Annotated in this window: 48 protein-coding genes (1 of these 48 only partly in view); 25 read left to right on the top strand and 23 right to left on the bottom strand. The window is 40.0% G+C overall.

Annotated features, from left to right (window positions below; all coding sequences use genetic code 11):
- Positions 1-605: 605 nt before the first annotated feature.
- The gene (locus NIES592_RS20030) at positions 606-1,526 is read left to right on the top strand and encodes an alpha/beta fold hydrolase (RefSeq protein ID WP_062249719.1); all 921 of its coding nucleotides are present in this window, start codon (positions 606-608) and stop codon (positions 1,524-1,526) included.
- A gap of 121 nt (positions 1,527-1,647) precedes the next feature.
- On the opposite strand, the gene NIES592_RS20025 is transcribed toward NIES592_RS20030, so the two are convergent.
- Positions 1,648-2,184, bottom strand: coding sequence for a DUF4330 domain-containing protein (locus tag NIES592_RS20025; protein ID WP_009459617.1), 537 nt, complete (start codon positions 2,182-2,184; stop codon positions 1,648-1,650).
- Positions 2,185-2,542: 358 nt separating this feature from the next.
- Here NIES592_RS20025 and NIES592_RS20020 point away from each other — a divergent pair, with 358 nt between their 5' ends.
- Positions 2,543-3,403, top strand: coding sequence for a M48 family metallopeptidase (locus tag NIES592_RS20020; protein WP_009459618.1), 861 nt, complete (start codon positions 2,543-2,545; stop codon positions 3,401-3,403).
- A 115-nt stretch (positions 3,404-3,518) separates the two neighbouring features.
- Here the strand turns inward: NIES592_RS20020 and NIES592_RS20015 are convergent, their stop codons facing one another.
- Complete coding sequence (locus NIES592_RS20015) at positions 3,519-4,277, bottom strand: metallophosphoesterase family protein (protein ID WP_073556693.1); 759 nt, start codon at positions 4,275-4,277, stop codon at positions 3,519-3,521.
- Between the two features lie 427 nt (positions 4,278-4,704).
- Complete coding sequence (locus tag NIES592_RS20010; RefSeq protein ID WP_073556692.1) at positions 4,705-7,830, bottom strand: plasmid replication protein, CyRepA1 family; 3,126 nt, start codon at positions 7,828-7,830, stop codon at positions 4,705-4,707.
- Between the two features lie 330 nt (positions 7,831-8,160).
- Between NIES592_RS20010 and NIES592_RS20005 the strand changes: the two genes are divergently transcribed.
- Positions 8,161-8,793 (top strand): Vat family streptogramin A O-acetyltransferase, encoded by a 633-nt coding sequence (locus NIES592_RS20005; RefSeq protein WP_073556691.1) that lies wholly within the window; start codon positions 8,161-8,163, stop codon positions 8,791-8,793.
- Between the two features lie 80 nt (positions 8,794-8,873).
- Here NIES592_RS20005 and NIES592_RS20000 read toward each other — a convergent pair whose 3' ends face one another.
- Entirely contained in the window at positions 8,874-9,401 is a 528-nt protein-coding gene (locus NIES592_RS20000; RefSeq protein ID WP_009459627.1) for a hypothetical protein, read from the bottom strand.
- 528 nt (positions 9,402-9,929) lie between these two features.
- Entirely contained in the window at positions 9,930-11,456 is a 1,527-nt protein-coding gene (gene bchB / locus NIES592_RS19995; RefSeq protein WP_062249723.1) for a ferredoxin:protochlorophyllide reductase (ATP-dependent) subunit B, read from the bottom strand.
- Positions 11,457-11,684: 228 nt separating this feature from the next.
- Here bchB and NIES592_RS19990 point away from each other — a divergent pair, with 228 nt between their 5' ends.
- The gene (locus NIES592_RS19990; RefSeq protein ID WP_231936266.1) at positions 11,685-11,843 is read left to right on the top strand and encodes a toxin-antitoxin system HicB family antitoxin; all 159 of its coding nucleotides are present in this window, start codon (positions 11,685-11,687) and stop codon (positions 11,841-11,843) included.
- A gap of 176 nt (positions 11,844-12,019) precedes the next feature.
- Here the strand turns inward: NIES592_RS19990 and NIES592_RS19985 are convergent, their stop codons facing one another.
- From NIES592_RS19985 to petM, 11 genes are all read right to left on the bottom strand, one after another.
- Entirely contained in the window at positions 12,020-12,544 is a 525-nt protein-coding gene (locus tag NIES592_RS19985) for a tetratricopeptide repeat protein (protein ID WP_062250837.1), read from the bottom strand.
- A 241-nt stretch (positions 12,545-12,785) separates the two neighbouring features.
- Complete coding sequence (locus tag NIES592_RS19980; protein WP_178379592.1) at positions 12,786-13,664, bottom strand: transporter substrate-binding domain-containing protein; 879 nt, start codon at positions 13,662-13,664, stop codon at positions 12,786-12,788.
- Positions 13,665-13,667: 3 nt separating this feature from the next.
- Positions 13,668-14,024, bottom strand: coding sequence for a 50S ribosomal protein L20 (gene rplT / locus NIES592_RS19975; protein WP_009459634.1), 357 nt, complete (start codon positions 14,022-14,024; stop codon positions 13,668-13,670).
- A 22-nt stretch (positions 14,025-14,046) separates the two neighbouring features.
- Positions 14,047-14,244 carry a 50S ribosomal protein L35 gene (rpmI, locus tag NIES592_RS19970; RefSeq protein ID WP_009459637.1) on the bottom strand — a complete coding sequence of 66 codons (198 nt, stop codon included), beginning with the start codon at positions 14,242-14,244 and terminating at the stop codon, positions 14,047-14,049.
- 317 nt (positions 14,245-14,561) lie between these two features.
- A complete protein-coding gene (locus NIES592_RS19965) occupies positions 14,562-17,315 on the bottom strand; it encodes a GAF domain-containing sensor histidine kinase (protein WP_073556690.1) in 2,754 nt (917 codons plus the stop codon).
- A gap of 680 nt (positions 17,316-17,995) precedes the next feature.
- A complete protein-coding gene (locus NIES592_RS19960) occupies positions 17,996-18,190 on the bottom strand; it encodes a DUF2949 domain-containing protein (RefSeq protein ID WP_009459643.1) in 195 nt (64 codons plus the stop codon).
- Positions 18,191-18,697: 507 nt separating this feature from the next.
- Positions 18,698-19,243, bottom strand: a complete 546-nt coding sequence (locus NIES592_RS19955) for a DUF192 domain-containing protein (RefSeq protein ID WP_073556689.1) — start codon at positions 19,241-19,243, stop codon at positions 18,698-18,700.
- A 73-nt stretch (positions 19,244-19,316) separates the two neighbouring features.
- A complete protein-coding gene (gene nblR, locus NIES592_RS19950; protein WP_009459653.1) occupies positions 19,317-20,003 on the bottom strand; it encodes a response regulator transcription factor NblR in 687 nt (228 codons plus the stop codon).
- Positions 20,004-20,354: 351 nt separating this feature from the next.
- Positions 20,355-21,272: an NAD(+) kinase gene (locus NIES592_RS19945; RefSeq protein ID WP_009459655.1), complete on the bottom strand. Its 918-nt coding sequence runs from the start codon at positions 21,270-21,272 to the stop codon at positions 20,355-20,357.
- Between the two features lie 120 nt (positions 21,273-21,392).
- Positions 21,393-22,373: an SDR family oxidoreductase gene (locus NIES592_RS19940; protein ID WP_009459656.1), complete on the bottom strand. Its 981-nt coding sequence runs from the start codon at positions 22,371-22,373 to the stop codon at positions 21,393-21,395.
- Between the two features lie 147 nt (positions 22,374-22,520).
- Positions 22,521-22,628 carry a cytochrome b6-f complex subunit PetM gene (gene petM, locus NIES592_RS19935; RefSeq protein WP_009459657.1) on the bottom strand — a complete coding sequence of 36 codons (108 nt, stop codon included), beginning with the start codon at positions 22,626-22,628 and terminating at the stop codon, positions 22,521-22,523.
- Positions 22,629-22,993: 365 nt separating this feature from the next.
- On the opposite strand from petM, the gene pdxA reads away from it, so the two are divergent.
- The 3 genes from pdxA to NIES592_RS19920 all read left to right on the top strand — a co-directional run bounded on the left by pdxA (position 22,994) and on the right by NIES592_RS19920 (position 25,690).
- The gene (gene pdxA, locus NIES592_RS19930; protein WP_062249725.1) at positions 22,994-24,097 is read left to right on the top strand and encodes a 4-hydroxythreonine-4-phosphate dehydrogenase PdxA; all 1,104 of its coding nucleotides are present in this window, start codon (positions 22,994-22,996) and stop codon (positions 24,095-24,097) included.
- A 116-nt stretch (positions 24,098-24,213) separates the two neighbouring features.
- Positions 24,214-24,726 (top strand): hypothetical protein, encoded by a 513-nt coding sequence (locus NIES592_RS19925; RefSeq protein ID WP_062249726.1) that lies wholly within the window; start codon positions 24,214-24,216, stop codon positions 24,724-24,726.
- A 508-nt stretch (positions 24,727-25,234) separates the two neighbouring features.
- Entirely contained in the window at positions 25,235-25,690 is a 456-nt protein-coding gene (locus NIES592_RS19920) for a rhodanese-like domain-containing protein (RefSeq protein WP_073556688.1), read from the top strand.
- 57 nt (positions 25,691-25,747) lie between these two features.
- Here the strand turns inward: NIES592_RS19920 and NIES592_RS19915 are convergent, their stop codons facing one another.
- On the bottom strand, positions 25,748-26,377 hold the full coding sequence (locus NIES592_RS19915) for a ribonuclease H-like domain-containing protein (protein WP_073556687.1): 630 nt from the start codon (positions 26,375-26,377) through the stop codon (positions 25,748-25,750).
- Between the two features lie 117 nt (positions 26,378-26,494).
- Positions 26,495-27,037, bottom strand: coding sequence for a CAP domain-containing protein (locus tag NIES592_RS19910; protein WP_062249730.1), 543 nt, complete (start codon positions 27,035-27,037; stop codon positions 26,495-26,497).
- Positions 27,038-27,446: 409 nt separating this feature from the next.
- On the opposite strand from NIES592_RS19910, the gene NIES592_RS19905 reads away from it, so the two are divergent.
- The 6 genes from NIES592_RS19905 (at position 27,447) to NIES592_RS19880 (ending at position 34,471) form a co-directional block, all read left to right on the top strand.
- Complete coding sequence (locus NIES592_RS19905) at positions 27,447-28,196, top strand: carbonic anhydrase (protein WP_062249732.1); 750 nt, start codon at positions 27,447-27,449, stop codon at positions 28,194-28,196.
- A 279-nt stretch (positions 28,197-28,475) separates the two neighbouring features.
- Positions 28,476-28,781, top strand: coding sequence for a glutaredoxin family protein (locus NIES592_RS19900; protein ID WP_073556686.1), 306 nt, complete (start codon positions 28,476-28,478; stop codon positions 28,779-28,781).
- Between the two features lie 161 nt (positions 28,782-28,942).
- A complete protein-coding gene (locus NIES592_RS19895; RefSeq protein ID WP_073556685.1) occupies positions 28,943-30,442 on the top strand; it encodes a UDP-N-acetylmuramoyl-L-alanyl-D-glutamate--2,6-diaminopimelate ligase in 1,500 nt (499 codons plus the stop codon).
- Between the two features lie 209 nt (positions 30,443-30,651).
- On the top strand, positions 30,652-32,022 hold the full coding sequence (locus NIES592_RS19890) for a DICT sensory domain-containing protein (protein WP_073556684.1): 1,371 nt from the start codon (positions 30,652-30,654) through the stop codon (positions 32,020-32,022).
- Between the two features lie 127 nt (positions 32,023-32,149).
- A complete protein-coding gene (locus NIES592_RS19885) occupies positions 32,150-33,325 on the top strand; it encodes an AbrB family transcriptional regulator (protein ID WP_073556683.1) in 1,176 nt (391 codons plus the stop codon).
- Positions 33,326-33,655: 330 nt separating this feature from the next.
- Positions 33,656-34,471, top strand: coding sequence for a DUF1838 domain-containing protein (locus tag NIES592_RS19880; protein ID WP_073556682.1), 816 nt, complete (start codon positions 33,656-33,658; stop codon positions 34,469-34,471).
- 97 nt (positions 34,472-34,568) lie between these two features.
- Here the strand turns inward: NIES592_RS19880 and NIES592_RS19875 are convergent, their stop codons facing one another.
- From NIES592_RS19875 to NIES592_RS19860, 4 genes are all read right to left on the bottom strand, one after another.
- Positions 34,569-34,985, bottom strand: coding sequence for a hypothetical protein (locus tag NIES592_RS19875; RefSeq protein WP_009459692.1), 417 nt, complete (start codon positions 34,983-34,985; stop codon positions 34,569-34,571).
- 229 nt (positions 34,986-35,214) lie between these two features.
- Positions 35,215-35,484: a YciI family protein gene (locus NIES592_RS19870; protein WP_026086307.1), complete on the bottom strand. Its 270-nt coding sequence runs from the start codon at positions 35,482-35,484 to the stop codon at positions 35,215-35,217.
- Between the two features lie 107 nt (positions 35,485-35,591).
- Positions 35,592-38,027 (bottom strand): phenylalanine--tRNA ligase subunit beta, encoded by a 2,436-nt coding sequence (gene pheT / locus NIES592_RS19865; protein WP_073556681.1) that lies wholly within the window; start codon positions 38,025-38,027, stop codon positions 35,592-35,594.
- 115 nt (positions 38,028-38,142) lie between these two features.
- Entirely contained in the window at positions 38,143-39,534 is a 1,392-nt protein-coding gene (locus NIES592_RS19860) for a response regulator (protein WP_073556680.1), read from the bottom strand.
- 602 nt (positions 39,535-40,136) lie between these two features.
- On the opposite strand from NIES592_RS19860, the gene NIES592_RS19855 reads away from it, so the two are divergent.
- The 5 genes from NIES592_RS19855 (at position 40,137) to lhgO (ending at position 46,418) form a co-directional block, all read left to right on the top strand.
- Positions 40,137-40,811, top strand: coding sequence for a vWA domain-containing protein (locus NIES592_RS19855; protein ID WP_073556679.1), 675 nt, complete (start codon positions 40,137-40,139; stop codon positions 40,809-40,811).
- Between the two features lie 48 nt (positions 40,812-40,859).
- Positions 40,860-41,642, top strand: coding sequence for a PP2C family serine/threonine-protein phosphatase (locus NIES592_RS19850; RefSeq protein WP_073556678.1), 783 nt, complete (start codon positions 40,860-40,862; stop codon positions 41,640-41,642).
- Positions 41,643-41,695: 53 nt separating this feature from the next.
- Positions 41,696-43,876: a tetratricopeptide repeat protein gene (locus tag NIES592_RS19845; RefSeq protein ID WP_073556677.1), complete on the top strand. Its 2,181-nt coding sequence runs from the start codon at positions 41,696-41,698 to the stop codon at positions 43,874-43,876.
- Positions 43,877-44,359: 483 nt separating this feature from the next.
- Positions 44,360-45,133, top strand: coding sequence for a glucose-1-phosphate cytidylyltransferase (rfbF, locus tag NIES592_RS19840; protein ID WP_073556676.1), 774 nt, complete (start codon positions 44,360-44,362; stop codon positions 45,131-45,133).
- Positions 45,134-45,206: 73 nt separating this feature from the next.
- Entirely contained in the window at positions 45,207-46,418 is a 1,212-nt protein-coding gene (gene lhgO, locus NIES592_RS19835) for an L-2-hydroxyglutarate oxidase (protein WP_073556675.1), read from the top strand.
- Positions 46,419-46,475: 57 nt separating this feature from the next.
- On the opposite strand, the gene NIES592_RS19830 is transcribed toward lhgO, so the two are convergent.
- Positions 46,476-46,685, bottom strand: coding sequence for a hypothetical protein (locus tag NIES592_RS19830; protein WP_062249759.1), 210 nt, complete (start codon positions 46,683-46,685; stop codon positions 46,476-46,478).
- Between the two features lies 1 nt (position 46,686).
- Here NIES592_RS19830 and NIES592_RS19825 point away from each other — a divergent pair, with 1 nt between their 5' ends.
- The 7 genes from NIES592_RS19825 to hepA form a co-directional block, all read left to right on the top strand.
- A complete protein-coding gene (locus tag NIES592_RS19825) occupies positions 46,687-47,715 on the top strand; it encodes an NAD-dependent epimerase/dehydratase family protein (RefSeq protein WP_062249761.1) in 1,029 nt (342 codons plus the stop codon).
- Between the two features lie 206 nt (positions 47,716-47,921).
- A complete protein-coding gene (gene rfbC / locus NIES592_RS19820) occupies positions 47,922-48,473 on the top strand; it encodes a dTDP-4-dehydrorhamnose 3,5-epimerase (RefSeq protein ID WP_016867129.1) in 552 nt (183 codons plus the stop codon).
- A 281-nt stretch (positions 48,474-48,754) separates the two neighbouring features.
- On the top strand, positions 48,755-50,068 hold the full coding sequence (locus tag NIES592_RS19815) for an NAD(P)H-dependent oxidoreductase (RefSeq protein WP_073556674.1): 1,314 nt from the start codon (positions 48,755-48,757) through the stop codon (positions 50,066-50,068).
- Positions 50,069-50,861: 793 nt separating this feature from the next.
- Positions 50,862-51,962 carry a glycosyltransferase gene (locus NIES592_RS19810; protein WP_062249765.1) on the top strand — a complete coding sequence of 367 codons (1,101 nt, stop codon included), beginning with the start codon at positions 50,862-50,864 and terminating at the stop codon, positions 51,960-51,962.
- Positions 51,963-51,986: 24 nt separating this feature from the next.
- Entirely contained in the window at positions 51,987-54,218 is a 2,232-nt protein-coding gene (locus tag NIES592_RS19805) for a GumC family protein (RefSeq protein WP_073556673.1), read from the top strand.
- 1,086 nt (positions 54,219-55,304) lie between these two features.
- Positions 55,305-56,054 carry a heterocyst development glycosyltransferase HepC gene (gene hepC / locus NIES592_RS19800; protein ID WP_073556672.1) on the top strand — a complete coding sequence of 250 codons (750 nt, stop codon included), beginning with the start codon at positions 55,305-55,307 and terminating at the stop codon, positions 56,052-56,054.
- Positions 56,055-56,239: 185 nt separating this feature from the next.
- Positions 56,240-57,671, top strand: partial view of a heterocyst formation ABC transporter subunit HepA gene (gene hepA, locus NIES592_RS19795; protein ID WP_062249771.1) — the 5' portion only. 416 nt of this gene lie beyond the right edge of the window; 1,432 of the gene's 1,848 nt are visible here — the first part of the coding sequence; the start codon lies at positions 56,240-56,242; its stop codon lies off the right edge, out of view.

Genomic DNA, 57,671 nt, shown 5'->3' with positions numbered 1-57,671 from the left:
TATATAGACAAAAATTACCCTGACTAGACTGTACAAAGTCTTACTTTGATAACTAATTAATTGCACAGTTAAGCAGAAATTAAAGTTAATAGTTAGTTGCGATTTTGTTTACAAGTTTAACTGACACTCAAAACTATCAGTATTGTTTCTGATAGATTACCATAAATAAGGGTTGAGGGTCTCACCCTTCAGTAATACCTGTTACTAGTATAAGTATCGTAATTATGATATTTTCAAGCAACAAAACCAGAAAAACCAGAAAAAAATTACTGAATCTTCACAACTTAGGCAGTATTTTTACATCTACTTCACCCGAAGCGTTGATCAGGAAAATTAATGATTGAATCTGTCTTTGGAGGTAGGTAGGGAGAGTGGGAGAGTGGGAGAGTGGGAGGTGGGGGGCTAGGGGTCCCCACTTTGTGGGGTTGGGGGGCAATGGGGAACTCGGGGCCCCCAAGACCGACAGGGAGTGGGGATTAGGGGAGGTGGGGGGAGTAAGTAGTTTAAAGAATAGGTAACAACTAACCACTAACCACTAAACACGAACCACCAACCACCAATCAACAATCAACAACCAACAACTAATGACTCCTGAGTAAAAATCTATGTTTATACCAATAGGATTTGAACAACGCTCTGTGACTACCTCTTTAGGCAGGATGGTTTACTACACTGCTACTGGTTTACCTTGGCAGGAGAATAAAGTTGCTAGCGAGGGATTAGAGACTCTAGTCTTCTTGCATGGATTTGGTGGAGGTTCTTCTGCATACGAGTGGTCAAAAGTTTATCCAGCATTTGCCAGTGAGTATCGCATTTTAGCCCCAGACTTGATAGGTTGGGGTCGATCTGAGCATCCCGCACGGAATTTCACAATTGAAGACTACTTGACAACGATTCGAGAGTTTTTGCAGCAGACTTGCACTCTCCCTGTGAAAGTAATTGCTTCATCTCTGACAGCAGCGTTTACTATTCGAGTTGCGATCGCTCATCCAGAATTATTCAAGTCTTTAATTCTTACCGTACCTTCCGGAATTTCTGACTTTGGACAAGATTACTCTCGCACTTTTTTTGCTCAACTCATCAGTATTCCTGTTGTTGATAGAATACTTTACACTACTGGAGTGGCGACAGAAAATGGTATTCGTAGCTTTTTAGAACAACGACAATTTGCTCGTCCTAACCGGATATATGAAGAAATTGTCCAAGCTTATCTGGAATCAGCCAAGCAACCCAATGCTGAATACGCTGCCCTATCTTTCGTACGCGGTGACTTGAGTTTTGATTTGTCACTTTACATTCAACAATTAACTATTCCGACCGCAATTATTTGGGGAAGAAAATCACAATTTACTAGTCCAGAAATTGGGTATCGTCTTGCTCAAATGAATCCGCAAGCAATTAAATTTTTCCAAGAATTGGAAGATGTGGGATTGACACCACAGTTAGAGCTGCCAGCAGTAACAATTGGTTTAATAAGAAAATTCTTACCTCTTTTAACTGAATCACCAACAGCAGTAACTTATTAAGAGTAACAATCTATAGTTAACTGCAAAATCCCCAACTTTTTTAAAAAAGTCGGGGATCTGCCCTTTGGCAATTCTTCAAAACTAATGAAACGGATCACTAGCCGTAAACGTAGTATCGGCACTAGGATTTATCTTTAATCCGCACATCAATCACGCTGGCATTGAAGTTGTAATTAAAGCCTTCCAACTCAAATGGCATTCCAATTTTGACTTTGCTGTTACCTAAAACAGGGCCATTTTCAGTGATTTGTGCTTTGCCTTCCAAAGTCAATAACATGTCTGTACTAAAACTGTTTGATTTGGGATCTGGCAATTCTTTCACAGTACCGTCTGGCTGGGGAACAAGTACAGTTCTGGGCAATGTTTGAATAGATTTGATATCTATTTTACCGTGAGGTTGATTACGAATAATCACGTTTGTCTTACCGCCTTTTTTAAATCCTTGGCTATATAACTGTTCGGGGTCACGCACATTTAATCCCCGAACAATCAAATCTACTTCAATAGGTACTGTTTTAGTTCCCACCTGGGCAATAGAACCAGTACTACCAGGGAAGAAAAAGATGCCAAATATAACTAGCAAAATTACCAGTCCAGCACCAATATCAAGGACATTAAATTTACCAAATAAACGACCTTTGGAATCTAAAATAGCCATAACTGCAATTTTCCTAAATCTAGTTTTTGACTTTTGAACACCAGGTGCTACAACAGAGAAAACTCTCCGAATTTGAAGTTACGTCATCCCCTCTCCTTAATAAGAAGAAGGGAAAGGGGTTGGGTCTTTTCATGCTTGAGGATGAAATTTTCTCATTGGATTACCTCCTTATGTTTTGACATGCGACAGTTTATCATGACCGCTGTTTTTAGTTGCTGTTGCCAAAAAACATCGGTTAAAACTGAATTATAGTCAAGTCTGTAGTGAAATCTGCATTAGAAATTTTTTATGCAACTTGTTGTATCCTGCTTGCGTCTGTTAGTTTTACGTTCTTCCTAAAGTCTTTTCAGACCGAATTATGAATAATAGGAAAAGCTTATCTATCTATTACAGTTTTTTTCGGCATCATTTGTTTTATCCGTTGATTTCGGTGCTAGTGGCACTGAGTATTTGTTTGAGTAGTGCCTTACCATCCCAAGCTTTTGATTGGGTTCCTCTGATTTTTCAAGGAGTCCAAGCACTTCAGCTTTCTAACATGTCCGATCGCCAGGAAGTTGAAATTGGTAAACAAATCAATCAACAACTGCTAAACACTGATGTTCGATTGTACCGCGATGCCAATATTAACCGTTATGTGCAACAAATAGGTCAGCGATTGGTAGCCAATAGCGATCGCCCCAAACTTCCTTTTACTTTCCAAGTAATTGACGATGATAGTATTAATGCTTTTGCCACTCTTGGCGGATTTGTATATTTAAATACTGGCTTAATAGAAGCTGCCGAAAATGAAGCGGAATTAGCAAGCGTCATGGCCCATGAAATTGGTCATATTGGCGGTAGACACCTCATCAAACAGATGCGCCAAAAGGCGATTGACGAAGGTTTGTTAACAGCAGCCGGGTTAGACCGCAGTAAAGTAGTACAAATTGGTTATCAGTTAGCCCGCAATCTGCCTGGTAGTCGTAAACACGAATTTGATGCTGATAAAAGAGGATTAGCAACTTTGACACGTACTGGTTACAGTCAAACAGCAATGGTTTCCTTTATGCAAAAACTAGTCAAAAAAGGTTCTGTACCAGCATTTTTGAGTACTCACCCAGCGATAGGCGATCGCATTGATGCGATAAAAAAAGCAATCAATACTCAACCCAACAATGGTAACTATGGTTTAGACAGTTCTACATACAAGACTAATATCCAAGCTTTGCTTAGGTCTTGAAGTAATTTCAGATTTTTGGATTGTGGATTGGGGTTTTCTACCTCATCCAAATCTCACACCAATTTTTGGGTTTTAGATTTTGGATTTTGGATTAAAACCATAGCTTTACTCAATATCAGGCCAAACACTTGCTACGGCGATTAACATGAAATTGTTTTGGGTTGACGGTGGTCACTATTTCTTCTAAAGGTGAGATACGAATGCAATTTTTGAGAACGTTTGCTTGATAAACTAAATTATTTGTAACATCCAATCCCGTTAACCAACCACTACGGGGATGATAAGCTCCAGTGTCTATATCTAACCATCCTGATCCTTGAGCTAATTGTCCAGGGGGAACACCTGGTAGAGTAAAAGTAATAGTATGACCGATAATCATTAACTTATCGCAGAAGTATGGTTCCTCAATACTATGAAATTCATCTCGCACCCAACAAAGTTGATTGGCGGTTTGTTCTGTTAGGGGAATGAAAGGGTTAACACCAGCATGAACTAACCAAATATCCCCTAAATCAATATATGTAGGCAAATTATCAAACCATTCCAGATGATCGTGGGGAATTGTAGCTTCTTCATAACTAGCTACTGTTGCCTGACCACCACTATATAGCCATGCTTGTACAGTAGGAGTAGGGATGCGTTTAGTAAGAATATTTAATAGCATTTGCTCGTGATTCCCTAACAAACATTGATAGGGACTATCTTTGACAAAATTAACTACTTGGGCGCTTTGTGGACCACGATCTATTAAGTCTCCTAAAAAGTAGACTTGATCGTCAGATGTGGGGGCGATCGCATCCAACAATCTCATTAAACCTTCGTAGTGACCATGCACATCCCCAATTACTATTCTTCGGTAACTAGTTACGCTCATCGGCTTGTTGTTTGACTAATTTTGCCTTTTGTTTTGCTGCTACAGTATAAACTGCATAAATTTCGTAAATTTAGTAAAAAACTTACATATATGTGATTTATTCCATTATTCCCACTTGTACTGGCGATATTTAAATTAGATGTAATAATCTTCCTTTAAGACTTTGTACAAAGAACCTCATCCTATGTGCAGATTCTACAAAGAAATTTAAATTTTAAATGAATGTATATGATAATCGCTTCAATTTAATGGTTGACTAGGGGGTAAAACCCCTTATCATACCGTTTCACTATAAGTTTGATTTAGGAGACAAGAAGGACAAGGAAGACAAGGGGGACAATTTGTATCAAGAATTTTGTAAAATGGTAAAGCCTGTTTCAGCCATTCATTTAGAAACTTTCAGAACTTTGCTATTTCCAACACAGCGTTACCTTTCGGCTTTCCTACAAAAGTTTACTAACCCCATAGGGAAATTTTCTTTAGTATGTGTAGATATGCGCCACAAAAGGTCTGTGCAATTAGAAGCATCTCTTATATTAGCTGACATCAGCTGGTCTCGTTGATGCCAAACTGCAAATATCCTCTCTCTACCATCATTGATGCTTGCTGAATTGATCTGGTAATTTTGACCAACTCGCTGTAACTTCAAACCTAGTAAATTCAATAATCTGTTCAAGATTTTGATTGCCGAAACGCGTTCTTTACCCTTCACTAAGTTGATACCAAGTGTTCTTTTAATATGTTGACTACACTGCACAGCAGTATTTTGCAACAACATTAAATCAGCATCGTGTTCACTAAATACTCGTTCTGGCTCTAAAAACTGTAGCATTCCTAAGGCTCTCATGGCTTCAACTTTGAGGGTGTATATTTTTAAATCTGGTAGAAAAACCTTGCCTTCACCCCAAAATAATTGTTGTTGCCATTCTTGCTGATCTCGTCGCCAAAAATATTCACTTTCATGAGTGAGATAATAGTGAGTTAACAATTGTCCATAATACCCTTGGTCATCTAGTAATTTAAGTTGGGGAGTAACTGCTATGCCGTATTTTTGCCTGAGAATATATTTATTAATTTGGTTGCGTTCCTCATCTGTTAGTGAATGTTTAGCTATTAGCTGCTCATACTCCACGTAATCAATATCTTTGGCATTGGCAACAGCCGTTGCTGCTAATAATTGATTTTGTTGCTTAATTTCTTTAATTTTGCGTTTAATTTCTTTTGCTTTTTGACGACTTTGTGACCAGTCTTTTTGGACTTTGACAATTTCTATAATCAATCTTCTGCGAGTTGCCAAATCCTTAGGGTCAGTAGCTAAAAAGGCCAAACGTAAATCACGAATAATATTATTTTGGACAGCATTACTCCGGATATGTATTTGATGACCATCGGCAATTAAACCATCTTTCATTGATTGACGGTAAAGGTTAATAGAAGCATTTACTCTTGCTGCTAACTTAGACCAAGTTCTTAAATGAATGGGGTCGTAAACTAATGGTAAATCTACATCAATTTTATGTAGAGGACTCAGTAAAGCTAAGTTTTCTTTTTGATTTTCTTGATACCAAGAAGATAGCAAGCGATAATTTGTACTACCACTACCAATTAGACCAATACCTCGCTTCGCACACCAAATAACTCGTGGGACATCATCTCTTACCCTGGCTAATGCTTGTCGTGCTTCTGAATCAGGAATTACCCCTTGAAAAATGCCATAAACACAGTCGAAATGCTGAACATCAATACTAATTCCAGTCCCCAAGCTGGGAGTGACAAAAACAGTATCGTATTCTGACACTTTTTGATTAATAGATGTGATAAAATCAGCTGCTTCATGACCAGGAGTATTTGTTGTTAAGCTACTAACTACAAGAGTTTTAGCAAATCGCTTTTGCAGTTTTTGCAGTCGTTCTTTCAAGTAATCGGCGATTGTTTCACAACTGTAACGCCCGGAGCGACTATCAGTAGTGACATAGCATTTACGTCCCGCCATTAAATCTAATTCTAATTGGTGAATTAGTGGAGTTGGGTTAGGAGAATCATAAAAAGTAACGTCCCACCCCCGTTGCGGTTTCCATTGATTCACTACTACCCACGGTGTTAATTTAATTCCTGCTAATACTTGTAAATATTCTAAAGAAATATCAGATAAATCAGCATCTTGAGCAATGACTAATCCACCTGTTGTTAATATATTAGCAACTAATTGCTGAAATGATTTTAATAATTTAACTCGTTTTTCTTGACAAGTGTTACTGTTAAGCAGATGCCATAGTGATTGTTCTACTTCATCTAAAATTAAGATAGCCCCCTGCCAATCTTCAGGATGCAGCTTCCATAAAGAATCTATACATAATCCTAGAGATGGGGTAGATTTATAGTGAGCATAAAAGCGATCGCTACTAACTAAGCTATCATTATTAACTCCCCAACTAATACCGATTTTTTCACATAAAAACCGACCAAGTTGAATTCTATGAGTAATCAATAAAACTGGTTGATTTCTAGTTTTTGCTTGTTGCACAATTGTCTGAAGTGCCGTGGTTTTACCTGTGCCTTTAGCAGATTTTATACCCACTAATCCAGAAGTGGGAAAAGGTATTTCTCCTAAATAGCGACTGTTTAGAGTCAGTGCTGGAGGAATAGTTAATTCGGTGTGGGGTTTTGTTTGAGCAAGATAAATTTCTAAATCAACGCTTTGGCGATATATTTTCTCAAAGGCGCTTGCACCTTTAGCAACGATAAACTCATCAACTCCTTTTTCTCTCCCTGGTAGTTCAATCACTTTTACGGGACAATCTTTGGTTTGCAATAAAAAACCAAGTTGAGAGATAGCGTTATTTACTGCGGCAATTTTATTAGGTTGAGTTTCAAAGTCAAAGCAAATATAAAATGTGCGTTTAGCGATCGCGATCGCCTTTAAGTCCGGTATCATTTGACGGCTGATAACTTTGCCAAATTCATCTTTAGTGACGCGATAACCGCTAGTAATTCCGGGGATACCGATAGCTGCATATCCTTGGGTTAACAGTGCAGCAGCTTTTTTGACGCCTTCACAGATAATGATTGGTAGATTTCTTGCCATCACCCACGGCCAAAAACCCACAGCTTCACCATTTTCGGCGATGCTGATATCTTCAGGCATGGGTTGATTATAACGTTGAGCGACTTGCTGCCACACACGAAGACTGACTCGCAAACAAAACACCCGCGTCGGTGTGCAGGGAGGATGTTCGTACTTAATACATTTGCCTTTTTCATTTAGTCGCGGTTGATTTGGCTTGAAGCATCCCCATTCCATCGCTTTCCAGTTATTGAGAGGATCAAGCCCAGCACACCACCATCCACCAGCAGTCACATGGGCATATCGTTGTAACCAACTACTCTTCACCATCCCAATGTTCGTGCGTGGTATGTGTTCAGAAATTAACAGATAGTTATAGGCGGTTTCATCTTGCAGAGACTGAAAATTCAAAGTAGCTAAGTGTAAATCAATACCGCTGCTTTTGACTAATTCTTCTAGATGTTGGGGTTGTAGATAGTGCAAATGCATTAGTCAGGGCAAAATGGGAGACAATGGATTTAAAACCTTACCACGCTCCTACTAGATTTAATAGAAGTAAACTTGACCATTTACAGCTGCTTTTTTTTACCAAGTTACGGGAGACACATCGGTAAAATATTCCGCAGGCTATGGAGTCTTTTTTATTGCCTAACTAATAAGTATGTATTGTGATATTTGTTGATATATATATATTATTTATACGTAATTTCATGTAGCGAATGTCAGTACCTAGTTGCGTGTAAGATGCGACCGCGGCTGAAACTATCATCAGATCATCATTTAATTTGGTATAAAGATAAATAATTCCAAGGTGCTGCGATGCAATATCCCGATGCAAACAACCCACATCCCATGGAGGGTTTCCCACAGGTTTGTTTTATCAAAAACACTGTCACAAACCCCAATATCATTATTGGTGATTATACATATTATGATGACCTGGAAGACTCGGAAAACTTTGAACGCAATGTGCTTTACCACTACCCATTTATTGGCGACAAGCTGATCATTGGCAAGTTTTGTGCTTTAGCCACAGGCGTAAAATTCATCATGAATGGTGCAAATCATCAGATGTCTGGCTTTTCAACCTATCCATTTAACATTTTTGGTAGTGGTTGGGAACGCGTCACGCCGAAACCTGAAGAATTACCTTTCAAAGGTGATACCGTGATTGGTAACGATGTGTGGATTGGATACGAAGCAGTGATTATGCCTGGAGTTAAGATTGGTGATGGTGCGATCGTGGCTGCAAAATCGGTAGTTGTCAAAGATGTACCTCCTTACGCAGTTGTCGGAGGTAATCCAGCTAGTTTATTGCGCCAACGTTTTCCAGACGAAATCATTAATGCTCTTTTAGAAGTTGCTTGGTGGAAGTGGGATATTGAAAAAATTACGAGAAATTTAGAAAAAATTGTGGGTGCAGATATTGAAGCATTAAAAAATTGTGTATGATTTCTGCAATTATTATTGTGATGCTAGCAATTACCAAGGACAAACGAAAACCCTCACGATTTAACTTTATTTATACCAACTTACTTATCTTTTCCCTTATTTTCTTCCTCAATACTCTTGCGGAGTTCAATATATTGCTTCCCTAATGCTGTGATTTTGACATAATTAGATAAATTATTGCCTTCATAAGGGATATCACGAATTTCCTTTGTATCTTCGATGTAACCTATATCTCGTAAGTGATACAGTTCTCTTTCTAATTTAGCTGTCAAATCGTAATTGCCATAGTTGCCAGAATTAATTTTTTGCAATGTCTTATACATTGATTCCGGTATTGTTAAGAGAAATATTTTATCTGCTCTGTTTTTCGTAGTACTTAGTTTTTTGTTAAGAGAATTGATTTTGTTGTCAATTTTATCTCTGTCAAATGTCAGCGCAACAACATCATCTGCTCGTGGAATAAATACCATTAAGATCGCAATGAAAAGTAATGCTGCTATAGTTAATACAGAACTACGTCCAGAGAACAACATCACCAGTAAAACGCCTTCTATAAAAGCAAGGCATGAAAAAGCCGCCCACCATTTTGTGGTATAGTCTTGAGTCATACTTCACTCTCCCAAAAAGTGACTTGAGAAATTATTATTCTTTTATTTAAATTTAATTATAGTTTTGATTTTCCTACCTGATTCAGTTTAATATTATGATGCCTTGATAATATCAAAACTTGATTTTCAAGGAGTAGAAATACTTAATATATTTAGATTTTCAAAATAAGTAATGAGAATACTGGTGTGAGTTATCAAATGGTTTCTACGCAACAAGTAACATAGATCGCACTACATTGGTCTTTTCACCTTTGTGTCTTAGTGCCTTGGTGAGTCTACTTACCGCTCTTGAGGTTCCCGTCATGTAGACGCGTAGGCAAAGCGGCTTCAAGGTAGAGTAGTGGCTTAAGGTAAGGGTAGGGTGGTTCAAAATTTAATTTTTTTAACCACAAAGACACTAAGACACCAAGAAAGATACGTTATACCCCCAAAGGGCTACTCCTAAAGCTATTCAACCCGCTTTAAGTGGGTTTTGGCTATTAGCCCGCACTTTAGTTGCGGGCCAAATATCATACCTAGATTGAATAACTATGCCCCGACAGCTTCCTTAGCAGCGTACAGTACTTCAACTGTGATATCTTTGATACCTCGCTCACGAGCAAATTTTTCGGTGTTGCGTTTCACTTTACCACGGACAAAACCGGGAATCTTGTTCAATTCTGCTAAACCATCTTTAGTCCAGTTGAGGTCAGATTCAGCAGATATACCCTTGGTAATTACTTCTTTAGTATCGTGTCCACCGAAGATTTCGAGCAAGTGGTCTTCCATTCCCAGTGTAAAGGAATTGTACACCAAGTCGGCAATTTGGTTAGTACCTTCGTAACCCATGAATGGTTTGTAACCAATGGGGAAGTTCTGGATGTGGATGGGTGCAGCAATCACACCGCAGGGGATATTCAGACGCTTACCAACGTGGCGTTCCATTTGTGTACCGAAAATGGCAGCAGGTTCGACCCGAGCGATCGCATCCCCAATTTGACCATGATCGTCGGTAATAATGACTTGATCACAGTATTCGCTGACTTGTTCCCGGAACCAGTCAGCATCATATTTGCAGTAAGTTCCAGCCCAGACAACGTGAATACCCATTTCCCGCGCCAAAATTTTGGTCATAGCGGCGGCGTGGGTGTTATCACCAAAGACGACTGCTTTTTTACCTGTTAAGTTTTGACAGTCAATTGAGCGGGAGAACCAAGCAGCCTGGGATACATGTAGGGTTTGTTCGTTGATGAAGTCTTCGTAATCAACGTTAGCACCTTGGGCGTTAACTATCTGCTGAATTTTGCGGATGCAACGAGCAGTTTCCACTACTCCCATCGGGGTAATGTCTACATAAGGCATCCCAAATTCTGCTTCTAGGTAACGAGCTGCCATTAAGCCGAGTTCACGGTAAGGACAGAGGTTGAACCACGCACGAGGCAAGTTTTTCAACTCGTGAACCGAAGCACCTTCTGGAATCACTGCATTTACCTCTATCCCTAAATCTGCCATCAACCGTTTCAACTCGGTGCAGTCGTGTTGGTTATGGAAGCCGAGAGTCGAAATACCGATGATGTTGACAGAGGGTTTGGCGGTTTTGCCTTCAGGAAGTTCGCCTTTGTTACGAGCTTTTTCGATGTAGAACTGGACAATTTGATGGAGAGTGCGATCGGCTGCTTGCAACTCGTTGACGCGATAGTGGTTCACATCCGCCAGCATCACATCACCTTTGGCTTCCAACTGCGCCCGTTCCACAAAGTTTTGCAAGTCTTCTTGCAGAATACTGGAAGTACAGGTGGGAGTAAGAACGATGAGATCTGGATGTTCTTCGGCGTCTTTACGGGTAATATTGTTTACTACCTTTTCTTGGGAACCACGTGCTAAAACGTTGCGGTCGACAACACTGGCAGTTACTGGGGTAAAGTCCCGCTCTCGTTCCAGCATCGAGCGCATGACGTTAAAGTAGTCATCGCCCAGAGGTGCGTGCATAATGGCATGAACATTTTTGAAAGAACTGGCGATCCGCAGAGTGCCAATATGGGCAGGGCCTGCATACATCCAGTAAGCCAATTTCATGATAGTGTTCTCCCTTGAAATTAAACCAAGTGTGCCTGAATAAGAGGTGGACTTTTAGCGTTTAATTATTAAATCGTTTTTGATTCTCTCAAATGTTCTACCCTGGCAGTAATTGGCTTCTTGTAAGTTTACATCCCCTAACAATGCTTGAAATGTCGTTGCTGACAAGGATTGGAGACTCAATTAAAACAACATTTATGTTGCTAAAGTTCAATAAAAATTAACGTTTTGGTAAATTCCTTAGCATTTGAGAACTTGCAAGGTGATGACGGCGGGTTGTTGGTACGGATGCCAAAGTCTTTACATTGTCGCTTGATTGAGAAAGCAGAAGTAGAATGTGTGAGTTTGAATCAATATATTGTTTATTTGTTGGGAAAATCGGCGTAGTTTTATTGATGAGGAGAATGGTTTTATTGAGGTGGGGGTTATTGGCGATCGCTTTTTTGAAAATTTTGGGTAAGTCAACCCGAGAAACGTAAAATATCCTGTAAGTAATTTTACTGATACCACTAATAGAAAACCCCATCCCTAAGCAATTATTCGCTTGCGGAAGGGGTTATAAATTAGGCAGTCACTAAACGCCGTAAAGATTCAGCACGACGTTTAGCAGTAGAGTTTTTCGGATCGTATTTGAGCGCTTCTTCATAAGCTTGTAGTGCTTGAGCAGTTAAATTTTTGCGCTCGTATGCATGAGCAAGATTATTTAATGCTGTGACATAATCCGGCTTTGTTTTTAGTGCGTCTTTGTACTGGCGAATTGCTAAATCATACTGTTCTTGGGCAAAGTAAGCGAAACCCAACCCATTGTATATCACAGCGATGTTTTCTTCTCCCTCTTCTTCTGCGGCTTTCAAAGCTTTTTGAAACAGACTTACGGCTTGAGAATAAACTTTTTTTTCTGAGTAAATACTAGCTAATTCGTAATACTCTTGAGTCGTTCCTTTTTCTTTTGAGAGCTTGTTTCGCAACCGGGAAAAGTTTCTTTCTATCTTGCGATTCTTGAAAATTTGCGGAACAACATTGACAAAGGTGAATAAGAGAATACCCACCAAAATTGCGAGATAAATAACCGCTAAATTGCTATCCATTTTCAATTGCCCAGAGTCAAGTGTCAATTGTTCAGAGTCAAGGGTCAATCGTCCAGAGTCAATAGTTTTTCCATTGACCAGAAGTATCGCAATTTTTCTAAACGCAAAACGACGTAGCTCGGTTAACACTCTGTGTTCCTTTGCGTCAACCTCTGCGACCCTTTGCGTTTAAAAATAAACTCAAACATTGTAGGATATTCCTCATTGACCAATGACTATTGACCATTGACCAATGACTATTTTACGGTAAACCCCAGTGTTGAGCGCGTTGCTGGAGCCAACCTGTTTCCAAATAACGCGCGATCGCTCCATTTACCCAGCGTCGCAAATCATCATACTGTAATCCCTTGGGCATGACTACAGATAAAGGTTCAGTTGATAGCTTTACTGGCAGTAGCCGATACTGAGGATATTGTTGCACCCAACCACTCAGGACACTAGTGTCGGCAGCAAAGGCTACTACTGTATTATTTTCTAAAAGCGATCTTCCCTCTTGATAAGAATTAACTCCTACCAAATCTGCATGTGGCAAATAATACCTAACGTCGGCTATAGTACTGGAGTTGTTGAGAACGGCTATTTTCTGTTTTTCTAAGTCGCCTAGCTTCTGAAGCAAGGTATTTTTGGTAATTAATCTTGTGCCATCAAAGTAGTAAGGTATACTTAGACTTACCAAGCGGGCGCGTGATTCGGTTGCTGTCACCCTAGCTATGGTGAGATCAACTTTGTTGTCTAATACTTGTGAGAGGCGATCGCGATTAGCTACGGGTTTGAGTTTGACGGCATTTGTTTTACCAAGTAAGTCTGCTGCTAATTGTTGGGCTAAATCAATCTCAAAACCTTGGAGATCACCTTTTACATTTCTAAATCCCAAAGGACGCAAATTATCTTTGACAGCTATATTTAAATAGCCCCGCCGCTGAATTTTTGTCAGTTCTGCGGCAGATGCTGATGATTGTGTACCTGAACTTACAAGCACAAATAACAGCAGAAAAAGAATTATTTTTTTACCGATAGTCCTAAAAATGTAATTGCAGGAGCTAAGTGTCTGGTGCTGGGGAGAAAAACCCAGCACCCTATCACTCCATCTCCCTATTATTACTTGTCTAGGACTACGCATGGTTTAACTTTTAGCTTGGCTTGCCAACTCTGCCACTTTCGCAAAACTAGTTGGATCGAGGACAGCCATTTGTGCCAACATTTTGCGGTTGAGTTGGATGTTAGCTTTTTTGAGATTACCGATAAACTGACTGTAGCTCATGCCATGTTGACGCACAGCAGCATTGATGCGGGTAATCCAGAGGCGACGGAAATCACGCTTGCGCCTTTTGCGATCGCGATAAGCACTCCGCAGCGCCTTCATTACTTGTTGATTTGCGGTTCTAAACAGGGTGGAGTGAGAACCACGAAAACCTTTGGCGAGTTTGAGAATTTTCTTGCGGCGTTTACGAGCAACGTTACCGCGTTTTACCCTTGTCATAGCTTAATTATTCCTGAACAAATTACAAATAGGGGAGCATCAAGCGCACGTTTTCGGCATCGCGCTCGTCAACAAGAACCATTTTGGAAAGCTTACGCTTTTTATTAGAGGTTTTGTGTTCAAGCAAGTGGTTTTTGAATGCCTTGCGACGTACGATTTTACCACTGCCGGTGGCGCGGAATCGTTTTGCCGCTGCTTTACGAGTTTTGAGTTTGGGCATGGGATGGCTATAATTCGACACAATCCATCATTATAAACTATGGAATTTAAAACTAACCGCTAAGGCGCGAAGAACGCAAAGAAATAAGAAGGAGAAGTAAAGATGGATGAGGTGGTGATTGTTGAATAGGATCCGCAGAAGCGACGCGTATTTGGCAAGTACTAGATAGTACAGCGATACCAGGACTTGCAGCCAGTAACAGTTGAGCACGAACATTTAAAATATGAGTTGGACAAAATATTGAGTTTTCCTACAATACATGGGTGTTTAACTGTTATCAGTGATTGATTATTGTTGCCTGTTCCCTATTCCCTAATTTAACAATTAACATTCTGCCAAACTGGAATTTCAATACAAAATTCTGTTCCCTCCCCTTCTTTGGAAGCGCAAGACAAAATACCTTTGTGACTTTCAACGATAATTTGATAACTGATAGATAATCCTAAGCCTGAACCACTACCTACAGGTTTGGTAGTAAAGAAGGGATCAAATACTCGTGCTTTGACTTTTTCATTTATCCCAGGCCCATTATCAGCAATTCGTACCCTTATATTATTAGCAATAAGTTCAGTGGCAATGCGAATAGTAGGTAATTGGTATTTGCAGCTTTCTTCCCGATTACTATCTTCTATGGCATCAATTGCATTATTCAAAATATTAAAAAATACTTGATTTAGTTTACCCGGGTAGCATTCAACAGCTGGTAATTCCCCATACTCTTTAATGATTTGAATTTGAGGATTGTGGTTTTTGAAATTAAGTCGGTGTTGTAATATTAATAGGGTGCTGTCGATGCCTTCGTGCAAATTGACACGTTTCATCTCGGCTTCATCAAGGCGTGAGAAGTTCCTTAAAGAAAGGACTATATCGCTAATACGTTTCGCGCCCGCTTGCATGGATTCTAAGATTTTGGGCAGATCCGTTAACAAAAAATCGAAATCTATTTCTTGCGATCGCTTGAAAATTTCTGCTCCTGGTTGAGGACAATATTCTTGATATAAGCGTAATATCTCTAGGAGTTCAGATGTGTATTGATTGGTGTATACTAAATTGCCAGCAATAAAACTAATCGGATTATTGATTTCATGGGCAATACCAGCAATCATTTGCCCTAGAGAAGACATTTTCTCGCTCTGGACAAGTTGGGTTTGGGCTTTTTTCAAGTTTTCTAAAGATACTTGCAGGGCGCGTTGAGCAGCAGAACGTTCGGCAATTTCTACTAATAATTGCTGATTGGCATCTTTTAAAGCTTTGGTTCGCTTATCTACTTGATTTTCTAATTCATCCTTAGCCTGAGACAGCGATTTTTCTGCTAATGCTCTTTCTTGATGGAGAGCAACTGCTGCTGCTGCTGCTGCTGCCAATAGATCCACTTCTAAGGAATCCCAGGGACGTGCTTCTTGACAATTATCAAAACCTATGAAGCCCCAAAATTCGCTGTTCACCATTAGGGGCAAAACTAGAATAGAGAGAATATGGTGAGTAGTCAGTATACCTTGTTCGGGCTGGGGAAATTCACTAGCAAGACCTGCAACAATATCACCTCTTGCTAATAATTTAATCCAATGGGGAAAGATCTCTGGTAAGGGTAAATTTGGTAAGGCTAGATTATGAATACCTCCAGCACACCATACACCACGTTGATAGGCAAACAACTGTCCTGAGTGATCTCGATAGTTCTCAAACAAGTAAACGCGACTACCACCAGAGGCTTGCCCTAATGGTTCTAAAATGTGTGTGTAACAACTCCCGTCTGTGTCATCAGCTAATAATCGTCGTTGTACTTCTACTAGTATGGCTAAATAGCGTTCTCGCTTTGCCAAAGCGGCTTCAGTTTGTTTGCGTTCTGTGATGTCCATTAACAACCCATCCCAGAGAATGTCGCCATTTGCTAGTTTCTCTAGACGAGAAGCGCCAGAAAGCCACTTCAACTTACCACTAGGACTAATAAAACGTCCTTCCCACACCCAAGGTTGTAAAGTTTCGGCCGAAATGGCGATCGACTCATCTAAACTGTAGCGATCGTCAGGATGAATCTGTGATAGAACCAGTTCCGCATTTTGTTGTATCTGTTCTGGCTCTAATTCAAACATTTCCCAACAATAGGAACTGACGTAGGGAAAATTCACTGCACCGTCAGGATGCAAGACAAACTGATAAATCATCCCTGGCATGTGAGTTGTAAGTTTGTGAAACTTGGCTTCACTTTGCCGTAGCGCCTCCTGTGCTTTTTGACGCTGGCTAGCTTCCATTGCCAAGGTAACTAAATCAGCTACACAACCCCCAAAATTTTGTTCTTCAATGGTCCAATGGCGCACACCCCCGGTAAACTCATGGCAAACTACACCAATCATTTCCCCTTCTAACCAAATGGGTGCATCTAACATAGATGTGACGCCAACCGCAGGCAGATATGCTGTACCAAATTCATAGGTACGCGGATCGTTATAAGCATCATCTGCGGCAATAGTACGTTCTGTTTGTAAAGCCTGAAAGTATGCTGGATAGTTCACTGCTGCTAGTTCTGCACCACTGCTGTGACGATTAGGGGTTTGTTCGTAGAGGTTAAGGCAATGAATTTTGGAGCGATCGCAATTGTACAGCCAAACACTGACACGTTCTACCCCCAAGGTGCTAGCAGCAGTTTCTGTAATTTCATCTAAAGCAGCATTAAAATCGCCTTGTGCCATAGTTTTACTCTTGGCCAGTGCTAACAAAACTTGATTTTGTTGCTCCAAGCGAGTGTGAGTATGACGTAGACTAAGTTGACTGCTTTGTTGCTCAGGGAGATGACTAAAAGTACAAATTGTTTGCTCTACATGATCTTGAGGTTGAGTATTTACCAGTAACCAAATGTAACTACCATTTTGCGGATTACTAATACCTAAAACTAAATTTTCTTGTTGCAAAAGCAGTAGTTGCGGATTAGTAAATGCTGTTTCCCCTGCTTGGACAACTTGCCAATTATCACCAAAAGCAGTTGTTCCCAAGAGTTCTTGCTCTGTGCGATGCAGCAGCTTACAACCTAGCGCATTGCAAAAGAGAATTTCTGCATTTGCACCCAGTAGCATTAAGCCAACTGGTATTTGCTGGACTAAAAAAGAAGAATCAAATGATAAATACACAGGAATCAACAGACGTCAAGACACGTAAGCATTAATAGGGATTTTAATTGTACTTTTGTTCCTAGTTCCTTATAAATAAGGATAGATAGAACAATACAAAACTATGCATATTTATACAGTTGTACGAAGAAAAAGACTATATTAAGTATTTTCAATTTCATAATACATTCTTTGTGATAAAAAAATAACCGAAATAATACGGTTATCAGTAACATTGAAATTTGCAAAAATCATTATTTCATAAATATATTGAAGCAAATGAATTTTAAAATAACTGGTATTTTATCTTACAATGCCACTGATCTCAAAAATTTATGCTCTGATTTTTATTTTTCTACGAAAATAGCAAAGTTTTTCAATGGTTTTTCCTTACATGAGTAATACATCCTCTCAGTCCTAGTGATATTCACTCAATTCATTAGCCATTGGTTTGTGATCAACCAACAACCAACAAACAACAAATTATTAAGTAATTTAAAGAGTGGGCTGAATTATCAACCCACTCTTGTAACTTGTTATAAGTGAAACAGTAAAAATTACTCAGGCTAGTTTTACTTTTGGCGAGCCTTCGTAAAAAGCAAATTTCATGCCACATATTTTGTTCTCCTCAATGAGCTACTCCTGAACTATGCCGCAGTTTCCAACCAGTCGTAGATTTGTTCCAACTGTTCGAGAGTTATCAACCCATACTGCCAGAGAATCATTGGCAAAGGTCCAGGATCTTGCTTGCTGTGACGAAGCGCAACGTCAATAGAGGCAGCAGAAATTGCCAAATCCTCTTGCAAAAAACGAATTAGTTGTGTGTAGTTAGATGGTAGCATTTGTAGTTCACCCCCTTACATATTGTGTATGCTGGTCCCTAAGACTACTGTTGTTCAGTAGGTTATAACTAGTCTTTGGTAAATCACTAAATTCACACAATCAACAGCCTAAGTACTGCTTGTGTGTATAGTGTTTTTCAATCAAAGCACCGTTGAAGTTACTAATTGTAGCGCTACTTTCACCTTTTAATATCCAGTAGCTGACTTAGCTAAATCGGATTTATCCTTTTTACCTCAGTTGCTTAGCTAAATACACCTGTAGTAAGAAGGATTCCTTAGCTAAATAATCCCTTATTGGCGAATCTTTACACGTACGCCAAAAGATAGATTTTAGTCACAGAATGCTAAAACATAGGCCCCAGCTTGAAGACGTCGGGGTCTATCTGTTTAAGACCGTATTAAATTTTAACGCCAATATTAAATTTTTTACCAGGTACTTAACTATTTTTTTATCAAAAATTTCTCAATTCTTATTTTATCAGGCTTTTAACATCATCATTAAAATTTTTATCTCCGCAAATTTCCGGTCTGTAAGAAATCAATTTTGACACGACTTCCTTTCTTTAACCCCAGTTGCTCGGCTCGTCCGGAACGCAGTTCAATTACCTGATCTACTTGGGTGTTAGGACCATAGGTAGGACAGGGGTCAGCTTTGCAAGGTGGAGCAGTAGTGACCATCTGCACAACGCCTTTTCGCAGAAAAACCATATCTAAAGGTACAGGCACGTTTTTCATCCAAAAGCCCACTGCCATTGGTCTAGGAAATTGAAACAACATCCCTCGATTTGGGCTTAAAGCAGGTCGATACATTAACCCCATAGCCTGTTGTTCTGGAGTTTTTGCCACTTCCAGATCGATTATAGTGCCATTGGGAACAACAGCCCGAGCAGAAATAGGTAACTGCTGACCCTTATTTGTATCAGGTGATAATTGTTCAGTTTTTACTGGTTGAATTTGAGAACTAGGTGCATCAGTAGAAGATTTTGCTGGTGTGGGAATTGAACAGCCTATTAGTAGCATACTCAGAAGTATGGAGAACATGATTTTAGTCATTGGTCAATAGTTATTCGTTAGTGGTTAGCGGTTATTCCGAATGACCCCTTCAGAATTCGTAATTGATAATTCCTCATGATTCTCTCAACACATAACCAACACCACGCACTGTTTGAATCAGGCGCTTTTGTCCTTCGTCTTCTATTTTCAAGCGTAGGTAACGAATATATACTTCTATCACATTTGATTCACCCATGAAGTCGTAACCCCAAACATTTTCCAAAATCTGTTCCCGAGTTAGTACTTCGCGGGGATGTTCCATGAGATATTTAAGTAATTCAAATTCTTTCATTGTTAAGTCGATCGCCCGTCCATTATAGATAGCGCGGCGGGTGGCGATGTCTAAAACTAAATCGGCAAAACGTAATTGTTCTGTGGTGTCTACATCAGGTTTTAAGTAGAGGCGGATTAAATTTAAAAAATCCTCGGAACGGTAGGGTTTAAGAAAGTAATCATCTGCTCCTGCTTCTAAGCAAGCTACGCGATCATCAACTGTATCTCGTGCCATTAAGACCAACACAGGCGATCGCACTCCGGTATTTCTCAGATTTTTACACAAAGAGAGTCCAGATTCTCCTGCTAGCATCCGGTCGATCACAACCAAAGCAGGTTGGCGATCGCGGCTTTGTTGCAAACCGTTTACCCCATCATGAGCCACAACAGAATCATAACCAGATTCTTTTAAGTCAAAAGCGATCTGATTAGCCAGAGTCTCATCGCTTTCAATCACCAAAACACAGGGGTTGTGAGCAAGCGTCATATGAATTTTAGATTTTAGATTTTAGACTTTAGATTTTAGACTTTAGACTTTAGATTTGTACAAATGTTCTCACAAACGCTTGTACATTCAGATCTAAGCGTAATTTAAAATTTTTTAGTGATAAATAATATCCTAAAGTTGACACGCTATCTCAAATGTTTTAGCACGTCAAACTATAGGTTTAGCAATAAAATACTCTACATGCAGAAAATTTAATCTCTTATTTAAGATTTAAGTAATAGGTAATGGGTAATGGGTAATAGGTAATTGGGTTGGTTTTCTCCCGTCTCCCCCTTGTCTCCCGTGTCTTCCTTGTCCCCGATCCCTGATCCCCAATCCCCTATCCCCTACTTACGGCAACTCCACTGATGTAGGTTTAGCAATATGTGGCAAACCCCAACCGAGTTTTTCTCTTAAAACTCGGAAGAATTCTGGCGGTTGCAGGCGAATAAATTTAGCACAATATTGCGATCGCTCTACATTGACGCGATCGTCCGGTAAAACATAACAGCCGCCATTGCCATCAACTACCATCACCAATCGAGGAGTATTAACTGGGTAAATATTGACTGGTTCTGTATCGGGAAACACCAATGCTCTTGATGCTAAGGAATGGGGACAAATAGGCACTAACTGTAATGCTGGTACACCCGGGGTTACAACCGGGCCACCCGCACTCAACGAATAAGCAGTAGAACCTGTTGGTGTAGAAATAATTACACCATCGGCGGCAATATCAACTGGCGCGTGACGACCCACTGCAATTTCAAAATGGCACATCGAGGTTAGTGGTTCTCGATGTAGCACCATTTCATTTAAGCAGAGGGCTTCCCACTGTATTGAATCTCCGCGAAACACTTTGACAGTGAGCATTGCTCGCTCTTCAACTTCATACTTATCCGCCATTAGTTGCTCTACTGCTTGGGGCAGTTGATTGAGATAAGTTTCGGTCAAAAATCCCATGTGACCTGTATTTACACTCAGCATGGGGATACCACAATGAGCAACTAAACGTGATGCTGCCAAAACTGTGCCATCTCCCCCTAGCACGATCGCAAATTTTGTTTCCGAGTCAAAACCAGGAGGTGTTAAACCCTCAATAGGTGTGTGGCATATAGGACTCTCTGGGGTAGAGTAACCCAACATACCACCGATGCCGGTTGTGATGCAGACATCCCAACCGTGGGCGGTGAACTTTTCTTTCAGTTCGCTAGCGACGCGACCTGCTATCGGTTTAACGTCGTTGTAGATAATGCCTACTTTCGGCACACTCAAATATCCAATCTTTAGGCACTGCTCTTTATTATGTTAATCGTGACACATTTTAGTCAATTTTGTTAGTTGTTAGTTGTTCGTTGTTAGTTATTTGTTGCAACCAACCACTAACCACTAACTATTAATTTTTTTAAAAGGAGTCTTTTTCTCTTTTTTCTTTTTATTTTTTTCGTAGTCTAGCTCTTTCAACTTCTTGAGAATGCGATTGAAGTACTCTTGCAAATAGCTTTCGAGGGTTGTGGTGTCTTTAACATCAAAGCCAAAGACTTGGTACACTTCCTCCATCGGAGAATTGAGAGGTTTACCACTCGCCAGTACTTCTGTAAATGCCAGCCTATCTGCTACATTCCATCCCCACTGGAAGAACCGCAGCATTTTGCGGACTGTACGTAGTAAATTAATTGGCATTCGCGTCACTCTTGCTTCTCTGCCTGATAGGCGTTCGCACAAGCTAATTATTTCTTCTGCACTCCAAGCACGAGTACCTACAACCGGAAAAGTCTGCTTTTCAGTTTCTGGTATACTTAAGGCCCGAATTGCAAATTTAGCTATGTCTTGAGTATCCATATAGGCAATGGGCGAAGATTCACCTGTTACCCAAACTGGCTGATTTTCTAAAATAGGGATGCCATATTGACCAATCAAGCCTTGCATAAAACCAGCTAGTTGCAAGATGGTGTAGTTTAAGCCCGATTCTGCCAAATAAATTTCTGTACACCGCTTAATTTCCATCAGTGGTACTTCTGGGTATTTGTCGGCATCCAGTATGGAAAAGAATATAAAACGCTCTATACCTGCTGCTAAACACGCTTGAATTAAGGATACCTTGCCCTCCCAGTCCACTTGTTTAATACTTAAGGAATCGGTGGGACGAGATGTAGCCGCATCTATGACTGCGGTAACACCTTCTAATGCAGTTGTTAATGTCTGGGGGTAGCACAGGTCTCCCGGTACAAGTTCCGCACCCCATTCTTTGAGAAATGCGGCTTTCTTAGCACTCCGGACAAGACAACGTACTTTATACCCCTCATCAATGGCACGACGGGCCACTTGTCTTCCCAAGGTGCCAGTGGCACCGACTATTAATAACGTCATGAGGGTTATTTGCGAAACTTAAACTTTTATGAATAAAATCTTAACAGAATCGCACTAACAAACAAAAGTTTACATTCTTTTAAAATGGTGGCACGAGCGAGAGACTACAGCAAAGCCTCTCGGTCTCAAAAGTTTTCAGGGCAAGAATTACTCTTCTTCTGCACCCTGAATTTTTAGTAACAAAGTACCTAAAGCCCAGCCTACGAAAATCAAGCCAAAGGATAGTAGAGCTGCATTAAACATTTCGCCGCCCATTTGTTGTAGTTCTCCTTTACGAATTGTTGAATTAAGTTAAGTCTACCAGAGCCTTTTCTAGCTGCTGTTAAGATTAAACTAATATGAAGTATTGTGACACAGATTCTCACATCATTTGAAATTTTGGATGGGAAATGGGTTTGGTGGATCTGAGTTTGGTCAATCCATCTGTAAGATTCTTCTTTAAAATCGATTTCAGATTAACCTATGAAAGATTAAGCAGAGTAATTAATTGTAAGATTTGAATTTATTCTTTTCTCGATCCCTGATCCCCTTTCCCGCAACAGTAGTGGACACTTAAGATTATCGCATCCAGGCACTTTTAATTAAGGAAAATTACAAGCTGTGTTGAGAAAATCGTTTATATGTCTCAGTCTCAATCGCATCAAAACAACTTCATATCACCACCGCAGCATCGTCCACGCCTAGCGCTTACTTTAGGAGATCCAGCTGGAATTGGACCAGAAGTAATTTTAAAAGCTTTGGCAGACCCACAAATAAGTAAGAATTTTGATGTGACGGTTGTAGGTAGCCAAGATTTACTTTTGGAAAATTACACCAAAGTTCTCGTTAGTGGGAATTTAGTACCTTTAGCTAATCCAGAAAACTTGTCAATTCTGGATGTAGCGTTAGAGGAACAAATTAAAAGCCAAATTTTGATTGGGATAGGTAATGCGGCGAGTGGTGCAGCCAGTTTTGCCTATTTGGAACGTGCGATCGCCCACACTCAAAAAGGTGAATTTGATGCAATAGTTACTGCTCCGATTGCCAAATCAGCTTGGAAAGCAGCAGGATACAATTATCCAGGGCAAACAGAACTCTTAGCTGAGAAATCAGGTACAGATAGATATGGCATGTTGTTTGTAGCGCGATCGCCCCACACTGATTGGACGCTACGATGTTTACTGACTACTACACATATACCTTTATGTCAAGTACCTGAAGTATTGACACCAGAATTACTGACAAAAAAACTTGATTTGCTGGTGGAGTGTTTAGAGAAAGACTTTGGTCTTGAGAGTGGCAAAATTGCGATCGCGGGTTTAAATCCTCACAGTGGTGAACAGGGACAAATCGGACGTGAAGAGCAAGAAAAAATTCTTCCTTGGTTAGAGCAAGAACGCCAAAAACGTCCGCAATGGCGTCTAGATGGTCCAATTCCACCCGACACAATGTGGGTTGATCCAGGTAAAGCCTGGTACAGTAGCGTTGATTCAACCAAAGCCGCAGACGCTTACCTGGCACTTTACCATGATCAAGGTCTAATTCCGGTCAAATTAATGGCATTTGACCGCGCCGTCAATACATCTATAGGTCTACCTTTTATTCGTACCTCCCCAGATCACGGTACAGCATTTAATATTGCTGGTCAGGGAATCGCCGATGCAACCAGTATGAAAGCAGCAATTAAGTTAGCAGGCGAACTGGCGAGGGTGAGAGTGCAAAGAAGAGGTGGGGTGATGGGGTGATGGGGAGTGTGGGAATAACAACCAACAACCAACCACTAACCAAACCAATGACCATTGACAATTGACTATTGACCCTTGACTATTAACTGTGATGTTTTTAACAATCACAATCAACGATGAATAATAACAAACTTCGTAACATACTCATCGGTACTGGAATTGCCGCTATTGGTGCTATTGGCACTAAAGCCGCAGTAGATTATTTTCGCAACCGTGGTAAGGAAGAAATTGTTGATGAAAATCAGGGTGACGCTGTTGCTACATCTCCCCAAGAAGTTGCTTATGCAACTGTAGAAACTAACTCTGTGCAAGATTTTCTAGATAAAAGTTTTGGTGAACCAGGACGTTATATTCCCAATCGTCCACCCAAGATATTTGATTATCAAGGTAATCAATATATGGTCATTTGGGCATACGACAATAAACAGCAAAAAAATCAAATGTTAGCTTTTCTCTACACTGATCAAGGTCGGAAGATGATCGCCAGTGTTGGGTATACCAATCAGAAAACTGACTACAATCTCAATTTAGATGGCACACCTTTTGCTGTAGAACTCAATGGTCAACAATTGCGTTCTGGTCAGTCAGAAACTGGTGGAACGAATGATGTTGATTTTGTATTGGCTTAAGATTTTTTGAATTGAAATTTTTTGGTTAAGGTGGTTGAAAAGCCACCTTTTTTTTATTTTCGCTCAATCACATCTCTTGTAGTTTTATATGCTTCCACAAAAGTTCTATTAATTATAAAAGATATTCATGTATTATATATTGCCAAAAATTAAGATCAGGTTAAGCGTTAAAAATTATCTACAAACGCACTAAAAATTACATAAATTCATAGCGAAATCCCTGTAGCAAAACTCTGCGTTCCTTTGCGTTATCCTTTGCGCTCCTCTGCGTTTAAAAACAGTACGAATAAACTTTAAAAAAAACAATATACCTTTAGATAGATAGGCATAAATTTATCAGCTTCATTCTCAGGAAAGAGAAATTTTAGTAGGTTTTTTAGGTACATTTTGGTCAGTCAATCAAATTCTGCATAAGTACTGGCTCAAATCCGGAGGAAGCTTCGTCTGTCCACGTCTTGGCGTTTTCAGGCTTTGGTAATCTGCTTAATCTAATGAACTAGGAAAAATTATGGATAACAAAATTTTAGAAAATATTATTCCTTCCCAACCCCCAATTGAATCACAGTCTGACGCTCATGTATTAAAGTCTCGTTTAGAGTGGGGAGAACCTGCTTTAACAATTCTAGATGTGCGCGATCGCCAAGTTCACAACCAAGGGCATATTACAGGTGCAATGCCAATGCCATTAAATGAATTGGTAGATCGGGCAACAGCAACCATTGCAAAAAGCCGTGATATCTACGTTTACGGTAGCAATGATGAAGAAACAGCCCAAGCCGCACAGCTGTTGAGAAACGCTGGCTTTGAACATGTATCTGAACTTAGAGGCGGTTTGGCTGCATGGAAAGCAATTGGTGGCGCAACTGAGGGTGTTGTAGAGGCAAAAGTTCCTCCCAGTGCTGGTGCATACAATGTTGTGGATCGGATGAAAGAACACACAGAACAAGCAGAAAAAGATGTATAGATATTAGTCAATGGTCAATGTAAATTGTCAATAGACTATTGACAATTGACTATTTTATTAATGTTCAAACACATCCTTGAATTGCAACAAATCCAGGGAAACAATAGTTGGTAAACACTGAAAGCATTCTTGAGCTAACTGCAAACGTTCTTCTCGTTCTAGCATCGCGATTAATTTCTGCTGAACTTTGAGTAAGTAGCGCACATCGTTAGCAGCATAACTCAGTTGAGCTTCCGTGAGTTGAGCAGCGTTTCCCCAATCCGAACTTTGGGAACTTTTATCTAATTCTACTTGCTCTAGTTCTAGTACCACATCTTTCAACCCATGACGTGGCGTGTAAGTACGGGCTAATTTACTAGCTATTTTGGTACAAAAAACTGGATTAACGTGAATACCAAGATTGTAACGTAAGGTAGCGATATCGAAACGGGCAAAGTGAAACACCTTAACGATATTGGTCGCTTCTAGCAATTTTTTCAGGTTAGGGGCTGTGGTTTGTCCTTTAGCAATCCGAATGGCAGTAACTTGTCCTTGGCTATTACACAGTTGTACCAAGCATAAGCGATCGCGCTGCGGTATTAATCCCATTGTTTCTGTATCAACAGCGATCACCTCAGCTTGTAAATAATGGGATAAAGTGGTTTCATCCAGATCGCGATCGCAAACTTGAAAATCTTGTAATTCCATGAATTGTTACAATCATAAATGCAGTGTCTGGTGGAGAAAAATCCTGTTAGACACTACATTATTGTAGTTGTTAATTAGTAGTTAGTAGCAATCAATTAACAAACAACAACCAACCATCTATCGATTCCGAATGAAAATTTGTGTCAAATAGACTTCACCTTTACTATTAGTCGCAACACCAATTCCAGTCATATTGTAATTGCCTTTAATATTGATCAGATGGTCAGGACTTTTAATCCAGCCATTAACAGCTTCTGCTGCTGGATCGCTATATCCTTGGTTATAAGCAACATTTTCGGCTGCACTTGTGTAGCGAATAGGAATTGCATTTACTCGTTTTTCAAATCCTTGATGACTAAATGGGACTTTACCTCTAGCCATATTTTGACTATGAATTCTTGCTTGTTTAGAGATATTCGCATTTAGAGTTAGTTTTTTTAGACCCAGAGAAATTCGATAGCGATTAATTTGATCAAAAACTGATTTTTCCAAATCAGTGGTTTTGAAAGTTACAGTAGATGCAACCTGAGATGATGGACTCAGTAACGCTTGACTTGCGAGCAATTTTTTTGTTGAAGTGTGGCCTAGTGAAGTGGTTGTTAATCCACCAGCAAGGACAAGCATACTTAAAGCAGTGCCAAAAGCAGATTGTCGGATCATGAACGATTACTTAAGTAGTGTAATAGAGTTATGAGACACGCACCCTGGATTTTTGTTTCTTGATATACTCGCATAGTTTTCAGTATTCAAGAATTTTCCACATGTTTGCCTATCCCGATTTTGGCGTTAATTACAGTTAATTACAATCCTATAACTGTGAAGTAATTCCGAATAAAAAATGAAAAATTCAAGAAGTTAAACAAATACATAATTTTATTCCAGTACTTGCACTTAATTAAATCTACTGATTTTTCTACATCCTTACACCCTTATACCTTTACACCTTTTTTAATGAAAATTAAATAACTCTTAAATCGTTGCAATGCCTACTTTTAAAAGCAAAAAAAATTGTTATCTTCCTGAGCAAATAAAGCTTTCAGCAGGTAGATTCCATTATTGAGCTAAATGAATGAGTCGAATTAATGGATTTGTTGGACGTCGTCATTTCCTGAAACTGGCAGGAGTGGGAAGTGTTGGTATGATGGCCAGTGTTGCTGGTTGTGACCTTTCTGCCAATGTCAAACAAGCGATCGCCCCCAAAAAAACTTTGGCTGATGCCATAGCAGCCAATCGCAACCCGGTTAATCCTGAACAAGCTTTAAAACGTCTACTTGCTGGAAACCAACGCTTTGTACAGCAAAAACGTCAATACCCCGATCAATCGCTAGAACGTATACGAATGATTGCTCAAGCCCAGTATCCCTTTGCTGCTATATTGGGCTGTGCAGATTCTCGAGTTCCGACAGAAATAATCTTCGATCAAGGATTGGGAGATTTATTCGTAGTGCGAGTAGCCGGTAATGTTGTCTGTGACACCGTTATAGGTAGCCTAGAGTATGCCACCGCAGTTTTGGGTTCCCAACTAATTGTAGTTTTGGGTCACAAAAGATGCGGTGCAGTCGCAAAAGCACTTCAAGATAAACCTATTTCTGGCAGAATGGGATTAATAGTTGAAGGTATCAAGCCAGCTGTAGAAACAGCAAAATTGACTACAAAAAATTTACAAGATCATGCAGTTATAGCCAACATCAAATACCAAGCAAACAAGTTACAAGAGAATTCAACAATTTTATCTAAACTTGTTCGTCAAAATAAGCTCAAAATTGTTGGCGCTCGTTATGACTTGGATAGTAGTAAAGTATCTATCGTTTATTCTTAATCTCTTCTCAGACTTTAAATAAAAATACCCATAGCCAATAACCAAAATCCTACAGACTAAGTAAAGCGTTTTATTAATTCTTAGTGAAAAATACTCAGCGTTTCTCTGCGCTAACTCAGCGCCCCTCTGCGTTTAAAAACACTATCATTTTACACCAAGCAGTACTATACTTTTTAGTTGCAACAGAAATATCAAGATTTTTGAATTTTGCAAAACCACCACAATTAAGCACAATAATAAAAGTCTGTTGCTTAGGAATGTCAAAATTGGTATAGACAAATGCGACTAATTTTATATAGTAAGCCAGGATGCCATTTATGTGAGGGATTACAGGAAAAGTTAGAACAAATTGTAGAGATGGGAAATTTTCCGTCTTTACAGCTAGAAGTTCGAGATATTACTACCCGTGACGATTGGTTTGGGGCTTACCAATACGAGGTTCCTGTCTTGTTTTTAGCCCATCGATCAAATAGCGCACAGGATGCCCATCCCACCAGCACAGAAGAGAGTATGCAACTCATACCCCGTCCTTCTCCCCGTGCATCAGTGCAGCAGTTGGAAAATTTACTCCGGAAGTATCTATAGCTCTTTGTATAAAAGGGAAAATAGTGCAGAATAAAGCGCAAGCTATGGGTGAGGAACTTGAAGCTAGAGGCTAGAAGCTAGCAATTTGGGATTTTGAATCCATTCAAAATCTAAGATTTCTTTCCTTAATCTGTAGTCCCTTTTTTGAAGAGGTTCACAACATGAAACTGCGGGAGTTATTAGAAACTGTAGAAGGGATTTTGCATTTACCTGAACATCCAGCAATGGATAGGGAGGTAACAGGATTAACAACAAATTCCCATGCTACCAGTCCAGGAGATTTGTTTATTGGTATGCCCGGAACTCGGGTTGACGGTGGGGACTTTTGGCAAAGCGCGATCGCAGCTGGCGCTGTAGCGGCAATTATATCTCCTCATGCAGCACAAAAACACCCTCCTACAGCAGAGGCTTGTGTGATTACCGCCACAGACATGATAAAAGCCTGCGCCCAAATCGCCCAAGTTTTTTATGACTATCCAGGGCAAAAACTTAAATTGGTGGGTGTCACAGGTACAAACGGTAAAACTACAACTACCCATTTGATCGAATATTTTCTGAATCAAGCAAATAAACCTACAGCTTTAATGGGTACTCTCTATACTCGTTGGGCGGGGTTTACCCAAACTGCTGTTCATACCACACCATTTGCAGTCGAACTACAACACCAGCTAGCAACAGCTATAGCCGCTGGTAATGAGTATGGTGTGATGGAGGTTAGTTCCCACGCCTTGGCCCAAGGGCGAGTCATGGGATGCCAGTTTGAAGTCGGGGTATTTAGTAACCTTACCCAAGACCATCTTGACTTCCACCGCGACATGGAAGATTACTTCGCGGCAAAAGCTTTACTATTTAATTCTGATTATCTCAAAGGGCGGGCAATAATTAACGCCGATGACGCCTACGGGCAGCGATTAATTGCATCTTTAGATGCAGATAAAGTTTGGAGTTATAGTGTTAGCAATTCCACTGCTGACTTATGGATGAGTGATTTAAGTTACGAACCAAATGGTGTTAGCGGGAAACTGCATACACCAAAAGGTGATGCTACTTTTCGTTCACCCCTAGTCGGTCAATATAATCTCGAAAATCTTTTGGCAGCGGTAGGAGCAATTTTACACTTAGGTTTGGATTTAGAATTGGTGGTATCTACAATACCAGAGTTCCCGGGGGTTCCCGGTCGCATGGAAAGAGTACAGGTGAATCCACAACAGGACATCAGCGTCATCGTAGATTATGCTCACACTCCTGATAGCTTAGAGAACTTGCTTAAAGCTTCGCGTCCATTTATTCCTGGTAAGATGATTTGTGTGTTTGGTTGCGGAGGAGACAGAGATAGGACTAAGCGCCCAAAAATGGGTAAAATAGCCGCTGAACTAGCTGATGTAGCAGTAGTGACATCTGATAATCCTCGTACTGAAGATCCAGAGCGGATCTTGCAGGACATCTTAGCAGGAATACCAGAAACAGTTCAGCCAATAGTAATCTGCGATCGCGCTACTGCCATTCGTAGTGCTATTTTAGAAGCACAACCCGGAGACGGTGTTTTGCTAGCTGGTAAAGGTCACGAAGATTACCAAATTCTCGGAACCGAAAAAATCCACTTTGATGACAGAGAACATGCACGCGACGCATTAGAAGAAAGGCTAAAGGCTAAAGCTTAAAAATAAGGGATCGGGGATAGGGAAGACAAGGGGGACACGGGAAGGAAGGAATTTTTCTCCCTTGTCTCCTGTGTGTTTTGTCTCATCCATAAAGACAATTTCTGAATACTGAATCAATGTTTTAGAATTTGGAAGTTAGCAGTATAAAATATCCCCCATCCCCCATCCCCTATCCCCTATCCCCTAGATTTTCTTTATCTGCTTTACTCATGAATGTTTCTCTGGTTCGGGAACTATCAATATATCAGCTGGCTTTGGATGTACAAACCCCTCCTCCAATTATGTCTGCTACTCCTGCTATTTTGCTATCACTGTTGAAGTCACAAATTGATTTACTAACAGAACAGCAAATTCCCGCAACTTTATGGGTAAAGCTGCCACCAGGAAAAATTTGGCATTCAGAAATTCAGCGTTACCAACAGCAATTAGGTAATTCTGGAGTTGTTTATCATTGCCATGTTGGGGAGGTAGGAATTGAGGGAATGGATAGAGAAAAAATCAAACCATTTTCCTCATCTCAAAAAGGTATGCAATTCTTGCCAAATCAGACGCGGCGAGAATATTTTTTAATAGTGTTATCAGCAAAATTTTGCAGCTTAATAGTGGCCGAACGATCAATTAAAAATCATAAAACTTTATTAACTATATCTACTTTTGAACCAAAAATCATCCAGCAGGTATTGGATGGTATTAAACAGGCAATAGTGCCAGAAGATTCGGCGATCGCACCAGATCATTTGATTTGTGCAGGTGTGTCTGAACCAGCATTGATGAGTCGATTGTTGACAAAGCAACTCCAACGCCAAGATGAAATTAACCGCCAAATTATTTCTAAACGGATTGCCAAGATAGAACAGCAAAAACAAGCACTACACAACAGTTTGCAACTCAAAGACGAATTCTTAAGCAATGTCTGTCATGAACTGCGTACACCTCTGACGCATATGAAGACTGCCTTAAGTCTGTTAAATTCGCCTAGTCTCAAAAATCCACAGCGCCAGCGCTATTCCCAAATGCTCAACACCCAATGCGATCGCCAAAATTCCCTCATTCATGGTGTATTGGAACTGGTACAAATCGAGCGCAATTTAGAAGCAATGAACTTAGAAGCAGTATGCTTAGCAGACATTGTACCTGGAGTAGTTAGTACCTACCAGCCTCTAGCACAAGAAAAAGGCATTATGCTAGCCTATACCGTACCTACAGAACTCCCTGCTGTTTGGTGTGTCAGTGGAGGACTGAGGCAAATTGTCATTCATCTACTTTCTAATAGCATCAAATACACTCCCAATGGAGGTCAAGTTTGGGTGTGGGGAAGGCTTCAGGGCGATTATGTTCAATTAGAATTTCGTGATAGTGGTATTGGTATTAGCGAAAGTGAAATTCCCAAAATTTTTGACCGCTTTTATCGTGTGCGTCCCCTACTATCAGAAGATCCTGGTGGTGCAGGCTTAGGTCTAACAATAGTACAGCAACTACTACGAGGCTGTGGAGGCTCTATTTCTGTAAAAAGCAAACCTTCCGAAGGTTCCACTTTTACAGTTCAGTTAGCGGCTGTCGTGGAAAAATATAGTAAGTAGAAGAGGGAGTGGGGAGTAGAGAAATAATTATTAACCACTAACCACTAACAATTAACAATTTTCACAGATGCATGTGTTGTGCGATCGCGCTAGTTTGGTTACTAGTCGATTTAAGAAACACCTTTTAATGAATCAAAATTTAATTGTTGTTCCTCATCAGGAGGATAGCACGACAACGAATCCTATTGTTAGCCAACAACAGCAATTGATCAAGCAACTCCAGATCCTGAGTGCAGAGCTACTTTTGGCTATACCCTTTGGTTTTGCTCTGTTTCACTTCAATTTTGGTGGCATTGCTTGGATCTTTGGCGGAATTATTTCCGGTGCAGCGATATTCCAGACATCCCGAATTTTTTATAATTATTTGCCCAAACCTAACCGGACTGCTAGAGAGATTGGAATGATATTAGTGGGCATAACTATCGGTGCTTCTAATGCCCATGCTAATTTAGCCAATATTAGTGCTAGTGCTCCAGTTTTTGTTTGCCTCACGTTGTTTTTACTACTCTGTGGAGGTTGTATTGGCTACATTTATTCCCGTTTGAGCAAAACCAATCTTTTGACAGCAATGCTAGCTACAGTTCCTGGTGGTGTGGGGGTAATGTCAGCTATCGCCGCAGATTACAATAAAAATGTCACTTTGGTGGCATTAGTACAAGCACTCCGGATAACAAGCGTAGTTTTTCTCATACCCTTAATTGCTAAAGTCACAAATAATACCTCAGTTCAACCACCAATATCTTCTGCTATTGAGCCATACTCTTTTGAGTTACTCTTATTGGTGTTGGTAATCAGCACCTTAGCAGTTCATATAGCGAAATTGCTGAAAGTTCCTGCTGCCCCTTTCTTTGCTTCATTATTAGTAGGAATGGCATTTAATCCAATTCTCAATTGGCTACCTTTTGTAGATGATATCTCTTTTACCCCACCACTTGTAATTAAATTACTAGGTCAAATGTTGCTGGGAATTACTATCGGTGAGTATTGGGGTGAAAAACCTACCTTCCAAAAACGAACTATAGGATGCGCCATCATTTCAGTTGCGATGACTCTTGCTGCTGGGGTAGCCGCTACTTTACTTGCCATGCAATTAACGTCTTGGGATTGGCTAACTTGTCTGTTGGTGACAGCACCTGGAGGATCTGCGGAAATTATCTTAGTTGCCTTGACATTAGATCATAATGTAGAAATCGTGACGGCAGGCCATGTTGTGCGGCTAATCGCTATTAATAGTTTTCTACCGATTGGGATTTTTCTGTTTCGTTATTTTGACAATAAAGAAGGCACGAGAGAAAGCGTATAAAACAAAGTATTTATTTGAACAACACCAACAGATAACACAACCACATCCCGGTAAATTTATTTGTATCTATCAGTGTGTATCTGTGTAAATCAGCGGTCATTTTTTAAAACATAATTACGCCAATGTGAACTGAAGAAGCAATATAAGGGTTTTTGGCAAGTGTCCAGAGTTTGATTTGATTAACGAACACAGATGAACACAGATACACACAGATAGATTATCGGTGTGTATCTGTGTTCTGTGTTCGATCTCGAATTTTACCCAAAAGTGTGCTGAAACAAAACCTTCACCTAAAAAGGTATTGTTTAATAAGTAGTCAGGAGCCACAAAATGGTTGCCCAAAATCAAGAATTAGAAGCCTCATACTGGGTGAAAACTCGCTCTTCACTTGATCCTGCTGAATCAAGCTTTTTAAGCTGGACAGGTAAGATATACGCTTTTATTCCAGGTGAAAAACGCACACTCTTATTTAAAATGGTTGGTATGAGTGTAAGCAGATGTATCCCCACTGAGGCGGGTTGCTGGGATTTTACCTCTAGAGAATTGACTTATTACCTCAACCCCGAAACAGAAGAGATTTTGCATAGATGGGATAATCCCTGGACAGGGGAAACAGTTCCAGTCATGCACGTTGCCAATAACCCAGTGCAAGGTCATTTTAAAGGCAAGTTTCCAGCCCAGGTAGATGATGAGAGTACAACTTTTGTATTTGATATCTTTCCTACTTATCCCAACCCCTTAGTAGAAAATACAAAATTAGCCGAATATAGTCCCCAACCCACTTATCAAGCCGCAGAGTTATTTAAAATTACTGTTCCCACTACAGATTTATTCAATTTGGAATTACCTTCAGTTTCTCAACTGAGGCTAAGTTGGGATAGGATTGGCCAATGGCTACCTTGGATGAAAATGGGCGATCGCTCTGGTTATCTTATCTACAGTGCTTATGGTAGAAAGGTAAAAAGCTTCGACGAATTACCGCAACTACTCAAAGACGAAATCAATACTCGTGTTCCTCTATACAAAAAAGCTCCGAAATCCTTTTTAGATGTCGAAGATATGACTTCTTGGCTTTACTTCCAACAAAATTTAGATGCATATTTAGCTGGTGAAAGATTCCCTCTACCAGCAGCAGAAGAAAACTAACACTAAATTTGATGTAGAGTTTTCCTTTGCATAAAACACAGGACTTTTACGAGGGCGCATAGTCGTGCGCCCCTAATTTAGGCATGTAATTTTTGAATTACTGCCTTTTGCCATTGGTGAGGACATTGATTGCTCCACCTGCGGCTGCACCATCAATTGCATCACCAAGAACATGTCTGGTGTTACCGCGAAGGATTGTACCAGTTACTGCACCCGCAGCTGCGCCTACTCCCACATCTTGAACCACATTACGGTTTTGACGGTTTTTGTACTGACGTCTAGTACCATGAACGGCGTTTACAGCAGCACCAGACGCCGCACCTTTGATAGCATTGTTGACGACAGAACCCCGTCCTCTAATAGCGCCAGAGACTACGCCAGCACCGGCTCCAATACCGATATCTTGTAGTATGTATTCATCAGCAGCAGCAGGTTTAGCTGGTACAAAGGTTGCACCAACTAAACTTGTAGCTAGTAAACCGGGTAAAACTGTGCGTTTAAAAATCTTGTTCATAGACCTACCTTCTCAACTAAACATCAATGATAAAAAACAGTCGAAGTTGAGACAGTTTTGTTTGACCACATTTTTAGTCTAGGCAATAGCAAATTTTTTTGCATGAGAAATCTTTCATGATAACCGTACAAAAAAATGAGGTAGTAGAAGAATTTTAGAGATAATTTGTTCCCCCAAGCTTCTGCATTTCTGGAAATACACCGCTGTCTACTACCTTTTGCCTTAATATTTAAAACGCCTGAATCCACTCTTTGATAGAGTATTCAGTCCAAATTCCGTTTTGCCAATAGGGGTCATTTTCTACTAATTGACGCACAATATCTTCGTTGTCGGCTTCGTAAATACCAAAAACTTTTGTTAAATCTTTGGTGGGGCCAATAGTAATTAGTACACCAGATTCTTTTTGTTTTGCTAATCCATCTAGATGAGCTTGACGATAAGAGGCGCGTTTTTCGAGGACATCTTCACAGTAAGTCCCCCACATGATGTATTTAGTCATATTTGTTGATAGTTGGTTGTTGATTGTTGATAGTTGGTTGTTGATTGTTGTTTGGATTTGACTGAGATGATCCAAACAACTAACATCTAACAACTAACAACTAATAATTAACTTCTCAGAGCAACACCAAATTTTTCGACCAATGTATCACGGACTTTTTGATGCACGGGTTCAACTTCTGCATCAGTGAGAGTGCGATCGCTGGCTCGATAAATGAGGCGGAATGCTAAACTCCGTTGTCCTTGCGGTACATGTTCGCCACGATATTCATCAAACAGTTCTACAGATTCGAGTAAATCTTTACCTGCTTTAGTAATTGCTTTTTCAATTTCGGCAACTGTCACCTTAATTGGTGCAAAGAAGGCAATGTCTCTATCTGTGGCTGGATAGGTAGAATAAGGCTTGAATGTGGGCACGATAATTTCATCTTGATCTAGTGCATCCAACAGCACATCTAAATCTAGTTGAAATACGTAAACTGCTTCTGGCAAGCTTCTTTCGTGTCGCAGTTGGGGATGTAACTGCCCAAAGATACCCAATCTGTTACCCCGAATCCACAAAGAGGCGGTTCTACCTGGATGCAAACGCTCGTCATGGCAATCTGGTTGATACTCCACCTCCAAACTCAGGCGCTGAAATACGCTATCCAAGGTGCCTTTGGCTTCGTACCAAGTCATGGGTTGCTCACGCCCACTACTTGTCCACTTGTTAGATCTGCGATCGCCTCCCAAAATCCCTGCTATGGCATCTGCTTCTTGCAAGCCGTTTTCTTCTTGCCAGAAAATTCGCCCAATTTCAAATCCATTGAGCGCCCCATTGCCTTGTTCTAAATTATACACAAAAGCATCAATCAACCCAGAAAGTAAATCTGTGCGTAGGGCTGAATACTCTACAAATAAAGGATTTGCCAGCAATATTTGTCTATTTTCCCCTGGCTTGACTAAGGAGTAGTGCATTAATTCTGTTAAACCTTCTGCCCGGAAACATGCGCGTAGCTGACGCAGCATGTCTACATCAAAAGGCAAATAACCTGCTCCTGACTTTTCTGGGAGAGTGTCGCAGAAACGATTATAGCCGTAGAGACGGGCAATTTCTTCGATTAAATCAATTTCCCGTTCTAGATCGCGGTAACGGTAGGGTGGTACTGTCACTGTCCATTTGCGATCGCCGATACTCTTGAGTTGACATCCCAAGGCAGTCAAGGTACGCTCTACATCTTCAGCTTGTAGTTCTCCGGGTTGTTCACCTAAATCAACAGGTCCCAACACCTGATTCACCCGATCTAAACGTAGTTCAATTGAACGTGTACAAGTTGATGGATCAGGGCGGCTGTCCGAAATTTCCTGAGTCACCAGACTTCCTTGGGCAAGTTCGGTAATTAGAGTCAAGGCGCGGCGTGTTGCTATTTCCAAGCCAGCACTATTTATACCCCGCTCGTATCGAGATGAAGATTCACTTCTTAACCCCACACTCCGGGAAGAACGGCGAATGACTACGGAATCAAATAAAGCTGCTTCTAATACCAGATTTTGCGTACCTTCATGGACTTCGCTTTCTTCACCACCCATCACACCAGCTAAAGCAACAGGTTGATCGTTGGCGGTAATCAGCAAGTTCTGGGTGGAGAGGGTGCGAGTTTGCCCATCTAAGGTTTTGAGGGTTTCTCCGGTGTTAGCAAAACGAACACCAATGGCTAGTTTTTCGCTACCGGCTATAGAAACAAGGCGATCGCGATCAAAAGCGTGTAGTGGCTGTCCCCATTCCAACAATACATAATTAGTAATGTCCACTACATTATTAATAGGCCTAACTCCCGCAGCTCGCAAACGCTGTTGTAACCAATCAGGAGAGGGAGCAATTTTTACCTGTTCGATTACTGTACCAATATAGGTAGGGCAAGCTTGGGTATCAGCTACTTTAATAGCTAAATTTCCTGCACCTTGGGGAACCGAAACTTCACCAGGCTCAGGAATCGTCAATTTTGCACCCGTCAGCGCTGCAACTTCCCGCGCTATACCCACCATACTTAAAGCATCAGCACGGTTAGCAGTCGCAGTCACATCTAAAATGACGTCATCCAAACCCAACAAAGGACGCACATCACTACCCAATTGCAGATTCTCTTGGGTAAAAACATGAATTCCATCTACATCACTTGGCAAACCCAGTTCTTTTAACGAACAGATCATGCCATTTGATGGGACACCACGCAGTTTTGCAGGTTTAATTTTTAAATCAATATTTGGTAGATAAGTGCCGACTGTAGCAACTGGTACATAAATATCTGCCCGGACATTGGGAGCGCCGCAGACAATGTTTAGAGTTTCTCCTGTACCTATATCAACTTGACAAACACTTAATTTATCAGCATTGGGATGGGGTTGGCGCTCAAGCACTCTCCCAATCACAACACCATCAGCCCAAGTGCGGCGATCTTCAATATCTTCTACCTCAAACCCTGCCATTGTCAGGGTTTCTGCTAATTCTTCGCTTGCTAGTTTTACCTCAACTAGTTCCCGCAGCCATTTAAGAGAAATACGCATGGAATGTGTGCTTGTGCGAAATCAGATCTGAAATTCAGAATGCAATCACTATTTTAGAATTAATCGACAGGATTCCTCAATTCCACGCAAATTCACCAGTCTATAATTTTGTGCATCAAGTCAAATGCATAAACACCATTTTGAGTAAATCTGCACGCGTAAATGGTTTTGTTAAATAACCCGATGCACCTACAAATCTAGCTCTAACTTTATCTATTATTCCCTTGCTACCTGTAACCATCACAATCGGAGTCTCTTTAAACATCGAGTTATTACGGATAATGCGACATAATTCATAACCATCAATTCCTTCCATGTTCAGATCCAATAAAATCAAGTCTGGTTTGTGTCTAATTACTGCCATGACTGCTTTGAGTGGATCGCTGATTGTCACTACAGAGAAATTTTCTTCTTCTAAAAAACGACTAATTTCTTTCAGAAACGTTGGACTATCATCTATAGAAACTATTTTATATTTTTTGCGAATATTTGCAGGAGCAGGAGTAGCTTGTTTGAGAGTAGGGTTGACGTTAATTGGGCTTGTGAGTTCTTGTAGCTTTTTTCTTCTCGCCTGAGTGATCTGTGCTAATTTTTGAGAATTTGTTTGAGATTTTGTATTACTGTTTTCTATTGATGATATGTCTATTAATTCTTTATTTTTTAATGTATTTGTATGATCATTTTCTATTACTTGCTCAAATGTTTTCGGTAATTTATCGAAAGGTGGGTCTGGTTCATGCAATAAAATTGAGCCATTTAAAATATAAGGATACAGAGTTTTCAGCACATGTATTTCATCTTGATTGATAATTACTGCCAGATGACGTAGGCTAAAACCCTTTATCCATTCAGTTATATTTTGCTGTATTTCTGGTAAATTGGTTTGTGAACTGAGGGTTTTCACCCGCAGATATGGACGCTGATAAGGTGATGAAATATGTGGTGCAAAAGACTGCCAATCTTGCAACCTCCCTTGACAACGTTCTATCAGTTTTCCAACATCTAGTCTACAAATGATTGGCATTCGCTCTGGATTTTCTTTTAATTCATAATTACCTTGTTTAATTAATAAAAAGGATTCAATTACTTCTTTTGCCAATTCTTGAATCAGTACAGCTGCTTGGGTAGGGTTAAGATGTTTTTGACTAAATAACCAGCAAATGGCTTGATATTCAGCAGGACGTTGATGACTGATAGATTCTTCAGAATTTAAACTATGGTATTCTATGGACTGATTATAGGAATCGGGTTCAAATAGCAGACGTAATTGGACACGAATTTCACTGGTCAGGGTAGGAATGCGATGACTGAGGCGACGCAAATGACGTTCCAGTCTATCGAAGGGTTCGATGGAATGGGTAGCAAATGTAATTTTGCCCTGGTCAATAAAAATAGACCAGGTAACTGAGTTACTCAAGGCTTGTAAACAAGTGCTGTCAGAACAGTTGGATAATTGTCTTAACAAACTTAGAGGATGTAGATTTGTGAATGTGCCGTAATTATTCATTTCCTTAGAGGATTTACGGGGAAATAGCAGTTTTCTTGTGCATTTGCATTCTGCGCAGAATGTTGCATCTTGTTATTTCTAATTTCTTTACAAAAAAATTTTTTTGACTTGTCATGTATATCTTACAAGCTAGAAAAGCTACTCTCAGGAGAGTTGTTAAATTTTGTATAAGTAATAGAGCAAGTGTTTTATATTTTTGTTTTGAGTGATTCTGTATTTTTATACAAATTCCCTCAATATTGATGAGAATGCTAATAATGCTTACTTACTTTTATCTAAACTATGAATTTTCTACATGAAATCTTTAAAATATCCCGTTAGCTCAGTTACGCAGTTATTGTATTCTGTAAATTATACGTATAAGTTATTTTAAATTAAGCTTCTAAAGACAATGCCAAACCTGAGAACTTCTCTTTTTCACCACTAACTCCAAGGGAGTACTTTTGAAAAAAAATTACGTAATTTGGCAGTTGCGAATTGTTTTATAACTAGTAAACTATCTAAAATCCAAACACATCTAGGTAGTCTTACCAACTCTATAAACTATATACTTTGAGATCCAGGAAAATAATAGCTCGAAGCTGAATATAACACAAAAAGTTATGACCGATACATTAAGACTTGATGAAGTCGTTGAGTTTGCTGAGAACCCAGAACCCCGTTGTCCTTGCGTGTTACTACTTGATACCTCTGGCTCAATGCAAGGTATGGCAATCAATGCCCTAAATGAAGGATTACTGAGTTTTAGAGATGAGTTAATTAAAAATTCCTTAGCTTCCAGAAGAGTAGAAGTAGCAATAGTTACTTTTGACAGTCATGTCAATGTAGTACAAGACTTCGTGACCGCCGACCAGTTTAATCCGCCTATACTAACAGCACAGGGATTGACAAATATGGGTGCTGGTATCCATAAAGCTTTGGACTTGATTCAAGAACGCAAAGCCCAGTATCGTGCTAATGGTATTGCTTACTATCGCCCTTGGGTATTCATGATTACTGATGGAGAACCACAAGGCGAAGCAGATAACCTAGTAGACCAAGCAGCAAAAAGACTGCAAGCCGATGAAGTGAATAAACGTGTTGCTTTTTTTACGGTAGGTGTGGAAAATGCTAATATGGCACGCTTAAGTCAAATTGCTGTGCGTACCCCCTTAAAGCTAACGGGATTAAACTTTGTTGAGCTGTTTGTCTGGTTATCCGCCAGCATGTCAGCGGTTTCTCATTCTAAAGTAGATGAGCAGGTGGCACTACCTCCGATTGGTTGGGGTTCTGTTTGATGTAAGATTGCATCTTTTGTACTTACACAGCTGTTAGAAGATTAGTTTATGAAAACTTCAACAAGGACACCTCAATGGCGGGTAGTTGCCGCATCAGTATGTGGTACAAGCCATACGAAAAACAAGCAGCTGTGTCAGGACGCTCACCACTTTGTAATATTGCCTGATAATGTCTTGGTGGTGTCAGCAGCTGATGGCGCGGGTTCAGCGATTTTAGGGAAAGTCGGGGCAATGGTTGCAGCAGAAACAGCAGTGGCAACCATCTGTGCTCATCAAGAAGTTTCCCGACGTACTTTGGTTGATGATGCTTTTGTGCGATCGCTTTTAATAGACGCCGTACTAGCCGCCAGAAAAGCTGTAGAAGCAGAAGCTATTGCCTGTAATAAACAACCCCAAGATTTAGCCAGCACTCTAATTGTTCTAGTCGCCACACCAGAAATTGTGGCAGTGGCACAAGTAGGCGACGGTGTGGCAGTAGCAAAGGATCGCATCGGCAACTTGATTGCCTTAACTATGCCTGACAACGGCGAATACATGAATGAAACCACTTTTTTGGTTTCCCCGGGCGCAATGGAAAAAGTCCAAGTCAAGGTGTGGCGTCAGTCAGTTGTCAACATTGGTGTCCTCACTGATGGATTGCAGTTGCTGGCAATGAATATGGCTATTAGTGCGCCTCACAAACCCTTCTTTCTTCCTTTGTTTGACTTTGTTGCCAGTGCCGAGGACAAAATTATCGCCAAAGAGCAACTTGTGAAGTTTTTGCGTTCAGACCGGATCACCCAACGCACAGACGATGATCTAACGTTGGTGATTGCGGCGTTAACCGATTAGCAATATTATTGCTGTTTAAAATTACATACATCTTCCCTATCATTAAATATATCATGCAGGTACTACGTTATCTTCCCAACCAAAAAATTGTTCATCTTAATCTCACTGTCAGTTTAGGACGTGGTGGTGAAGCTTGTATTTATACAGTGCCAACTGACGCCAATGCAGTGGCAAAGGTTTATCACAAACCATCTGAGGTGCAAGCACGGAAACTGGAGGTGATGCTCAACCACCCACCAGAAAACCCCACGGCTAGTCTCGGACACATCTCGATTGCTTGGCCGACAGAACTTTTACGAGCAGCAGATGGTAGCGATCGCATCGTCGGCTTTTTAATGCCCCGAATTCGGGGAATGCGTCCGATCATCGACTTTTACAACCCTAGAACCCGTCGCCAGCATTGTCCATTATTTAGCTATCAATACCTGCTCCGCACCGCTCGTAACTTAGCAGCAGCCTTTGCAGCCTTACACGCCAGCGGCTATTGTGTAGGTGATGTGAATGAGTCAAATATCCTCGTCAGTGACACAGCTTTAGTTACAGTTGTGGACACAGACTCATTCCAAGTTTACGACCCTGACAATGATTTCGTGCATCGTTGTCCCGTTGGTAAACCAGAATTTACCCCCCCAGAACTACAGAATAAAACCTTTGCCAAGTGCGATCGCGCTGTTCCCCATGACTTATTCGGTTTAGCAGTGCTAATCTTCCAACTTTTGATGGAAGGTACTCATCCATTTTCTGGGATTTACCAAGGCGCAGGTGAACCACCACCCTACGAAGCACGCATCGCAGCTGGTCATTTTACCTATAGCCAAAACCGCAGCGTACCCTACGTTCCCACCCCAATTGCACCTCCTTGGAAAATTCTCCACCCCAGCTTGCAAGAACTATTCTTGCGTTGTTTTGAAGATGGTCATAGCAACCCTCTGTTACGTCCCAGCGCTCAAAGTTGGGTATTAGCCTTAGCGGAAGCTGAAGATGCTTTGGTTAGTTGTAGCACTAACCCCCAACACCGTTATAGCAACCATCTAGAAATTTGTCCCTGGTGCGAACGTAGCCTGCGATTAGGTGGACGTGATCCCTTCCCATCTCCACAGGTAATTGCAACCAGAGAACACCTCAAACCCCGTATTACCACTAGAAGGCGTACTTCCGACACTCGTCGTTTTCCCCAAACAGCAACGTCTTCATTCCAGCAACATAACTATTACACTCCCATACCTCCACGTAAAGTGCGTGCGTATAAATCTTCTAATAAGGTTGGGTTGTATTCTGTGATTTTTGCTTTGCTTGGTATTGGTACGTTCTTCTATTTGGACTTAACCAATGATTTGACCAGTAGTTATCTACGTAAAGATTCTTTAGCTCAACAAAGTTTGATTGAGTCGCGTGACAATCATCTGAATCTAAGTTTTGCAGATTACTATAAGCAAGGCCATGCTGCTTACAAAGTCAAAAAATATGATCAAGCAATTGAAAACTTTACCCTAGCAATTAAAAAGCAACCTCAACACGCCAAAGCCTTTGTCAACCGGGGCAATTCTCATTACAATCTCAAAGATTACGACGCCGCGATCGCTGATTACAATCAAGCAATTAAAATTAACCCCAAAGAAGTAAAAGCTTATGTCAATCGTGGCAATGTCTATTACATGCAAGCTGAATATAGTACTGACCAAGATAAAAACTATAATTTAGCTCTTGCTGATTTTAATACTGCCCTGCGTTTAAATCCTAACGAAGTAGAAGCTTATATCAGAAGAGGTATTGTCCGCGCTCAAATGGCCAAATATAGCGGTGACTCACAGCTAGATTATCAAAAAGCGATCGCTGATTTTAACCAAGCAATCAGTCTCAATCCATCCAGAGCCGAAGCTCACTATCAGTTAGGTGTTGTCCGCTATCAAATTGCCCAATATAGTAGCAACTTTGAACAAGAATACACCAAAGCAATTGCTGATTTTAGCAGAGCAATACAAATCAATCCGCGATTATCAAAAGTTTATCTGAAGCGAGGCATTGTCTACCATGAACTTGCTCAGTATGGTGGTAACGAATCTCGCTCCCAGCAAAGCAAAGCAGTAGAAGATTTACAAATGGCTGCAAAAATTTCTCTGGAGCAAGATGACGAGGAAAGTTATCAACAAGCACTGAGCAGCATTTGCATAGTTGTTGAAAATAAATGTGACACCATGTTCCAGAACGCAACTTTTTCGCAAAAAGCTCGTTAATAAAGACTTCAGAAATAATATAAATATAACAGCCGATTTTGATATAGGAAAAGTAAGCTTTTTTCTATATAATCGGCAGCTATATTATTAAGCTAATAATCTCAAAAAGATAATTTTTTGTTAATTTGTATTAGATAATTACTACAACTAATCTAATGCTAATAAAAAGCATCAGTACAGAAAGCAAAAGCTTTTTATATTAGCTGATCTAGCTCGCCAAACCTAAACTTAATTTAGCTATTTTATACTAGGCATTGTATTTTTTATATAGTGATTTTAGTCAAAATATAATTTGTTCTGATCGCTACAAACTTTTCCATTTTTTTACACATATAAGCAGTTAATTTATCTGCTCTTCATACTTATCTAGCAAAATACGGTTAGATTGTATACTGAGAAAAACAGCAATAAATAATGCTTTGTCTTCACTGTTAAACGTTGGAATATTTCAATTCATCTACCTAAAACATTAGAGGCTATTGCATGAAAGCAGTAATTTTGGCTGGAGGACTTGGTACCCGCATTAGCGAAGAAACCAGCATCAAACCTAAGCCTATGGTGGAAATTGGTGGTAAGCCAATATTGTGGCATATCATGAAAATTTACTCTGCTCATGGTATTAATGATTTCATTATTTGCTGTGGTTATAAAGGATACGTAATTAAAGAATATTTTGCTAATTACTTTTTGCACATGTCAGATGTGACATTTGACATGCGGTTCAATCAAATGAATGTACATTTAGGTAATGCCGAACCTTGGCGTGTCACTTTGGTAAATACAGGTGATAACACCATGACAGGTGGTAGATTAAAGCGAGTCAGAGAACATATAGGCAATGAAACTTTTTGCTTTACCTACGGTGACGGCGTCAGCAATGTCAATATTACAGAATTAATTAAATTCCATAAGGAACAAAAAACTTTAGGAACACTCACTGCTGTACAACCACCTGGACGGTTTGGTGCAATTGTTTTGGGAAGCGAACAAACCAAAATCACCAGTTTTCATGAAAAACCAGAAGGAGATGGTGCTTGGATTAATGGCGGCTTTTTTGTCTTAGAACCAGAAGTCATTAATTTTATTGCTGATGATTCTACGGTTTGGGAAAAAGAACCATTAGAAAAGCTGGCTGAGATGGAACAGTTGTCTGCTTTTAAACATGATGGTTTTTGGCAGCCAATGGATACTCTCAGAGATAAAAATTATTTAGAAGATTTATGGAATAAGGGCAAAGCGCCTTGGAAAGTATGGTAGATGCTCTCAACTTATGAGTTATGAGTAAAAATCAATCCATAATTATTTCGTGGTGACAGGGGCGAGAATACCAATGTACGATTTTGCAATTATAGGTGGGGGCATTGTTGGTCTTTCCACCGGGATGGCCTTAGGTAAAACCTATCCCAATGCCAAGATTCTAGTATTGGAAAAAGAAAACCAATGGGCTTTTCATCAAACTGGTAATAACAGTGGTGTAATTCACTCTGGTATTTACTATAAACCAGGGAGTTTTAAAGCGAAATTTTGCCGTGATGGTTGTCAATCAATGGTGGAATTTTGTCAAGAGCATGGGATTGATTATGAAGTTTGTGGCAAGGTAATAGTTGCTACCGATGAAAGCGAATTACCAGGCTTAGAAAATCTATATAAGCGTGGTTTAGAAAACGGCATTAAAGTTAAGAGAATTAGCCCCGAGGAAGTCAAAGAATTTGAACCTCACGTTACCTCTGTAGGTGGAATTTACGTATATTCTACAGGTATTGCTAACTACAAACAAGTTTGTCTCAAGTATGCGGAAATCATTTCCCAACAAGGAGGAGAATTACGACTCAACACAAAAGTTGAAAAAATAGTTCCCAGTGGCAAAAATCAAGTACTAGAGACAAATAACGGTACTTTTGAAACTCGGTTTGTAATTAACTGTGCTGGTTTGCATAGCGATCGCGTTGCCAAACTAGGTAAAGTAGACCCACAAGCTAAAATAGTACCTTTCCGGGGTGAATATTACGAATTAGTACCGGAAAAACGCTATCTTGTCAAAGGTTTAATATATCCAGTTCCTAACCCCGACTTTCCTTTCTTAGGCGTTCATTTCACTCGGATGATTGACGGCACTGTCCACGCCGGGCCCAACGCCGTTTTAAGTCTCAAACGGGAAGGTTATAAAAAAACTGACTTTGACTTGCGTGACTTTGTTGAAGTCATGACCTATCCTGGTTTTTGGAAGCTAGCAGCTAAACACGCTGACGAAGGAATCAAAGAAATTATTCGTTCCTTTAGTAAAGCAGCCTTTACCAGAAGTTTGCAAAAACTAATTCCCGAAGTTCAATCAGAAGATTTAATTCCCACCCACGCTGGAGTTCGCGCCCAAGCGTTGATGAATGACGGTAAGTTAGTCGATGACTTTTTAATTATTCACGGACAAAACACCGCTCATGTATGCAATGCACCTTCCCCAGCAGCCACTTCTTCAATTGAAATTGGTAAAGCCATAGTTGCTCAAATTCCCCAACCACAGCATCTTCAAACCACAGTAGCCTAATCACATAAGTGCTTATTCCTGTAAGGGTAGGTTGGTGAAAAATCAACCACTAAGACTCTAAGACACAAAGAATTTTGGCATTGCATAATTGTGAGATGCGAGTTGGAATTTGCGCCAACACTCATCAGTGTGTCTGGGTGTCCCCGCATCAACCGCAATCATCCCATTATTTTCAGCAACGTCAAAATTCTCATTCATCTTGCTGTAACCGCCCAGGTTATTTCTAATCGTAATCAATTCATTAATCAACACATAAGGACTTTTCACAATGAAAATTCTCGTCACAGGAACAGAAGGTTATCTCGGCTCATTATTACCTCCTTTATTGATTCAAAAAGGGCATGAAGTCATCGGTGTAGATACTGGTTTTTATAAAGTAGGTTGGTTATATAACGGAACTGAACTAACAGCTAAAACCCTCAACAAAGATATTCGTCACATCACTTTAGAAGACTTGCAAGGTGTCGAAGCAGTAGTCCACATGGCGGAACTCTCTAACGATCCAACTGGACAGCTAGCACCTAATATTACCTATGATATTAATCACAAAGGTTCAGTTCGTCTGGCCAATCTGGCAAAAGAAGCAGGAGTGCGTCGGTTTGTCTACATGTCTTCTTGTAGTGTTTATGGTGTAGCAACAGAAGGAGATGTCACCGAAGAATCTCCTGTTAATCCTCAAACAGCCTACGCAGAATGTAAAACTTTAGTGGAACGAGATGTCAAACTACTTGCTGATGATGACTTCTCTCCTACCTTTATGCGAAATGCTACCGCCTTTGGTGCTTCCCCCAGAATGCGCTTTGATATTGTTTTAAATAATTTAGCAGGTCTAGCATGGACTACTAAGGAAATCAAAATGACTAGCGATGGTACACCTTGGCGTCCACTCGTTCATGCTTTAGATATTTGTAAAGCTATTGTTTGCACTCTGGAAGCCCCCCGCGATATTGTACACAACCAAATTTTCAACGTTGGAGATACTGCAAATAACTATCGAGTTAAAGAAATAGCTGAAATTATTGCTGATGTTTTCCCTGGCTGTCAATTAAGTTTTGGCTCTCAAGGAGCAGACAATCGCAGTTATCGAGTTTCTTTTGAGAAAATCAATAGCGTCTTACCTGGCTTTAAGTGTGATTGGAACGCCCAGCAGGGTGCGAAACAATTATTTGATTTGTTTAGCAAAATTGATATGACAGAGGAAGTTTTCTTATCTAGAGGTTTTACTCGCTTAAAGCAGCTAGAGTATCTGATTCGTACACAACAAATTGATCAAGATTTCTTCTGGACTAAATATTAACTAAATAATTTGATTGGTAAGATAAAATGCTTGCAGATTCTGAATCAAACAGCTTTTCTTGGGTCTGCAAATTTTACCAATCATTTTTTGTAAAAATTTTAGATTTGGTGTCAGAGAAATATAATTAGCAATAAAAAGTTACTAAAATATCATGATTAGTTGGTATTTAATCCACTAATCTACTTTATTCACTCTGGAGGTTACTCATGATTTTTACCAAAACTGAACTCAAAGATGCATACATTATTGATTTAGAAGAAAAACACGATCATCGTGGTTTTTTTGCACGTACTTTCTGTGCCAAAGAATTTGAAGCACATGGTTTAAAGCCAACAGTTGCCCAATGCAATCTTTCTTTCAACTACAAAAAAGGAACTTTGCGGGGAATGCATTATCAAGTTCCCCCAGCAGCAGAAACAAAGTTGATTCGTTGTACTAAAGGCGCTATCTATGACGTAATTATTGATATGCGTCCTGAATCTCCGACTTTTTTACAACATTTTGGTGTAGAACTAACCGCAGAAAATCATCGTGCTTTATATGTACCGGAGATGTTCGCTCACGGCTATCAAGCACTGACCGATGGAGCAGAAGTCACATATCAAGTTGGAGAGTTCTATACTCCAGGATATGAAAGAGGTCTGCGCTATGACGATCCTTTCTTTAACATTAAATGGCCTTTGGAAGTGACAGAAATTTCTGAAAAAGATTTGAATTGGCCTTTAATGTCAATGATGAGTGTTGGTGGTTCCAAGTAACAAAATTTATGTCTGATGGGAATTGAAGCTGGGAGAACAATCTTTTTTGATAAATCGACCACCGATAAACACCGATGCACACTGATAGACACAGATAGATTTTCTGTTTGCATTTAATGTTAGTTGTTGGTGATTGCTTTTTTAAATAGAATTGGTTTGTTTAGTTTTTCAGTGACATCAGACATAATTTTGTTCATTTTTTATTTCGCGAAATTAATACAAAAGAATTAGCATTTTTTCAGGTTATTTAGTTTTTTAGGTAAAACACAGGAGTTTAGTTAATGATTATTGTCGATCGCGCTTTAGCTGCTCGTGCAGAAGCTGGCAACCCTGTAAAAGTAGGTATGATCGGTGCAGGCTTCATGGGTCGAGGAATTGCTAATCAAATTGCTAACTCTGTTCCCGGTATGGAGTTGGTTGCTATCTCCAACCGCAATCTTGATGCAGCGAAGCGGGCTTATTCAGAAGCAGGGATTGAAAATTTGCAAGTCGCTAACACTGTGACGGAATTAGAAGATGCTATCGCGAATGGAGGCTATACAGTCACCGAAGATGCGATGTTACTTTGCCGTGCTGAAGGTATTGATGCTTTAATAGAGGTTACAGGCGCTGTAGAGTTTGGCGCTCATGTAATCATGGAAGCGATCGCCCATCGTAAGCATGTGATCATGATGAATGCTGAACTTGATGGTACGGTGGGCGCAATTCTGAAAGTGTACGCTGACAAAGCTGGTGTGATTCTCACCGCCTGCGATGGCGATCAGCCAGGGGTACAAATGAATCTCTACCGCTTTGTAAAAAGTATTGGTCTGACTCCTCTATTGTGTGGTAATATTAAGGGTTTACAAGACCCATATCGTAACCCCACCACCCAAGAAGCCTTTGCCAAGCGTTGGGGGCAAAAAGCCCACATGGTTACTAGCTTCGCCGATGGCACAAAAATTTCCTTCGAGCAGGCGATCGTTGCCAATGGCACAGGCATGAAGGTTGCCAAGCGGGGAATGCTGGGATACAACTTTGATGGCCACGTCGATGAAATGACCAAAATGTATGACGTTGACCAACTCAAGGAACTCGGCGGTATCGTTGATTATGTAGTTGGTGCTAAACCAGGACCAGGAGTATTTGTATTTGCTACTCATGATGATCCTAAGCAACGTCATTACCTCAACTTATACAAATTAGGTGAAGGACCTCTATATAGCTTCTATACTCCTTACCACCTCTGCCATTTTGAAGTGCCGTTATCTGTTGCTCGGGCTGTTCTGTTTCAAGATTATGTCTTAAGTCCCTTAGGCGCTCCCATTGTTGATGTTGTTACTACTGCCAAAATAGACTTGAAAGCAGGTGAAACCTTGGATGGTATTGGTTATTACATGACTTATGGGCAGTGTGAAAACTCTCATGTAGTTCAAGAGCAAAATCTTTTACCAATGGGTTTAGCTGAAGGATGTCGTCTCAAACGAGATATTCCTAAAGACCAAGTCCTGACCTACGATGATGTGGAACTGCCAGAAGGTAGACTTTGCGACAAACTCAGAGCTGAGCAAAATGCTTATTTCGCCTCGCCTAAAACCTTGACAGCTGTTGGGTAATTAGAGCAGCGCAAAATAAAAATATTGTTTTGTTTGTGTAAAGACGCGAAGTTTCGCGTCTTTGCTTTACAGATAAGAATATTGCGATCGCTATAACCCCCCTTAATTCCCCTCCGGAGTGCTGGTAAAAATCTTACTCCTTCCCCATCTCGGCGAGGGATAGAGGTCTGTTAAAGAAAGATATGCAAAAAGAATAAAAATTTATAATAAACGAATGTATTCTTAGTGAATATCCCCTCCTACATAGGGTAAATTGGGGTATCTCATTAGTAAGTCCCAAACAAAATTAAAGTTTTTGTAAATCAGATCATATAATACTAAACTTCTTCTCCGATTTCAAGGAAAATTTCGGTATGAACACTTTAAAAACACCAATCAAAAAATCACTGATGCCAATTATCAATAAATTACTACTAAGGCTACTTGACAAATTAGCAATAGACTCACTGCAAAATTTCTCGAATTGGTCAATGGGTAACAGTACAGGTAAGAAACATCATATATCCTTATTCTCTAGATAAGTACAATGGGTAGTTTGTCTAACTTGCAGTTGAAGTCCTAGAAATCTTTACCCAAGCGATCGCTTCTTGTTTGTACAGTCTAGGGAACTTCATCAAAAATTTATAAAAACCGGAATTTACAGGGAACTTATTTAAAACTTGAAAGTCATATCGGGATTTTCCTATGCACAGATTGTATGTAAAGATGTGTTAACAAAAAACTAAGCATGAGTATGGTATCAAGAATTAATTTTTCAGTTAATGCTGTTGTATAGATTCAACTTATAAATAATATGAAAGTAGCTTTAGTCCATGATTACTTAACCCAGCGAGGGGGCGCAGAAAGAGTCTTTGAATTACTTTGTAAACGCTATCCCGAAGCAGATATCTACACCTCTTTGTATGATCCCCAACAAACAATCGACTTGGGTGAACGGATTGTCAACACAACTTTTTTGCAAAATATTCCTGGCGCTGCTAAATATTTTCGCCTCATGGCTCCTTTTTATTTTCCAGCCTTTCGGGCTTTAGACTTACAGGAATATGATTTGATTATTAGCAGTAGCACCAGTTTTGCTAAAGCAGTACGCAAAAACCCTTCAGCAAAGCATATTTGCTTTTGTCATAACATTACTCGCTTTTTATGGGATACAGAAACATACTTACGGGAGTATGGAGATTATAGATACTTTGCTCCTTTAATCGAACAAGTTTTTCAAGTGATGAGAAAGGTGGATCTTGCATATGCACAAGAACCAGACCTCTACATAGCAAATTCCAGCGTTGTAGCTCGTCGTATTCAAACAACTTACGGCAAAAAAGCTATTGTTATTAATTATCCTATTGATACTAGTAAATTTGTTTTTACAAAGTCCAAAGAAGATTATTATCTAGCCTCAGCTCGGATGATCAGCTACAAACGTCTTGATATAATAGTCGAAGCTTTTAATTGGCTGGGATGGCGATTACTAATATCAGGAGATGGTCCAGAGCGAGAACGCTTACAATCGAAAGCTCTTAGCAATGTAGAGTTTTTAGGACATGTCCCAGATGCCCAACGTACACAATTGTTCGCTAAAGCTAGATCCATCATAGTAGCAGCTCTAGAAGACTATGGATTAGTTCCAGTAGAGGCAAATGCTAGTGGCACACCAGTAATTGCCTATGGTGCGGGTGGAGTATTGGATACTCAAATACCCGGTAAAACAGGTGTATTTTTTAAGAGGCAAACACCTGAATCTCTTCAAGCAGCTCTACTAGAAGCCAGGGAAATTGATTGGGATTACGAAGACATTCGTAATCATGCAGTGGCAAACTTTTCAGAGGAAGCCTTCTTTAGTAAAGTTGACCAAGTTGTTGATCAAGCTTGTAATTTAAACATTTCACTAGTTTGACTTGTTAGCTGAGGGATAGTAAACGTGATTCAATCCAGTCTGAGTCCCCATGTAAATCCAGTTAATGAAACAGAACCGGGTTATGGGCAAATTTTTGCGGTACTCATCCGCAGACTTCCTTGGTTTTTAGTAGTATTTATTACGTGTATTGCCGGTGCTGCTTTGCTCACCAAAAGAACACCGCCTACATACAAAAGCTCAATGCAGCTGTTGGTAAAACCCAACTATGAAGGTAATACAAAAGGAGCACCAACTACAGGAAGTACTTTCACTGATACTAATGTTGTAATTGATACTGCAACCCAGCTCAATATCATGCAAAGCTCAGTGCTGATTCAAAGAGCTGTTGATAAACTCAAGCCCGAGTACCCAGACATAACAGCAGAGCAAATTCAGGGCGCTTTGGTATTAAATCAATTAAGAACAAGAGAAGACAATCTTGCTACCAATATTTTTCAAGCGGATTATACCGATACAGATCCAGATAAAACACAAAGAGTTCTAAATGCAATTAGACAAGTATATTTGGAATATAACCAACAACAACAAGCTGAGCGTTTAAGAAAAGGTCTAAGAGTTGTCCAGCAACAATTAAGAGACACTGTAGAAGAAGTCAATAGAGCAGAAGCAAACTTACAGCGCTTCCGCAGAAATCAAAATTTAATTGACCCAGAATCACAGGCAAAATCTCTAGAAGATAATTTAAACGCTATTCTTCAGGATCGACGCACAACTCGTGCTGAATATGAAGAGGCAAAGGCTCGTTATGCATCTTTGCAACAACAGTTGCAAAGTACTCCACAAAATGCCCTTGTAGAGGCCCGTTTGAGTCAGTCTACACGCTACCAAGCATTACTCAACGAAATCCAAAAAACGCAATTAGCTTTGGCACAGGAACGCTTGCGCTTTACTGATCAGGCTCCTAGTGTGATCAAGCTAGTAGAACAACTGCAACAGCAGAAAGAATTGTTGCAACAAGAAGCAGGAAATACTTTAGGAGGACAACAGACTAATATCAACGCCTCAGGAGGTAATCTTCTTAAGCAAGGGCAGAAGAGCGAAATTGACCTGACTCTTGCTGGTCAGCTAGTAGAGACACAAACCAATTTACTCGCCTTGGCAGCTCGTGACCAAAGTTTAGCCCAAAAAGAACAGCAGGTACGTGATGAACTCAAAGGCTTCCCGGCTAAATTAGCTGAATACAGTCGCCTACAACCTCAAATTCAACTTGGTCGTGAAAGACTGCAAGAACTGTTAAAAGCACAACAACAGTTACAGCAGGAACTTGACAAAGGAGGATTTAACTGGGAAGTTGTAGAGCCACCACGCAAGGGTATGTTTATGGGCCCCAACCTCAAGCAAAATTTGATGTTGGGTGCAGTTGTTGGGCTAATGTTAGGAGGTGTGGCTGCCTTTATTCGTGATGCATCTGATGATTCTGTTCATACTACTGCTGAATTAGAAAGGCAAACTGCTTTGCCAGTATTGGGAACTACTCCCAAATTACCACCTGCTAAAACCAGAGAATCAGTCTTCAAGTTACCCTTTGGTAAGCCAGAGGTGCTTGCACCTTGGACAATTCAGGTTCTGCAATCTCCTCCACGCTGGGAATCGCTGGATTTAATTTATAAGAATATTGAACTTTTAAATTCAGTTTCCACCTTCAAATCTTTGATGGTAACTTCGGCATTACCTGATGAAGGTAAGTCAGGTTTGGCGTTGGGTTTAGCAATGAGTGCTGCTCGTTTACACAAACGAGTATTACTCATCGATGCTAATCTACGCGCTCCCAACTTACACAAACAACTCAATCTTCCCAACGAACAAGGACTTTCCACTTTACTGGTGAGTGAGTCTACTCTACCGAATCAAATTAGTATTCCTTCTGCTGGCTCATCATACATAGATATTTTGACAGCTGGTCCTGCACCCGCAGACCCAGCTAATTTGTTGAGTTCCCCTCGTATGGAAGAATTGATGGCTGCCTTTGAAGAGAACTATGATTTGGTAATTGTAGATGCTCCTCCGGTTCTCGGTTTAGTAGATGCCCTACTCACAGCCTCGGCTTGTCGTAGTGTGGTCATGGTAGCCAGCATCGGTAGAGTCACAAGAACTCAACTCGCACAAGCTACAGCTATGCTCAGTAGATTAAATCTCATTGGTGTTGTGGCAAATGGAGTTTCAGATGCTGGCAGCACCTACGTACCTTATGGAAAACAACACTCACTTGCATTACAAAGAGCGATAGAAGAATAGACAATCTAGATTAACGAACGGTTCACAGCTAGCGCTACCCGCAAGGGTAGCGCAAAGTTTTTATTAGATATCTCTAGAAATGAATTATAGCTTGTCCGTTTGAATACTCATACTTTCACCAAGGCTGGTAATTGTACATCTATATTTGAAAATAGGTATAGGGGTGTAGGAGGAGTTAAATATTGATTTCCTCGTTATAAGTATAATTACTCTTGGGCATAGTCAGCTTTTAGCCCCAAATTTATTTGACGGCGGGATATTGGGTAGGGGCAAGAACAGATGCAAGAAATACAATTTTTCTCCCACACTCTTAGACCCTCATATCCCCTTTTTAAGAATAGGCAGACTTACAGCGATCGCCTACAAACAAGCCAAATCTTCTTCCCTTTTGCCTCCTGCCACGCCAGGTGCTTTATGCATGCCGGGAAACCCGTCCACCGCACTGGCTCCTCTGCCTTCTTAAAAGTAACTAACCGTATTGCTCTCAAGCCTACTGTCCTCAGTACGCAAATAGTGACTTTAGGCTTTATGTATGTAATACGTGAACTGAAGCCTCCAAAGAAGTACTGCTTTCTCTGCCTAAAATTATATTTGTTCGTAATAATTAAAATTTTGTGAATTGCCAAATATTTTTAAATCAAAAATTATTTACGTAGTTTCATCACAGAAGAAATTCATAGTAACTTAATATTTTTTTGTGAAACACGCAAGCTCTTTAAAGAGTGAATAAAGAATTTATTTTTACGACTGCGATTCTTACTGAGTCTTATATCCTAGATATTGAAGCACATTGATTCCAAAATTGAAAGTACAAAATGAGAAAAAATTCAAGTTTAAAAACATAATTTTTTTAGATAAATCCAAAAGGTAACCAATATCTTTAACTTCTTATAAATATCTGGCTTATCAAACAGGAATTTAATAAACAAGATGTGTAGATGTCTATATGACAGTTCATTTTGTTTCGTACTTAAATAAATTCCCAGGTTTGATTCTAAGTAAAAGAGTGAGAAAAGATCAGATTCTTTGGCGCAAAAGCCCTTGATATCAGGTCAGTAATCTACCATAAGTATAACTTAAAACATTATGACTACTTCAATAATTTCACCTTTAGACACCTGCTATAGTGAAACTCAAACACAAAAAGGCGATCGCCACCCATACTGCACACTTGTCTGGCGACGGGATCAGTTGCTAGTAAAGCCTCTAGGAAACTTAAAGCAACCATATCTGCCTGTACTAGATGACGAGCAATTATTAGTAGAGTGCTTAAAACATTCTTCAGTTAAGTTAGTTCGTATAGATCCAAAACTAGGCGAAGCGAAGCTGAACCTTTGGGCTAATGCCTGTGAGCAAGCATCTAAGCCTATATACTTACGTATAAACTCTGGCAAAAATTACCGTATATCAGAAAATTCCCTATTGAAAACCTTTAAGCGATTAGGAGATAGGATTGTTGCCCTATTGTTTTTGCTAGTAATAAGTCCGATCACATTAGGATTAGCATTATTAATGCAACTGTCTTCCTCAGAACCGATTTTGGAGAGGGAGTGGCACGTTGGCGAACGGGGTAGGTTATTTCGGGGATTTAAGTTTCGCACCACAGCACTAAGTAAAAAAACTGGATTACACAATCTGCCATTGATATTAAATGTAGTGCGGGGTGAAATGAGCCTAACAGGTCCCCGCTGCTGGACATTAGCAGAAGCACTAGAACTAAGCGCCAAAGAACAACAACAGCTAAATCAACTACCAGGAGTTGTAGGTTCATGGCAAGTAGAGGAAGCAGAGTCCAATCAGTTGATTTTGGATTCCGTAAATAGCTTTGAACTGTAATATTCATATACTTGCTGGTCTATGTAGAGTAGGATGTAATCATCCTACTCATTACTACATCTAGAACTAAGTGAAAAATGATATAGACTTTGTCTGTATTCTTCGTCTGCTTGATAGTTGCTTCATGCTTAAGTGCTACAAACGTAATGTGTATGCACTACTATCCCGAACTTTTATAGAAAATTATGCCCCGACAAATATCTCTGTTAACCCGTAGGTTAGTTCAAGCTACCAGTTTTTGGAAAAATAATCGCTTCATTTTGCGAGAGTTTAAACATTTCCGACGGCTTGTAATTGCTGCTTTAGTTTTTTCGTTTTTGGCAGCAACTTTTGAAGGTTTTGGTTTGGGTTTTTTACTTGCTTTTCTACAAAGTTTAACAAGCCCAGATGCCGAGCCTGTAAGAACAGGTATTCAATGGTTTGATGTCTCTATTTTAGGAGTAAACGCTTCTGCAACAGAAAGACTGTATAGAATATCAGCATTAATAATCATTACTACTTTTATACGTATTTCTCTTAGCTACACTGCCCAGATTTTTAACCAGTTTTGTGAAGTTCATTTGGCAGATAACTTATGTAAGCGCATTTTTGAGCAATTACAAGCTCAAAGCTTAGTATATTTTGCTAAAAAGCGATCTGGTGAATTAATTGATGTTCTGACTACTGAAATTTTAAGAGTGAGACAGATTTTTGGAGGTCTAGCTTTTCTAACCACCAGAGCTTTAACTCTACTTATTTATTCTATATCGCTGTTTGTCTTATCGTGGCAATTAACAGTTGTTTCCTTTCTATTATTTAGTCTCATAGGAGTTGCTATTTCCACACTGAACAAACGAATTAGAGAAATTAGTTTTGGCATTTCTATTGCTAACAGTAAATTTACTTCAATTGCCTTAGAATTTATCAACGGTATCCGCACAGTTCAGGCATCTTCGACTCAAGACTTTGAGCGCAAGAGATATTATCAAGCTAGTGAAAACGTCGTCAAAGCGTGGAAAAAAAACTTTTTAATTTCTAATATTCCGAAACCAATAGCAGAAGCTTCATCGACAATCATCATGGTGAGCATGATTATTTTTGTCGTCACCAGTGGCTTCATGCAAATTGGTGAACTATTGACATTTTTCTTTGTGCTATTTCGGATTATCCCTATTATTCAAGATTTAAATGGAACGACAGCTTTTATCAGTAGTCAGGGAGGAGCAATAGATAATATTCAAAATTTGCTTAAACCTGATGATAAAGTTTATTTTCAAAATGGCAAAATTGAGTTTCGGGAGTTGCAAAGAGGGATAGATGTAGTCTCGGTAGATTTTGGCTACGATCGCGAGAATTTAGTCTTACATAACATCACACTTTCCATCGAAAAAGGCAAAATGACAGCACTGGTTGGATCTACTGGTGCAGGAAAATCAACTCTAGCTGATTTAATCCCTCGCTTCCACGATCCTACAGAAGGAAAGGTTTTGGTCGATGGAGTTGATGTACGAGAATTTGAAATTGATTCTTGGCGACGCAAAATGGCCGTAGTCAGTCAAGATACATTTATTTTTAATACCTCTATCCGCAACAATATTGCCTACGGTACACCAAGAGCAACCGAAGCAGAAATTCGAG

Origin of the sequence: Fischerella major NIES-592, assembly GCF_001904645.1 — a bacterium.
GTDB lineage: Bacteria > Cyanobacteriota > Cyanobacteriia > Cyanobacteriales > Nostocaceae > Fischerella > Fischerella thermalis.
This window is presented reverse-complemented; position numbering and strand designations above follow the sequence as displayed.

What these genes read in the sequence shown, in the direction of transcription:
- NIES592_RS20015 (WP_073556693.1), bottom strand. Translation starts at nt 4,277, where the DNA reads ATGAGCGTAACTAGTTACCGAAGAATAGTAATTGGGGATGTGCATGGT.
- NIES592_RS20025 (WP_009459617.1), bottom strand. Translation starts at nt 2,184, where the DNA reads ATGGCTATTTTAGATTCCAAAGGTCGTTTATTTGGTAAATTTAATGTC.
- NIES592_RS19895 (WP_073556685.1), top strand. Translation starts at nt 28,943, where the DNA reads ATGAAACTGCGGGAGTTATTAGAAACTGTAGAAGGGATTTTGCATTTA.
- NIES592_RS19870 (WP_026086307.1), bottom strand. Translation starts at nt 35,484, where the DNA reads ATGACTAAATACATCATGTGGGGGACTTACTGTGAAGATGTCCTCGAA.
- NIES592_RS19855 (WP_073556679.1), top strand. Translation starts at nt 40,137, where the DNA reads ATGACCGATACATTAAGACTTGATGAAGTCGTTGAGTTTGCTGAGAAC.
- NIES592_RS19905 (WP_062249732.1), top strand. Translation starts at nt 27,447, where the DNA reads ATGAGTCGAATTAATGGATTTGTTGGACGTCGTCATTTCCTGAAACTG.
- NIES592_RS19980 (WP_178379592.1), bottom strand. Translation starts at nt 13,664, where the DNA reads ATGCGTAGTCCTAGACAAGTAATAATAGGGAGATGGAGTGATAGGGTG.
- NIES592_RS19955 (WP_073556689.1), bottom strand. Translation starts at nt 19,243, where the DNA reads ATGACTAAAATCATGTTCTCCATACTTCTGAGTATGCTACTAATAGGC.
- petM (WP_009459657.1), bottom strand. Translation starts at nt 22,628, where the DNA reads ATGGGCGGCGAAATGTTTAATGCAGCTCTACTATCCTTTGGCTTGATT.
- NIES592_RS20010 (WP_073556692.1), bottom strand. Translation starts at nt 7,830, where the DNA reads ATGCATTTGCACTATCTACAACCCCAACATCTAGAAGAATTAGTCAAA.
- rfbC (WP_016867129.1), top strand. Translation starts at nt 47,922, where the DNA reads ATGATTTTTACCAAAACTGAACTCAAAGATGCATACATTATTGATTTA.
- NIES592_RS20020 (WP_009459618.1), top strand. Translation starts at nt 2,543, where the DNA reads ATGAATAATAGGAAAAGCTTATCTATCTATTACAGTTTTTTTCGGCAT.
- rfbF (WP_073556676.1), top strand. Translation starts at nt 44,360, where the DNA reads ATGAAAGCAGTAATTTTGGCTGGAGGACTTGGTACCCGCATTAGCGAA.
- NIES592_RS19845 (WP_073556677.1), top strand. Translation starts at nt 41,696, where the DNA reads ATGCAGGTACTACGTTATCTTCCCAACCAAAAAATTGTTCATCTTAAT.
- NIES592_RS19965 (WP_073556690.1), bottom strand. Translation starts at nt 17,315, where the DNA reads ATGCTACTGGGTGCAAATGCAGAAATTCTCTTTTGCAATGCGCTAGGT.
- pdxA (WP_062249725.1), top strand. Translation starts at nt 22,994, where the DNA reads ATGTCTCAGTCTCAATCGCATCAAAACAACTTCATATCACCACCGCAG.
- NIES592_RS19815 (WP_073556674.1), top strand. Translation starts at nt 48,755, where the DNA reads ATGATTATTGTCGATCGCGCTTTAGCTGCTCGTGCAGAAGCTGGCAAC.
- pheT (WP_073556681.1), bottom strand. Translation starts at nt 38,027, where the DNA reads ATGCGTATTTCTCTTAAATGGCTGCGGGAACTAGTTGAGGTAAAACTA.
- NIES592_RS19890 (WP_073556684.1), top strand. Translation starts at nt 30,652, where the DNA reads ATGAATGTTTCTCTGGTTCGGGAACTATCAATATATCAGCTGGCTTTG.
- hepC (WP_073556672.1), top strand. Translation starts at nt 55,305, where the DNA reads ATGACTACTTCAATAATTTCACCTTTAGACACCTGCTATAGTGAAACT.
- NIES592_RS19885 (WP_073556683.1), top strand. Translation starts at nt 32,150, where the DNA reads ATGAATCAAAATTTAATTGTTGTTCCTCATCAGGAGGATAGCACGACA.
- NIES592_RS20005 (WP_073556691.1), top strand. Translation starts at nt 8,161, where the DNA reads ATGCAATATCCCGATGCAAACAACCCACATCCCATGGAGGGTTTCCCA.
- NIES592_RS19920 (WP_073556688.1), top strand. Translation starts at nt 25,235, where the DNA reads ATGGATAACAAAATTTTAGAAAATATTATTCCTTCCCAACCCCCAATT.
- NIES592_RS19910 (WP_062249730.1), bottom strand. Translation starts at nt 27,037, where the DNA reads ATGATCCGACAATCTGCTTTTGGCACTGCTTTAAGTATGCTTGTCCTT.
- rpmI (WP_009459637.1), bottom strand. Translation starts at nt 14,244, where the DNA reads ATGCCCAAACTCAAAACTCGTAAAGCAGCGGCAAAACGATTCCGCGCC.
- rplT (WP_009459634.1), bottom strand. Translation starts at nt 14,024, where the DNA reads ATGACAAGGGTAAAACGCGGTAACGTTGCTCGTAAACGCCGCAAGAAA.
- NIES592_RS19825 (WP_062249761.1), top strand. Translation starts at nt 46,687, where the DNA reads ATGAAAATTCTCGTCACAGGAACAGAAGGTTATCTCGGCTCATTATTA.
- NIES592_RS19915 (WP_073556687.1), bottom strand. Translation starts at nt 26,377, where the DNA reads ATGGAATTACAAGATTTTCAAGTTTGCGATCGCGATCTGGATGAAACC.
- NIES592_RS19900 (WP_073556686.1), top strand. Translation starts at nt 28,476, where the DNA reads ATGCGACTAATTTTATATAGTAAGCCAGGATGCCATTTATGTGAGGGA.
- NIES592_RS19985 (WP_062250837.1), bottom strand. Translation starts at nt 12,544, where the DNA reads ATGGATAGCAATTTAGCGGTTATTTATCTCGCAATTTTGGTGGGTATT.
- NIES592_RS19925 (WP_062249726.1), top strand. Translation starts at nt 24,214, where the DNA reads ATGAATAATAACAAACTTCGTAACATACTCATCGGTACTGGAATTGCC.
- NIES592_RS19850 (WP_073556678.1), top strand. Translation starts at nt 40,860, where the DNA reads ATGAAAACTTCAACAAGGACACCTCAATGGCGGGTAGTTGCCGCATCA.
- NIES592_RS19860 (WP_073556680.1), bottom strand. Translation starts at nt 39,534, where the DNA reads ATGAATAATTACGGCACATTCACAAATCTACATCCTCTAAGTTTGTTA.
- NIES592_RS19940 (WP_009459656.1), bottom strand. Translation starts at nt 22,373, where the DNA reads ATGACGTTATTAATAGTCGGTGCCACTGGCACCTTGGGAAGACAAGTG.
- lhgO (WP_073556675.1), top strand. Translation starts at nt 45,207, where the DNA reads ATGTACGATTTTGCAATTATAGGTGGGGGCATTGTTGGTCTTTCCACC.
- NIES592_RS20000 (WP_009459627.1), bottom strand. Translation starts at nt 9,401, where the DNA reads ATGACTCAAGACTATACCACAAAATGGTGGGCGGCTTTTTCATGCCTT.
- NIES592_RS20030 (WP_062249719.1), top strand. Translation starts at nt 606, where the DNA reads ATGTTTATACCAATAGGATTTGAACAACGCTCTGTGACTACCTCTTTA.
- NIES592_RS19810 (WP_062249765.1), top strand. Translation starts at nt 50,862, where the DNA reads ATGAAAGTAGCTTTAGTCCATGATTACTTAACCCAGCGAGGGGGCGCA.
- NIES592_RS19875 (WP_009459692.1), bottom strand. Translation starts at nt 34,985, where the DNA reads ATGAACAAGATTTTTAAACGCACAGTTTTACCCGGTTTACTAGCTACA.
- NIES592_RS19880 (WP_073556682.1), top strand. Translation starts at nt 33,656, where the DNA reads ATGGTTGCCCAAAATCAAGAATTAGAAGCCTCATACTGGGTGAAAACT.
- bchB (WP_062249723.1), bottom strand. Translation starts at nt 11,456, where the DNA reads ATGAAATTGGCTTACTGGATGTATGCAGGCCCTGCCCATATTGGCACT.
- NIES592_RS19960 (WP_009459643.1), bottom strand. Translation starts at nt 18,190, where the DNA reads ATGCTACCATCTAACTACACACAACTAATTCGTTTTTTGCAAGAGGAT.
- nblR (WP_009459653.1), bottom strand. Translation starts at nt 20,003, where the DNA reads ATGACGCTTGCTCACAACCCCTGTGTTTTGGTGATTGAAAGCGATGAG.